Origin of the sequence: Vibrio sp. R-1, assembly GCF_035615595.1 — a bacterium.
Lineage (GTDB): Bacteria > Pseudomonadota > Gammaproteobacteria > Enterobacterales > Vibrionaceae > Vibrio > Vibrio cholerae.
Genome location: NZ_WPDC01000001.1, coordinates 57,672 through 109,782 on the forward strand (window position 1 = coordinate 57,672; position 52,111 = coordinate 109,782).

At 48.2% G+C, this 52,111-nt stretch carries 50 protein-coding genes, 1 riboswitch and 1 other annotated feature (1 of these 52 running past the window's edge); of the genes, 38 read left to right on the forward strand and 12 right to left on the reverse strand.

Annotation, left to right across the window (positions count from 1 at the left end; translation table 11 throughout):
• Both GOU96_RS00280 and GOU96_RS00285 read right to left on the reverse strand, forming a co-directional pair.
• Positions 1 to 867: the 5' portion of a sensor histidine kinase gene (locus GOU96_RS00280; RefSeq protein ID WP_114776343.1), read on the reverse strand. The gene continues 738 nt to the left of window position 1, outside the view; only the first 867 of its 1,605 coding nucleotides appear in the window; its start codon is at positions 865 to 867; the stop codon falls past the left edge of the window.
• Positions 868 to 870: 3 nt separating this feature from the next.
• Positions 871 to 1,683 carry a phosphate/phosphite/phosphonate ABC transporter substrate-binding protein gene (locus tag GOU96_RS00285; protein WP_057554289.1) on the reverse strand — a complete coding sequence of 271 codons (813 nt, stop codon included), beginning with the start codon at positions 1,681 to 1,683 and terminating at the stop codon, positions 871 to 873.
• Positions 1,684 to 2,305: 622 nt separating this feature from the next.
• Here GOU96_RS00285 and GOU96_RS00290 point away from each other — a divergent pair.
• From GOU96_RS00290 to GOU96_RS00315, 6 genes are all read left to right on the forward strand, one after another.
• Positions 2,306 to 3,937 carry an ABC transporter substrate-binding protein gene (locus GOU96_RS00290; RefSeq protein ID WP_000277612.1) on the forward strand — a complete coding sequence of 544 codons (1,632 nt, stop codon included), beginning with the start codon at positions 2,306 to 2,308 and terminating at the stop codon, positions 3,935 to 3,937.
• A 148-nt stretch (positions 3,938 to 4,085) separates the two neighbouring features.
• On the forward strand, positions 4,086 to 5,006 hold the full coding sequence (gene oppB, locus GOU96_RS00295) for an oligopeptide ABC transporter permease OppB (protein WP_001880879.1): 921 nt from the start codon (positions 4,086 to 4,088) through the stop codon (positions 5,004 to 5,006).
• Between the two features lie 13 nt (positions 5,007 to 5,019).
• A complete protein-coding gene (gene oppC, locus GOU96_RS00300; RefSeq protein WP_000956294.1) occupies positions 5,020 to 5,922 on the forward strand; it encodes an oligopeptide ABC transporter permease OppC in 903 nt (300 codons plus the stop codon).
• A gap of 27 nt (positions 5,923 to 5,949) precedes the next feature.
• On the forward strand, positions 5,950 to 6,921 hold the full coding sequence (locus GOU96_RS00305; protein ID WP_000054405.1) for an ABC transporter ATP-binding protein: 972 nt from the start codon (positions 5,950 to 5,952) through the stop codon (positions 6,919 to 6,921).
• Complete coding sequence (gene oppF, locus GOU96_RS00310) at positions 6,918 to 7,910, forward strand: murein tripeptide/oligopeptide ABC transporter ATP binding protein OppF (protein WP_000110064.1); 993 nt, start codon at positions 6,918 to 6,920, stop codon at positions 7,908 to 7,910. The genes GOU96_RS00305 and oppF overlap by 4 nt, the downstream gene beginning before the upstream one ends.
• A gap of 150 nt (positions 7,911 to 8,060) precedes the next feature.
• On the forward strand, positions 8,061 to 9,008 hold the full coding sequence (locus tag GOU96_RS00315; protein WP_000517144.1) for a glutathione S-transferase family protein: 948 nt from the start codon (positions 8,061 to 8,063) through the stop codon (positions 9,006 to 9,008).
• Positions 9,009 to 9,104: 96 nt separating this feature from the next.
• Here the strand turns inward: GOU96_RS00315 and pta are convergent, their stop codons facing one another.
• Positions 9,105 to 11,249, reverse strand: coding sequence for a phosphate acetyltransferase (gene pta, locus GOU96_RS00320; RefSeq protein WP_001887381.1), 2,145 nt, complete (start codon positions 11,247 to 11,249; stop codon positions 9,105 to 9,107).
• Positions 11,250 to 11,384: 135 nt separating this feature from the next.
• The gene (locus GOU96_RS00325; protein ID WP_000041130.1) at positions 11,385 to 12,581 is read right to left on the reverse strand and encodes an acetate kinase; all 1,197 of its coding nucleotides are present in this window, start codon (positions 12,579 to 12,581) and stop codon (positions 11,385 to 11,387) included.
• A 352-nt stretch (positions 12,582 to 12,933) separates the two neighbouring features.
• On the opposite strand from GOU96_RS00325, the gene yfbV reads away from it, so the two are divergent.
• Positions 12,934 to 13,386: a terminus macrodomain insulation protein YfbV gene (gene yfbV / locus GOU96_RS00330; protein ID WP_000369218.1), complete on the forward strand. Its 453-nt coding sequence runs from the start codon at positions 12,934 to 12,936 to the stop codon at positions 13,384 to 13,386.
• A gap of 110 nt (positions 13,387 to 13,496) precedes the next feature.
• On the opposite strand, the gene GOU96_RS00335 is transcribed toward yfbV, so the two are convergent.
• Positions 13,497 to 13,907, reverse strand: coding sequence for a VF530 family DNA-binding protein (locus GOU96_RS00335; protein WP_088128075.1), 411 nt, complete (start codon positions 13,905 to 13,907; stop codon positions 13,497 to 13,499).
• A 424-nt stretch (positions 13,908 to 14,331) separates the two neighbouring features.
• Between GOU96_RS00335 and GOU96_RS00340 the strand changes: the two genes are divergently transcribed.
• The 4 genes from GOU96_RS00340 (at position 14,332) to GOU96_RS00355 (ending at position 18,784) form a co-directional block, all read left to right on the forward strand.
• Positions 14,332 to 15,297: an ABC transporter substrate-binding protein gene (locus GOU96_RS00340; RefSeq protein ID WP_001201234.1), complete on the forward strand. Its 966-nt coding sequence runs from the start codon at positions 14,332 to 14,334 to the stop codon at positions 15,295 to 15,297.
• Between the two features lie 114 nt (positions 15,298 to 15,411).
• Positions 15,412 to 16,356 (forward strand): ABC transporter permease, encoded by a 945-nt coding sequence (locus GOU96_RS00345; protein WP_001272063.1) that lies wholly within the window; start codon positions 15,412 to 15,414, stop codon positions 16,354 to 16,356.
• The gene (locus tag GOU96_RS00350; protein WP_000620368.1) at positions 16,353 to 17,147 is read left to right on the forward strand and encodes an ABC transporter ATP-binding protein; all 795 of its coding nucleotides are present in this window, start codon (positions 16,353 to 16,355) and stop codon (positions 17,145 to 17,147) included. The genes GOU96_RS00345 and GOU96_RS00350 overlap by 4 nt, the downstream gene beginning before the upstream one ends.
• Positions 17,148 to 17,314: 167 nt before the next feature.
• The gene (locus tag GOU96_RS00355) at positions 17,315 to 18,784 is read left to right on the forward strand and encodes a sensor domain-containing diguanylate cyclase (protein ID WP_267780650.1); all 1,470 of its coding nucleotides are present in this window, start codon (positions 17,315 to 17,317) and stop codon (positions 18,782 to 18,784) included.
• A gap of 32 nt (positions 18,785 to 18,816) precedes the next feature.
• Here GOU96_RS00355 and dusC read toward each other — a convergent pair whose 3' ends face one another.
• Entirely contained in the window at positions 18,817 to 19,788 is a 972-nt protein-coding gene (gene dusC, locus GOU96_RS00360) for a tRNA dihydrouridine(16) synthase DusC (RefSeq protein WP_113610716.1), read from the reverse strand.
• A gap of 165 nt (positions 19,789 to 19,953) precedes the next feature.
• Between dusC and GOU96_RS00365 the strand changes: the two genes are divergently transcribed.
• The 4 genes from GOU96_RS00365 (at position 19,954) to serS (ending at position 24,051) form a co-directional block, all read left to right on the forward strand.
• Complete coding sequence (locus GOU96_RS00365; protein WP_032472894.1) at positions 19,954 to 20,574, forward strand: YecA family protein; 621 nt, start codon at positions 19,954 to 19,956, stop codon at positions 20,572 to 20,574.
• 95 nt (positions 20,575 to 20,669) lie between these two features.
• Positions 20,670 to 21,266, forward strand: a complete 597-nt coding sequence (gene lolA / locus GOU96_RS00370; protein WP_001045827.1) for an outer membrane lipoprotein chaperone LolA — start codon at positions 20,670 to 20,672, stop codon at positions 21,264 to 21,266.
• 24 nt (positions 21,267 to 21,290) lie between these two features.
• Entirely contained in the window at positions 21,291 to 22,640 is a 1,350-nt protein-coding gene (locus GOU96_RS00375; protein WP_000073979.1) for a replication-associated recombination protein A, read from the forward strand.
• A 103-nt stretch (positions 22,641 to 22,743) separates the two neighbouring features.
• Positions 22,744 to 24,051 carry a serine--tRNA ligase gene (gene serS / locus GOU96_RS00380; protein ID WP_267780646.1) on the forward strand — a complete coding sequence of 436 codons (1,308 nt, stop codon included), beginning with the start codon at positions 22,744 to 22,746 and terminating at the stop codon, positions 24,049 to 24,051.
• 107 nt (positions 24,052 to 24,158) lie between these two features.
• On the opposite strand, the gene bioA is transcribed toward serS, so the two are convergent.
• Positions 24,159 to 25,439: an adenosylmethionine--8-amino-7-oxononanoate transaminase gene (gene bioA / locus GOU96_RS00385; RefSeq protein WP_267780644.1), complete on the reverse strand. Its 1,281-nt coding sequence runs from the start codon at positions 25,437 to 25,439 to the stop codon at positions 24,159 to 24,161.
• A 132-nt stretch (positions 25,440 to 25,571) separates the two neighbouring features.
• Between bioA and bioB the strand changes: the two genes are divergently transcribed.
• The 4 genes from bioB to bioD are packed head-to-tail and all read left to right on the forward strand — an operon-like array spanning position 25,572 to position 29,254.
• On the forward strand, positions 25,572 to 26,624 hold the full coding sequence (gene bioB, locus GOU96_RS00390; RefSeq protein ID WP_000453785.1) for a biotin synthase BioB: 1,053 nt from the start codon (positions 25,572 to 25,574) through the stop codon (positions 26,622 to 26,624).
• Positions 26,608 to 27,762, forward strand: a complete 1,155-nt coding sequence (bioF, locus tag GOU96_RS00395; RefSeq protein WP_114774081.1) for an 8-amino-7-oxononanoate synthase — start codon at positions 26,608 to 26,610, stop codon at positions 27,760 to 27,762. Before bioB ends, bioF begins: the two co-directional genes overlap by 17 nt.
• Positions 27,759 to 28,562, forward strand: coding sequence for a malonyl-ACP O-methyltransferase BioC (gene bioC, locus GOU96_RS00400; RefSeq protein WP_057552598.1), 804 nt, complete (start codon positions 27,759 to 27,761; stop codon positions 28,560 to 28,562). The genes bioF and bioC overlap by 4 nt, the downstream gene beginning before the upstream one ends.
• The gene (gene bioD, locus GOU96_RS00405) at positions 28,559 to 29,254 is read left to right on the forward strand and encodes a dethiobiotin synthase (protein WP_001243139.1); all 696 of its coding nucleotides are present in this window, start codon (positions 28,559 to 28,561) and stop codon (positions 29,252 to 29,254) included. The genes bioC and bioD overlap by 4 nt, the downstream gene beginning before the upstream one ends.
• Before the next feature lie 80 nt (positions 29,255 to 29,334).
• Here the strand turns inward: bioD and GOU96_RS00410 are convergent, their stop codons facing one another.
• Positions 29,335 to 29,505, reverse strand: a complete 171-nt coding sequence (locus GOU96_RS00410; RefSeq protein WP_000796532.1) for a hypothetical protein — start codon at positions 29,503 to 29,505, stop codon at positions 29,335 to 29,337.
• Between the two features lie 255 nt (positions 29,506 to 29,760).
• On the opposite strand from GOU96_RS00410, the gene htpX reads away from it, so the two are divergent.
• The 9 genes from htpX (at position 29,761) to GOU96_RS00455 (ending at position 36,880) form a co-directional block, all read left to right on the forward strand.
• A complete protein-coding gene (gene htpX / locus GOU96_RS00415; RefSeq protein WP_000821682.1) occupies positions 29,761 to 30,624 on the forward strand; it encodes a protease HtpX in 864 nt (287 codons plus the stop codon).
• A gap of 218 nt (positions 30,625 to 30,842) precedes the next feature.
• Positions 30,843 to 31,262, forward strand: coding sequence for a nuclear transport factor 2 family protein (locus tag GOU96_RS00420; RefSeq protein WP_042988611.1), 420 nt, complete (start codon positions 30,843 to 30,845; stop codon positions 31,260 to 31,262).
• A complete protein-coding gene (locus tag GOU96_RS00425) occupies positions 31,259 to 31,984 on the forward strand; it encodes an SDR family oxidoreductase (protein ID WP_000127637.1) in 726 nt (241 codons plus the stop codon). The genes GOU96_RS00420 and GOU96_RS00425 overlap by 4 nt, the downstream gene beginning before the upstream one ends.
• A gap of 13 nt (positions 31,985 to 31,997) precedes the next feature.
• The gene (locus GOU96_RS00430; RefSeq protein WP_042988612.1) at positions 31,998 to 33,275 is read left to right on the forward strand and encodes an NAD(P)/FAD-dependent oxidoreductase; all 1,278 of its coding nucleotides are present in this window, start codon (positions 31,998 to 32,000) and stop codon (positions 33,273 to 33,275) included.
• Positions 33,275 to 34,084, forward strand: a complete 810-nt coding sequence (locus tag GOU96_RS00435) for a DUF1365 domain-containing protein (RefSeq protein WP_001145046.1) — start codon at positions 33,275 to 33,277, stop codon at positions 34,082 to 34,084. The genes GOU96_RS00430 and GOU96_RS00435 overlap by 1 nt, the downstream gene beginning before the upstream one ends.
• Positions 34,074 to 35,315, forward strand: a complete 1,242-nt coding sequence (locus tag GOU96_RS00440) for an SAM-dependent methyltransferase (protein WP_000935156.1) — start codon at positions 34,074 to 34,076, stop codon at positions 35,313 to 35,315. Before GOU96_RS00435 ends, GOU96_RS00440 begins: the two co-directional genes overlap by 11 nt.
• A gap of 2 nt (positions 35,316 to 35,317) precedes the next feature.
• Positions 35,318 to 35,857, forward strand: coding sequence for a DUF2878 domain-containing protein (locus GOU96_RS00445; RefSeq protein ID WP_001229555.1), 540 nt, complete (start codon positions 35,318 to 35,320; stop codon positions 35,855 to 35,857).
• Positions 35,820 to 36,356: a chalcone isomerase family protein gene (locus GOU96_RS00450; RefSeq protein WP_267780693.1), complete on the forward strand. Its 537-nt coding sequence runs from the start codon at positions 35,820 to 35,822 to the stop codon at positions 36,354 to 36,356. Before GOU96_RS00445 ends, GOU96_RS00450 begins: the two co-directional genes overlap by 38 nt.
• Complete coding sequence (locus GOU96_RS00455; RefSeq protein WP_001234234.1) at positions 36,353 to 36,880, forward strand: DUF3833 domain-containing protein; 528 nt, start codon at positions 36,353 to 36,355, stop codon at positions 36,878 to 36,880. The genes GOU96_RS00450 and GOU96_RS00455 overlap by 4 nt, the downstream gene beginning before the upstream one ends.
• 90 nt (positions 36,881 to 36,970) lie before the next feature.
• On the opposite strand, the gene purB is transcribed toward GOU96_RS00455, so the two are convergent.
• Genes purB through mnmA form a run of 3 tightly spaced genes read right to left on the reverse strand, consistent with a single transcriptional unit; the run spans position 36,971 to position 40,154 of the window.
• The gene (purB, locus tag GOU96_RS00460) at positions 36,971 to 38,341 is read right to left on the reverse strand and encodes an adenylosuccinate lyase (protein WP_053033909.1); all 1,371 of its coding nucleotides are present in this window, start codon (positions 38,339 to 38,341) and stop codon (positions 36,971 to 36,973) included.
• A gap of 57 nt (positions 38,342 to 38,398) precedes the next feature.
• On the reverse strand, positions 38,399 to 39,016 hold the full coding sequence (hflD, locus tag GOU96_RS00465) for a high frequency lysogenization protein HflD (protein ID WP_033932433.1): 618 nt from the start codon (positions 39,014 to 39,016) through the stop codon (positions 38,399 to 38,401).
• Between the two features lie 22 nt (positions 39,017 to 39,038).
• On the reverse strand, positions 39,039 to 40,154 hold the full coding sequence (gene mnmA, locus GOU96_RS00470) for a tRNA 2-thiouridine(34) synthase MnmA (RefSeq protein ID WP_000109995.1): 1,116 nt from the start codon (positions 40,152 to 40,154) through the stop codon (positions 39,039 to 39,041).
• A gap of 264 nt (positions 40,155 to 40,418) precedes the next feature.
• Here mnmA and GOU96_RS00475 point away from each other — a divergent pair, with 264 nt between their 5' ends.
• Positions 40,419 to 41,723 carry an inosine/guanosine kinase gene (locus GOU96_RS00475; RefSeq protein WP_000671617.1) on the forward strand — a complete coding sequence of 435 codons (1,305 nt, stop codon included), beginning with the start codon at positions 40,419 to 40,421 and terminating at the stop codon, positions 41,721 to 41,723.
• Between the two features lie 47 nt (positions 41,724 to 41,770).
• Here GOU96_RS00475 and GOU96_RS00480 read toward each other — a convergent pair whose 3' ends face one another.
• Positions 41,771 to 42,178, reverse strand: coding sequence for an H-NS family nucleoid-associated regulatory protein (locus tag GOU96_RS00480; protein WP_001290200.1), 408 nt, complete (start codon positions 42,176 to 42,178; stop codon positions 41,771 to 41,773).
• 395 nt (positions 42,179 to 42,573) lie between these two features.
• A riboswitch (Lysine riboswitch) is annotated at positions 42,574 to 42,756 on the forward strand.
• A 115-nt stretch (positions 42,757 to 42,871) separates the two neighbouring features.
• Here GOU96_RS00480 and GOU96_RS00485 point away from each other — a divergent pair.
• The 9 genes from GOU96_RS00485 to hisIE all read left to right on the forward strand — a co-directional run bounded on the left by GOU96_RS00485 (position 42,872) and on the right by hisIE (position 52,022).
• Positions 42,872 to 44,473 carry a Na+/H+ antiporter NhaC family protein gene (locus GOU96_RS00485; protein ID WP_095487191.1) on the forward strand — a complete coding sequence of 534 codons (1,602 nt, stop codon included), beginning with the start codon at positions 42,872 to 42,874 and terminating at the stop codon, positions 44,471 to 44,473.
• Positions 44,474 to 44,692: 219 nt separating this feature from the next.
• Positions 44,693 to 44,826, forward strand: a sequence feature (His leader region).
• 55 nt (positions 44,827 to 44,881) lie between these two features.
• Positions 44,882 to 45,778 (forward strand): ATP phosphoribosyltransferase, encoded by an 897-nt coding sequence (gene hisG, locus GOU96_RS00490; protein WP_001194701.1) that lies wholly within the window; start codon positions 44,882 to 44,884, stop codon positions 45,776 to 45,778.
• Between the two features lie 4 nt (positions 45,779 to 45,782).
• Entirely contained in the window at positions 45,783 to 47,078 is a 1,296-nt protein-coding gene (gene hisD / locus GOU96_RS00495; RefSeq protein WP_071192164.1) for a histidinol dehydrogenase, read from the forward strand.
• A gap of 3 nt (positions 47,079 to 47,081) precedes the next feature.
• A complete protein-coding gene (gene hisC, locus GOU96_RS00500; protein WP_076007706.1) occupies positions 47,082 to 48,122 on the forward strand; it encodes a histidinol-phosphate transaminase in 1,041 nt (346 codons plus the stop codon).
• A gap of 51 nt (positions 48,123 to 48,173) precedes the next feature.
• Positions 48,174 to 49,247 carry a bifunctional histidinol-phosphatase/imidazoleglycerol-phosphate dehydratase HisB gene (hisB, locus tag GOU96_RS00505; RefSeq protein WP_076007707.1) on the forward strand — a complete coding sequence of 358 codons (1,074 nt, stop codon included), beginning with the start codon at positions 48,174 to 48,176 and terminating at the stop codon, positions 49,245 to 49,247.
• Positions 49,247 to 49,858 carry an imidazole glycerol phosphate synthase subunit HisH gene (gene hisH / locus GOU96_RS00510; RefSeq protein WP_000193249.1) on the forward strand — a complete coding sequence of 204 codons (612 nt, stop codon included), beginning with the start codon at positions 49,247 to 49,249 and terminating at the stop codon, positions 49,856 to 49,858. Before hisB ends, hisH begins: the two co-directional genes overlap by 1 nt.
• Positions 49,859 to 49,900: 42 nt before the next feature.
• Entirely contained in the window at positions 49,901 to 50,638 is a 738-nt protein-coding gene (gene hisA / locus GOU96_RS00515; RefSeq protein WP_114716611.1) for a 1-(5-phosphoribosyl)-5-[(5-phosphoribosylamino)methylideneamino]imidazole-4-carboxamide isomerase, read from the forward strand.
• Positions 50,620 to 51,393 (forward strand): imidazole glycerol phosphate synthase subunit HisF, encoded by a 774-nt coding sequence (hisF, locus tag GOU96_RS00520; protein WP_000880140.1) that lies wholly within the window; start codon positions 50,620 to 50,622, stop codon positions 51,391 to 51,393. Before hisA ends, hisF begins: the two co-directional genes overlap by 19 nt.
• Positions 51,390 to 52,022, forward strand: a complete 633-nt coding sequence (gene hisIE, locus GOU96_RS00525) for a bifunctional phosphoribosyl-AMP cyclohydrolase/phosphoribosyl-ATP diphosphatase HisIE (protein WP_001067503.1) — start codon at positions 51,390 to 51,392, stop codon at positions 52,020 to 52,022. The genes hisF and hisIE overlap by 4 nt, the downstream gene beginning before the upstream one ends.
• The last annotated feature ends 89 nt before the right edge of the window (positions 52,023 to 52,111 follow it).

Genomic DNA, 52,111 nt, shown 5'->3' on the forward strand with positions numbered 1-52,111 from the left:
GCCTGCAGCCAGTGTACCAATCGAAATCATTTTCTCAGTTTCAACCAGCTTATCTTTCATTAAAGTGAGCTTGGTATTCATCTCTTCCAGTTGCTGATTTTTTGCGAGTAGGGTTTCCGTACGCTGGTTAACCTTATCTTCAAGCTCTAAATTCCACTGCTCGAGTTGTTGTTGGTAATCTCGCATGGTCGCTTCTGAATGGCGCAGCGATTGCACCATTTGTTGAAAAGAGTGGGCGACGCGACTGATTTCATCATGACCTTGGATTTCAAGCAGGACTTCACGATTGCCGAAGGTGATTTGATCGGTTGCGGTTTTGAGTTCCGTTAAACGTCGGGTTAAGGCATTCCCCAACAAGTAAGAGAACAGAGCGACTAAGCCCATTTCCCCTAGCACAATCAGTAGTGTCCATTTACGGGCGTGAGCGAGTTGTTGCTCAAGATAGGAGAGGTCAAAGCCGATAAATACGGTACCAAACAGAGTGCCGCTGACCTCGATCACGTCATTGGCGGTATAAATGGGCTGGAGATGAGAAAAGTCCTGGTCATTAATCGTGTGGTAAGCGTCGTATAAATCACGGTTGCCTTTAAAGGTTAAAAGTTTTCCATGGGGATTTTCGACCGCGACATAGACGATGTCTTGATTGGACATCATTAATGTAGCGGCAGAGTCGATACTGGCCAGATCGTAAGCCAGTACTGGATTCTTCACCATAGTAGCAAACAGAGCAATGGTCGTTTGGGCGCGCTTTTGTAATCCATCATAGTTGGTGGACTCAAGATAGCTTAGGGTGAAGGTGATCAAAATCGTCAGCAACAAAGCTTCGATCAACGCCACACCAAGCATGGTCTTTAAGCGTATCGACATCGCTTATTCCTTAAGCAGATGAGAGAGGGTTTGGATGTCTAATTCACGGATGTCGTCCCAATCACTGTCTTGTGCAGCTTCAATGCCGGAAAAACCAATTGCTTGAAGCTGCAAGCGTCCTTTCTCGGTTTGAGCAAGGTTGAGTAATGCATTTTGCACAGCGGTCACCTGATCTGGCTTCAGTTTTGGATGATAGGCGAAAGCGTGCGGCGTAAAACTGGGGCTTTCCCACAATATCTTTAGTTGGCTAGTGATGGCCTTCGGGGCATTGTCAAATGTGCGTTTAATACCACCACCTGCGACAAAAAAGCCATTCGCCACATTCAAGTAAACGGAATCGTGTGAGGAGACATATTGAGACTCAATATTTATCCCTTCTTTTTTTAACAGCGCTTGAGGAATGATGGTGGCAGCAAAGGCAGCAGGAGAGGGAAAGGCGAGACTTTTTCCATCGAGATCTTGTATGGACTTTATCGGGCTCTCCTTTGCAACCACTATGATGCCTTGTAGCTTCTGATCTTTTTGCTTGGCCAGCGCGACATACCCCGGCTGTTGATGAAAGAAGATGTAGTGATAAGGATTCATGTACACCAAATCATACTCGCCATTTAGCACTCGCTGTTCAAATTCAGGAATGGTCACCGCGGTATGAAATTCGATAGAAAAGCCCGTTGTTTCAGACAGGTTTTCTAGAATCGGCACCCAACGCTTCGCTAATTCCTCAGGGGATTGTTGTGGCACGACGCCAAAAGAGAGGGTGGAAGCCCAAGTGAGAGATGACATACACCAGACGAACACAAACCAGCAGTAGCGCATAAAGTTACCTTAGGGTTTCTAATACTAATGGGTTAAGTATAGAAAATGGTTGATCAGCTTGATGATTATTTTCTGGTAAAGAAAATTGTGGTTAGAGTTTATTCGATCTGTTCAGCAAAATTTACGTTTTTACTCGAGCTTCAATGATACGTTTGAAGGAGGTTCACAAGTCTCTTATTTATACCAAACGATTGCTTAAAAATTAGGTTTGACACTGCTCACGTTTTTGTATGGTGAGATAGCGCATTGTCATTAAGAGTTGGTGTGTTTGTGTACAAAATGTTAAATAGATCAGAGTTATCTAGCATAATGCGCTGTACATTGAGGGCGCACTAGATAATCTGGCACATTGTCTGTTTAGGCCTGCTTCCACGCTCTAATCCGCTAGAGATAATCATGAGTGGTGAAGTTTTTTACTAATGTCTGAGAAAACCAAAGAGGATAGTCTGTTTTTAAGACATTTTTATGGCAAATTAATTCAATGATTGCTAGTGTGTGCCGCAATCCCTGTCAGGTGTAAGTTGTTTTTGTTTAAAACTTATACGACAAACGACAACAATCAGCCGTTCTGAATACCTGACATGGAAGTCATGGATGCAATATTAAAACTTGGAGTTTATGCATGTATAAGAACAAAATCACCCAGGCACTGCTGTTAGGTGCTGGTTTAGCGGTGGCTACCACGTCATTCACCTCTTTTGCAGCGAATGTTCCTGCTGGTACCAAACTTGCTCCTGTTCAAGAGCTGGTCCGTGGTAACGGTACTGAAGTCGCGTCGCTTGATCCGCACAAAACGGAAGGTGTTCCTGAGTCCAACGTGATTCGTGATCTGTTAGAAGGTCTGGTAAACCAAGACGCTAACGGTAACGTGGTTCCGGGTGTCGCTGAAAGCTGGGAAACGACAGACAACAAAACCTTTACTTTCCATATTCGTAAAGATGCGAAATGGTCTAACGGTGACCCTGTTACTGCACACGATTTCGTCTACAGCTTCCAACGTGCTGTCGATCCTGCAACCGCTTCTCCTTACTCTTGGTATATGGAATACACCAAGATGAAGAATGCGAAAGAAATCATTGCCGGAGAGAAAGACAAATCAACACTGGGCGCGAAAGCAGTTGATGATCATACTCTGGTTTTTGAGTTGGAGACTGCCGTTCCTTACTTCGTGATGATGATGGGTCACACAACGGTGAAACCGATTCACAAAGCGACAGTAGAAAAATTTGGTGATCAGTGGACCAAACCTGAAAACTTTGTCGGTAACGGTGCTTACGTTCTCGACAAGTGGGTGGTTAACGAGCGTTTAGAGCTCAAGCGTAACCCTCAATACTGGGACGACAAAAATACTGTTCTGAATAAAGTGACTTATCTGCCCATCGAAAACCAAGTGGCAGAGATGAACCGTTTCCTATCGGGCGAAATTCAGATCACGAACGAACTGCCACTTGAGCACTTCAAACGTCTGAAAAAAGAGCATCCAGAATCTGTTCAAGTACAAGGCCAACTCTGTACTTATTACTACGGCTTCAATAACAAAAAGCCACCATTTGACGATGTTCGCGTACGTAAAGCCCTTTCTTACGCGATTGACCGTGATGTGGTTTCTGATGCGATTCTAGGCCAAGGCCAAAAACCGGCTTACTTCCTGACTCCGGAAATCACCGCAGGATTTAGCCCAGAAATGCCAGCTTACGGCAAAATGACTCAGAAAGAGCGTATTGCAGAAGCGAAGAAACTGCTGGAAGAAGCGGGTTACAACAAATCTAACCCTCTGAAATTCACTCTGCTGTACAACACCTCAGAAAACCACAAGAAGATTGCAACTGCGATCCAATCTATGTGGAAAACTTCTCTGGGCGTTGATATCGCACTGGAAAACCAAGAGTGGAAAACCTACCTAGATACTCGTCGTCAAGGCAACTTTGATGTGACTCGTGCGGGATGGTGTGGTGACTACAACGAAGCGTCTTCTTTCTTGACTCTGATGTTGTCGAGCAACACTTCAAACGATCCGCAGTACCACAGTGCTGAATACGACGCCGTGATTGAAAAAGCGAAGAAGTCAACTTCTGAAGAAGAGCGTCAAAAACTCTATGCGGATGCAGAGAAGTTGTTGGCTCGTGATATGCCAATCGCGCCAATCTACCAATACGTAAGATCGCGTCTTGTTTCTCCAACCGTCGGTGGCTACCCATCGAATAACGCGGAAGACAAGATCTACGCCAAAGATCTTTATATCAAAGCTCAATAATAGAGCCATATTCCTAACGAGTTGAAGTTGCAGTGATGACTGCAACTTCATTCGTCGGGGACAAAACTATAAATAACGTAGACGCTGCATGTGAAATTCACGTGCAGGGTCTTTGCATTTCCTTGTCACAGATTGAAAGAGTGAGCTTATGCTTAAATTCATAGCAAAAAGGATATTTGAAGCAATTCCAACGATGTTGGTGTTGATTACTATATCTTTCTTTCTTATGCGCTACGCGCCAGGTAACCCATTCTCTTCAGAACGCCCTCTGCCGCCAGAAGTGATGGCCAACATCAATGCAAAATATGGTTTAGATAAACCCGTTTCTGAACAGTATTTAACCTATTTAACCAACATTGTTCAGGGTGATTTTGGCCCATCGTTTAAGTACAAAGACTATACGGTGAATGAGCTTATCGCCAGTGCACTGCCTGTTTCCGTGAAAATTGGTCTCGCCGCATTTGTGTTTACTGTGATCATGGGGGTAACGGTCGGAACCATTGCCGCCTTGAAGCAGAATACGTGGATAGACTACACCATCATGTCGACCGCCATGTTAGGGGTGGTGATGCCCTCGTTCGTTTTAGCGCCAGTGCTCATATATATCTTCGCTATCCAGTTTAGTTTATTCCCTGCCGGTGGCTGGCAAGACGGTGGGTTTGAGTATATGGCGTTGCCGGTTTTGGGTATGTCACTGCTCTACGTCGCGACATTTGCGCGTATTACTCGTGGTTCGATGATTGAAACCTTGAACAGTAACTTCATTCGTACCGCACGTGCGAAAGGTTTGAGCTATGGCTATATCGTGGTCAAGCATGCGTTAAAACCTGCACTGCTGCCTGTGGTTTCTTACATGGGACCCGCTTTCGTCGGTATCATCACAGGTTCGGTTGTTATTGAGACCATTTTTGGTTTGCCCGGCATTGGCAAGCTCTTCGTTAACGCCGCCTTCAACCGGGATTATTCTCTGGTGATGGGGGTAACGATCCTGATCGGTTTCCTATTTATTCTGTTTAACGCGATTGTCGATATTCTCCTCGCTTACATCGATCCGAAGATTCGCTACTAATAGGACTTAGATAATGTTGACGAAAAAAGAAAATTTAGCGGCGATTGAAAACTTCTCACAAAACCTTGAGATTCAAGGTCGCAGCCTGTGGCAAGACGCGCGTATTCGCTTTATGCGTAACAAAGCCGCGATGGTCAGTCTGTTTGTTTTGATGTTAATCACCTTGGCAGTCGTCTTTCTGCCGATGTTTTCCGCTTACAGTTATGAAGATACGGACTGGTATGCCATGCACGCCGGACCTTCAGCGGAGCACTGGTTTGGTACTGATGCTCTTGGTCGCGACCTCTTTGTGCGCACGCTCGTGGGTGGTCGTATCTCACTGATGGTCGGCATCATGGGGGCATTGGTCGCAGTACTGATCGGTACACTGTATGGCGCGGCCTCAGGTTTTATCGGTGGCCGAACTGACCGTGTGATGATGCGTATTCTGGAAATTCTGTACGCTATCCCATTCATGTTCTTGGTGATTGTATTAGTGACGTTTTTTGGTCGTAACATCGTACTGATCTTCGTCGCGATTGGGGCAATCGCATGGCTGGATATGGCGCGTATTGTGCGCGGCCAAACCTTGAGCCTACGTAGCAAAGAGTTTATCGAAGCGGCGCATGTGTGTGGTGTGAGTAAGTGGAACATCATTACGCGCCATATTGTGCCAAACGTATTGGGCATTGTAGCGGTTTACTCCACCCTGCTGATCCCAAGCATGATTTTGACCGAATCTTTCCTTTCTTTCCTTGGTCTTGGTGTTCAAGAGCCGATGACAAGCTGGGGCGCGCTGTTACAAGAGGGCGCTAACACAATGGAAGTGGCTATTTGGCAACTGCTATTCCCCGCCGCATTCATGGTGTTGACCTTGTTCTGCTTTAACTATGTCGGCGACGGCCTTCGTGACGCGCTCGATCCAAAAGACAGATAAACCAAGAAGAATAAAAAGGAAGCAATGATGAGTTTATTAGATGTCAAAGATCTGCGCGTAGAATTCTCTACCCAAGACGGTATTGTCACCGCAGTGAACGATCTCAATTTCTCTCTTAAGCAGGGAGAAACTTTAGGTATTGTGGGTGAATCCGGCTCAGGAAAATCACAAACCGTATTTGCCATCATGGGCCTACTCGCCAAAAACGGCAAAATCACCGGTAGCGCGAAATTTGAGGGTAAAGAAATCCTCAACTTGCCAGAGCGTGAACTGAATAAAGTGCGCGCCGAGCAAATCGCGATGATTTTCCAAGACCCAATGACTTCACTCAATCCCTACATGAAAGTGAGCGATCAGCTGATGGAAGTGCTGATGTTGCACAAAGGTATGGGGAAAGCGGAGGCGTTTGAAGAGTCAGTACGCATGCTGGAAGCGGTAAAGATCCCAGAAGCGCGTAAGCGTATCACCATGTATCCGCATGAGTTTTCAGGCGGTATGCGTCAACGGGTGATGATCGCGATGGCTTTGCTGTGTCGTCCGAAACTGCTGATTGCCGATGAACCGACCACCGCACTTGACGTTACTGTTCAAGCGCAAATCATGGAGCTGCTTAACGAACTGAAACGTGAGTTCAATACCGCAATCATCATGATCACCCACGATCTGGGGGTTGTGGCTGGCTCTTGCGATAAAGTGCTGGTGATGTATGCCGGCCGTACTATGGAGTACGGTTCAGTAAACGATATTTTCTACAACCCAAGCCACCCTTACGCAGAAGGTTTGCTGAGCGCGATCCCGCGCTTGGATACCGAAGGGGAAGTATTGCCGACGATTCCGGGCAACCCACCTAACTTGCTGCGTTTGCCTGTCGGCTGTCCTTATCAAGAACGCTGCCATCGCGTGACGGATCGCTGTAAGCGAGAGGCTCCGATCTTGCTGCCGTTTGGTAACGGCCGTCAACGTGCGTGTTTTTCTGATTGGGAGGCTTGGACAAAATGAGCGTAGAGAAAAAATTATTACTGGACGTTAAAGATCTTAAAGTCCATTTCAACATTACCCCGAAATCGGCATGGCCGTGGACCAAACCCGTTACCTTGAAAGCGGTCGATGGGGTTAACGTGCGTCTGTATGAAGGCGAAACCTTAGGGGTAGTGGGTGAGTCTGGTTGTGGTAAATCGACGTTTGCACGCGCCATTATTGGTTTGGTGCAAGCGACTCACGGTGAAGTGGTGTGGTTAGGTCAGGATTTAACACGTATGCAGGAAGTCAAACGCCGTGCAACGCGTAAGCAAATCCAAATGATCTTCCAAGACCCTCTGGCATCGTTAAACCCGAGAATGACGGTCGGTGATATCATTGCCGAGCCACTGCAAACCTTCTATCCCGAGCTTTCCAAGCAAGAAGTGAAAGATCGGGTAAAAGAGATGATGGCCAAGGTTGGGTTACTGCCTAACGTGATCAACCGTTATCCGCATGAGTTTTCAGGCGGTCAGTGTCAGCGTATCGGTATTGCTCGCGCGCTGATCCTCAAACCTAAGATGATCATCTGTGATGAACCGGTTTCCGCTCTGGATGTGTCGATTCAGGCTCAGGTCGTTAACCTTCTCAAAGAACTGCAAAAAGAGCTCGGTTTAAGTCTGGTGTTCATCGCGCACGATCTCTCGGTGGTAAAGCACATCTCAGATCGCGTGTTGGTCATGTATTTGGGCAATGCGGTAGAGTTGGGTGTCTCTAAAGAACTGTTTGCCAACCCTAAACACCCTTATACCAAGGCATTAATGTCTGCAGTGCCTATTCCTGACCCCAACATCGAACGCAATAAGACCATTCAGATGTTGGAAGGGGATCTGCCTTCACCGATGAACCCGCCATCGGGTTGTGTGTTCCGTACTCGCTGCCCTCAAGCAACCGCAGAGTGTGCGAAGACGAAACCAGTGATTAAAGGTTCGGATATTCACTCAGTCTCTTGTTTATACGCTGAGGCATAAATTCAGCCTGTGACGGGCCAAGCGCGATTCCTCGTTCGGATCGCGCTTTTTTTTGTATTCGAATATTTTGAACAACACGACCAATCGCCTTGGGTTAAGTGGCGTGCCCAGTTGCTTATAATGCCTAAAAGATGAGAATTTGGGGGCAAGATGGGCAAGCTAATTAAAGGCAAATGGCACGATGTTTGGTACGACACCAAACAACATGATGGCGAATTTATACGCGAAGATGCAGGGTTTCGTGACTGGGTGAAAGCGACGCCTGATGCGCAATTTGCTGCAGAATCTGGCCGTTATCATCTCTATGTCTCTTTGGCGTGTCCGTGGGCACATCGCACCTTGATTTTTCGTGCTCTCAAAGGGCTGCAAGCGCATATTGATGTGACGATTGTCTGTCCGGATATGCTCTCACATGGTTGGCAGTTTGGTATACCAGAGCCGCTGTACGGCTACACTCAACTACATCAACTCTATACCCATGCTAAAGCCGATTACACCGGACGAGTCACGGTGCCTGTGTTGTGGGATAAAAAGCGGCACACGATTGTGAGCAATGAATCTTCCGAAATCATCCGCATGTTCAACAGTGCGTTTAATGAGTTAACGGGCAATCAAACCGATTATTACCCTCAAGCGCTGCGCACAGTGATTGATGAGTGGAATGAGTTCATCTATCCCAACATCAACAATGGGGTATATCGTTGTGGTTTTGCGACCACGCAAAAAGCCTATGAAGAAGCGTTTGAAGCGCTGTTTGCGGCGTTGGATAAAGTTGATCAGCATCTGGCAACGCATCGCTATTTAGCGGGAAACCAAATCACCGAAGCGGACTGGCGTTTGTTTACCACCTTAGTGCGTTTTGATGCGGTGTATGTCGGGCATTTCAAATGTAACCGCCAGCGTATTGCGGATTACCCACATCTGAGCGGTTATTTAAGGGAGTTATACCAAGTCCCCGGCATCCAAGAGACGGTCGATTTTTACCACATTAAACGCCATTACTATTTCAGTCATACCACGATCAACCCCACTCAAGTGGTGCCAGTCGGGCCGCAAGTGGATCTACTCAGTCCACACCAGCGTGAACGAATTGGTTGAAAAGGGTAGAGAGCAATCTATAAAGCGCATAAAAAAGCCCCCGAAGTCGGGGGCTTTTGCCTATTTATCACCAGAAAAGCTTACTGAGACTAGCGCTTATTTCTGCTCTTGACCCGCTTGGATAGCCGTCAGGGCGATGGTGTAGACGATATCGTCAACCAATGCGCCACGAGACAGGTCGTTAACTGGCTTACGCATACCTTGCAGCATAGGACCGATAGACACTAGATCCGCTGAACGTTGTACCGCTTTGTAAGTCGTGTTACCTGTGTTCAGATCTGGGAATACGAATACGGTCGCTTTACCTGCCACTGGCGAGTTAGGCGCTTTAGAAGCCGCTACGTTTTCCATGATTGCCGCGTCGTATTGCAAAGGACCATCAATCACGAGATCTGGACGTTTCTCTTTGGCGATGCGAGTTGCTTCGCGCACTTTATCAACGTCTGCACCTTGACCAGAAGTACCGGTCGAGTAAGAGATCATCGCTACGCGAGGCTCAATACCGAAGGCCGCTGCAGAGTCGGCAGACTGGATAGCAATCTCAGCCAGTTGCTCTGCGTTTGGATCTGGGTTGATCGCACAGTCACCGTATACCAGTACCTGATCAGGCAGCAGCATAAAGAAGATCGATGAAACCAGAGACGCATTCGGCGCAGTCTTGATGATTTGTAGTGGTGGACGAATGGTGTTTGCTGTGGTGTGAACCGCACCAGAAACCAGACCGTCAACTTCGTTACGCTCAAGCATCATAGTGCCGAGAACAACGGTATCTTCCAGTTGCTCGCGCGCCACCACTTCAGTCATGCCTTTGCTCTTACGCAGTTCAACCAGACGTGCTACGTATTTCTCTTGTGCCACTTTTGGATCGATGATTTCGATACCAGAGCCGAGTTCAACACCTTGCTGAGCAGCAACACGCTTGATCTCTTCTGGGTTACCCAGAAGTACACACTGTGCAATACCGCGTTCAGCACAGATAGCAGCTGCTTTCACAGTACGTGGCTCATCACCTTCTGGCAGTACGATACGCTTGTTCGCGCTACGAGCCAATTCAGTCAGCTGGTAACGGAAGGCGGGTGGGCTCAAGCGACGAGACGCTTGCGCACCTTCAGTCAGAGAGTCTACCCATGGGCCGTCAATGTGGCTTGCCACGTGTTCGCTGATGAATTCGATACGCTCTTTGTCATCGGCTGGAACTTCAAGGCTGAAGCTTTGTAGGTTCAGCGACGTTTGCCAAGTGTTGCCTTGCGCTTTGAAAATGGGCAGACCCGTGTCAAAAGCAGGCTTACATAGGTTAACCAGTTCACGTGGGATGTCGTAGCCGCCAGTCAGCAGTACTGCACCGATTTCTACACCGTTCATTGCTGCGAGTGCCGCAGCCACAATCACGTCAGGGCGATCAGCGGAGGTTACTAGGAGTGAGCCCGGTTTGAAGTGCTCAATCATGTTCGGGATAGAGCGAGCACAGAAAGTGATGCTCTTGATACGACGAGTATTGATATCACCTTGGTTGATGATCTCAGCTTTCAGGTGCTTCGCCATATCGATAGCACGAGTCGCAATCAGGTCGATGCTCCATGGCACACAGCCCAGCACACGAATTGGGCTGGTGTTGAAGATCTGCATCACTTCAAGGTTAGCTTGTTTCGCATGGTCAGCGTCATCAAAGATCTCTGACAGGTCAGGACGAGTACGGCCAGCTTCATCAACAGGGGCATTCAGCTTGTTGATGATAACGCCAGAGATGCTCTTGTTCTTGGTGCCACCAAAGTTAGAGCACGCGACTTCAATGCGCTCTTTCAGTTGGGTTGGGTTATCCGTTCCCGGAGTGGCAACGAACACAATTTCTGCACCGAGAGTGTTGGCGATCTCCGCGTTCACTTGGTTAGCAAAAGGGTGCTTACGCGTTGGAACCAGACCTTCGATCAGAGTCACTTCTGCATCTTTGTTGATCTGGTTGTAACGCTCAACCACGGTTTCCAGCAGAACGTCCATCTTCTCGCTACCGATCAGAGTCTCGGCGGCAGACATACTCATCGGCTGGCCGATCTTGATGTCGCTGTTGCGGCTCATGACAGTAGACGTCAGGTCAGGTTGATCATCGCCAGTACGTGGCTGCGCGATAGGCTTATAGAAAGAAACGCTAACCCCTTTACGCTCCATGGCGCGCAGGAGACCCATGCTCACGCTGGTCAGACCGACGCCAGCGCTGATTGGGATAAGCATAATAGTACGGGACATTGGTAAAGTACCTCAACACTATTGATACCAATCTAAGGTGCTTAGATTGAAAGTGACAAAGCTCAAACGCAGGACAGGCTTACGCTGAGCCCCTAAATGACACTGGCTAACCTGAGTTAGCCAGTGTAAGTCGTATTAGATGTTCGTCAGACGAGCTGTATCTTCTGCAATCACTAACTCTTCGTTAGTCGCGATAACCATCGCTGGGATACGGCTGTCTGCAGTGGTGATCACACCTTCACCGCCGAAACGGGCTTTCAGGTTTGCTGCGCTGTCAACGGTGATACCGAAGATCGCTAGACGGTTCAGAACCATTTCACGGATTGGCGCAGAGTTTTCACCGATACCACCAGTGAAGGTGATCGCGTCCAGACGGCCGTCTAGGCTTGCTGTGTAGCCAGCAACGTATTTCGCTAGGCGGTGACAGAATACGTCCATTGCGCGAGTTGCTTCTTCTTTTTGGCCGTAGTTGTCTTCAACGAAACGGCAGTCAGAAGTCACTTCAGTCAGACCCAACAGACCCGATTCTTTGGTCAGCATGGTGTTGATTTTCTCAACTGAGTAACCCAGCGTGTCGTGCAGGTGGAAAATGATCGCAGGATCGATATCACCACAACGAGTACCCATCACCAGACCTTCCAGTGGAGTCAGACCCATAGATGTGTCAACCGATTGGCCGTTTTTGATCGCACACACAGAAGCACCGTTGCCTAGGTGGCAGTTGATGATGTTCAGTTCGTTTGCCGGTTTGCCCAGACGCTCAGCCGCTTCACGTGCGATGAACAGGTGAGACGTACCGTGCATGCCGTAGCGACGAATACCGTGCTCTTTGTACAGGTTGTATGGCAGAGCGTACAGGTACGCTTCTTCTGGCATTGTTTGGTGGAACGCAGTGTCGAATACCGCAACGTTTTTCAGCTCAGGGAACGCTTTTTGCGCCGCTTTGATACCGATGATGTGTGCTGGGTTGTGCAGTGGAGCGAGTGCTGCACAATCTTCGATGCCTTTCAGTACAGCGTCGTCAATCAGTGCAGATTGAGTGAACTGCTCACCACCGTGTACCACGCGGTGACCGATCGCTTTCAGTTGAGCTGCCAGTTCTGGTTTAGAAGCAAGAATAGTTTCAACGATGAAAGACAGAGCTTCATCGTGTGCAGCGCCTTCGCCCAGTTGAGCTTCGTGCTTGCCGTCCAATTTCCACTTGATACGAGCTTCAGGAAGGTGTAAACATTCAGCAAGACCTGAAAGATGTTGTTCACCGCTTTGAGCGTCAACAACTGCGAACTTAAGTGAAGAACTACCGCAGTTTAAAACTAAAACCAGCTTAGACATGAGTGACTACCTGTAATAATCGGTTGGGATAAAAAAATCAGTACCAAGAGTAGATGACGCCTCGATGAATGCGCCCTAATCTCGGTCAATAAAACGTCAATTTCCGTATCGTGAAGACGTGACAAAGTCAGTATAAGTCGTCGATGCAATCCGTGCAGGAATCGTCTCAACGTTGCCTAAATTGTAAATAAGGGCAACAATGAGATTGAGAGTCCGCAAAGCATAGCGATAATGGACAAATATAACAAAAAAAATTTGAATCAATATTAGCTTTTGTCAAATTTTTGCGTCTTTTGTTGAATCATTCAACTAAATTTTAGTGGATTAGGCAAAGAGCAGCGAGGAAGTGGGTATGGATAATAAAGTCGGCATAGTGCATAGCCTAAAAGATGGCCAGAAGTACATGGATATTTGGCCGATGCGCAAAGAGTTAAATCCACTGTTCCCGGAACAACGCGTGATTAAAGCGACACGCTTTGCGATTAAAGTAATGCCTGCGGTTGCGGCGATCAGCGTGCTGACACAAATGGTGTTTACCAACACGCAAGCCATGCCGCAAGCGATTGTCGTTGCTTTATTTGCTATGAGCTTGCCACTGCAAGGCATTTGGTGGCTCGGTCACCGTGCCAATACCCAACTGCCTCCGGCGCTTGCGAGCTGGTATCGCGAACTCTATATGAAGATCGTCGAAACTGGTTTTGCACTGGAGCCGATCAAAAGCAAACCGCGCTATAAAGAGCTTGCGCAAGTGTTGAATCGTGCGTTTCGGCAACTGGATGATACTGCGCTAGAACGCTGGTTTTAAGGCTGCCGCGTAGGCTATTTGTCCCATCAGTGTGACCAACGAATATCGAATAGTTGGTCACAGAAACTTGCCGTGTGCCAAGTCAACCTATCCCATTAGATCAAGATCAGTTAGCGCTGATTGTAGCGACCGCGAGACGTTCTCTCTTTATGAGCAGAGGCCGCTTTCGCCTGAGATTTCAAAATAGAGTCTACCGTTAAGGGCATCGGCTCTTTCGGCTGTAGGCCGTGAGGGAAAGTTCTTGCGCGTGGCGGGAGAGTAAACTCTTCACTGGAAGCGCGAGGCATGCGTTTAAAGCGATAGAGATAAAAATTTTCTAGTTTTTCTCGTGCCCACTCGGTCTTGTTTAAATATTTAACACTGCTGGCAATCGAAGGCTTGGTATGAAAGCAGTTAAAGCGCATTGCTGTATCTAAAATATCCCAGCCATAAAAATCCACCAGCTCTTGCAGTAAGGTTTCTAACTTAAGGCCGTGCAATGGGTTATTTTTTTGTAGTTCGATTCTTTCTTGATCGGTCATCATTATTATCGGCTCCTAAGGGTAAATAGAGTAGGTATACCAAGATTTGGCAGATATGAGCCATGTACTTGTTGATCCCTGCGCGGCGGCGCATTCTAGCAGAGTTGATCTTACATCCCTATGGTTATCTGTTATGGGGTCACCTTAATCATAGCGTTTATCTGGGTTCATGAGAGTGAACTTGCCTACCATCCTCTGTCGTTCTACGTCGTTTGAGAAGAGAGATAGTTAACTTCACTTCCATTTTCGACATTGACCAAATTCTGAGCTTTTTTCTGTTATCTAACTGTTAAATCCTACTTCCCTTTGCCTAAAGTTACTGGTAATAATGTTGTCAGTGACACCCTAAGTGTCCAATAACAACTATTAAAGCTACATCCACACACAACATCATAAAAACTATGCTTTATATCAAGGAGTTAAGATGAGAGCAGGCAAAGTTATTGCTACCGCCGTTCTAGCCGGAGCTGCACTACTGTCTTCCCAGAGTATCATGGCCAAAACAGCCAAAGTCGCGGTATCACAAATTGTGGAACACCCCGCTTTAGATGCGACACGTCAAGGGCTACTCGATGGATTGAAAGCCAAAGGCTATGAAGAGGGCAAAAATCTAGAGTTTGATTACAAAACCGCGCAAGGCAACCCTGCCATTGCGGTCCAAATTGCCCGTCAATTTGTCGGTGAAAATCCAGATGTCTTAGTCGGTATTGCGACACCTACCGCCCAAGCACTGGTTTCTGCCACAAAAACCATACCTATTGTGTTTACCGCAGTGACTGACCCTGTTGGGGCTAAGTTGGTGAAACAACTTGAACAACCGGGCAAAAACGTCACGGGTTTGTCAGATTTGTCTCCGGTTGAGCAACATGTTGAACTGATTAAAGAAATCCTACCCAACGTCAAATCGATTGGCGTGGTGTACAACCCAGGTGAAGCCAATGCGGTCAGTTTAATGGAGTTACTCAAACTCTCGGCTGCAAAGCATGGTATTAAGCTGGTCGAAGCAACTGCGCTGAAAAGTGCTGATGTTCAATCCGCTACCCAAGCGATTGCAGAAAAGTCCGATGTGATTTATGCCCTGATCGACAACACAGTTGCCAGTGCAATCGAAGGTATGATTGTGGCGGCTAACCAAGCCAAAACCCCAGTCTTTGGTGCAGCGACGTCTTATGTAGAACGCGGCGCAATTGCCAGCCTAGGTTTTGACTATTACCAAATCGGAGTGCAAACCGCTGACTACGTGGCGGCTATTTTAGAAGGTAAAGAGCCGGGTTCGCTTGATGTTCAAGTGGCAAAAGGTTCGGATCTTGTGATCAACAAAACCGCCGCAGAACAGTTAGGCATCACCATTCCTGAAGCCGTACTTGCGCGTGCAACCAGTACCAAATAAGTAAGCTCTATCCAAATGACGAGGGGGTAACGCTTGACGCGCTAGCCCCTCGTCGGAAGCGTATATTCCAAGGAGTTGGGGTATTTCAACTTCTGTAAGCAGAAAGGAGTATGTATGTCTGCTTTTGCCTTTTTTGGCGCTTTGGAGCTTGGCTTGTTGTATGGCTTAGTAGCTTTGGGCGTGTATTTAACTTTCCGAGTGCTGGATTTCCCTGATTTGAGCGTCGACGGCAGTTTCCCAATGGGCGCTGCGGTGGCGGCTACTGCGATTGTGGCAGGAATTAATCCATGGGTGGCGACAGGATTAGCCATTCTTGCTGGCGCCGCTACCGGTTGGGTCACGGCTTTTCTGAGTGTGCGATGTGGTATCTTGCATCTCTTGGCCTCGATTTTGACCATGATTGCTGCGTTTTCCATCAACATCCGCATTATGGGACGTCCTAATCTGGCCTTATTGGGTGAAGACACCATTTTGACCCCGTTTGAAGCCTTAGGTGATCCCGTCTTAATTCGTCCTCTCGTTGTCGCAGTATTGGTCGTGATTTCTGCGCTATTGGTTATTCGACTGCTAAACAGCGATTTCGGTTTAGGATTGCGAGCCACAGGCGTCAACGCTCGTATGGTGGCAGCCCAAGGGGCAAGCACTGCGTTTTACACGTATTTCTGTTTGGCTCTGTCTAATGGTTTTGTCGGTTTTGCAGGGGCTCTATTTGCGCAAACCAACAGTTTTGCGGATGTCACTTCTGGCGTTGGTACGATTGTGGTGGGGCTTGCTGCGGTTATTTTAGGACAAACCCTGATCCCCGGTCGCAAGATCTGGGTCGCTGTCGTGGCGGTCATTGTCGGCTCTGTACTGTACCGTTTAGCGGTGGCTTTTGCGCTTAGCTCAGGTATGTTTGGCTTACAAGCGTCCGATCTTAACTTGGTGACTGCCGTGTTAGTGGCTTTGGCGTTGATCATGCCGAAGATTAAAAGGAATTTAAAATCAAAAAAGCGTAACGCACCTGCTCAGAAGCCCGAAGTCTCTCAGCAGGGAAGCGTGTCAGGAGATGCAGTATGATCCGTTTGCAAGATATTCAGGTGACGTTTAACCCTGGCACGATTCTGGAAAATCGCGCATTACGCGGCGTATCGCTAGAGGTTCCGGAACACCAATTTTTAACCGTGATTGGCTCTAACGGGGCTGGGAAGTCGACGCTACTCGGTGCGGTTACTGGTGAAACGCCTATCGTGGGCGGTCAGGTGCTAATTGATGAGATTGATGTAACCAAACAGAGTGTGGATCAGCGTGCGAATCTGTGTGCTCGCGTGTTTCAAGACCCATTAGCGGGAACCTGTGGAGCCCTGACCATCGAAGAGAATATGGCGCTCGCTTATATGCGCGGTAAAAAACGTGGTTGGAGCTTGGCGCTCTCAAACCAGCGCCGGAAGTTGTTCCAAGAACGCATCAGCATCCTCGGTTTGGGGTTAGAAGATCGTCTCGGTGACAATATTGGTTTGCTCTCAGGTGGCCAGCGTCAGGCGGTGAGTTTGGTGATGGCGACACTGTCAGAAAGCAAGCTCTTGCTCTTAGATGAACACACGGCGGCACTCGATCCTCGTATGGCGGCATTCATTATCGATCTCACGAAAAAAATCGTTAAAGAGTTCAATTTAACCGTGATGATGGTGACCCACTCGATGAAAGATGCTCTGGCTTGTGGTGATCGCACCGTCATGCTGCATCAAGGTCAGATTGTCTTGGATGTCACAGGGGAACAGCGCGCGAATATGGGCGTTCCTGAGCTACTTGAGATGTTTTCTAAAGTGCGTGGAGAAGAGTTGGCAGACGATAGTTTGCTACTGAGTTAAGTGCCTGTTTGAATAGAAAACGGTGAGGAAAAAGAGACGGATGATGAACAAGCGCTAACACTGTTTTGTGTTTTTTTGGCATAATCGCCGCAACGCAATATCCCTACCCATCATAAGCGTTATCGGTTTATGGTGGGTTTTTCATTTCTAGAGGTTAGCAGGCAATTATGAATCAGCGCATGAGTTTAACTTGGATTATCTGTGCGCCATTGTTTATCGTTTTTGTGCTGGCCGCATCGGTCTTTCAGCAATATCTGTACGATCTTAACCAAGAAATTGACGACGCCTACGCCGACATTCAACAGCAGCTTGAGCGCGCCGAAAAAGTGGTGACAGCGCTAGATTATACTTTCACGCATAATCAACGCCCGGCAGAGAATATACTGTTTAAACACTCAGCCCGTGTGGTTGCGAATGTTTGCCAAATCAAACCGATAGATGGGTTAGTTCTGGCTCAGGGGCTGAGTTCCAGCTTTGCTGTTCCCAAATTAGATCTAAGTTATATGCTGATTGGGGATGCCTCGTTATGCGATTCCAAACCAAGTCATGATCCCAGTTTACAAATCAAACTCTCCATGGCTCCTATGCTCTCGTTTTTGCATGACATGGATGAATATATTTATGGTGTGCATTATGTGGATACCAGCGGTTATATCATTTCATCGCCGGATACCATCAGCGAAAAGGTAACCTATCAGCAAATTAAAGACTTTATCAGCGAGAGTCCTTTGTGGAGCCATGCGATTGCTGCACCCAATATGATTGCCGTTGATGGGCCTTATCGTTCGGTGATCAGAGAGCAACATGAGTGGTTATTAACACTGATTCTGCCCGTTTACCGTGACGCGGATTATCAGGGAATCGTTGCGGTGGATATTGGCTTACGTGAGCTGCTTAGCCGCATGCCTCATCTAGCTTCTCGCTTTGAAGTTATTGATCTAGATGAGATGGCAATCCCACCTTTCGCCTACCGCCCACACAAGCTCACCAGTGATTATGCCGACTACCATCAAGTGGTATTTTATAAGTTGGATATTCAATCCGAGTTGAGCAACTTTCTTACTGAAAAGAGCGGTAATTTACTGGTCGTTGCTCTGGTATACCTCTTTCTCACTGGCGTATTTATCTATCTCAATACGCGCTGGGATCGCCAGCATTATGCGCAGCTCGCCGCACGTGATCCGATGACTGGTTTACTCAATCGCCGTGGTATGGAAAGCTTTCTGAAAGGCAAACGCCACAGTCAATATTTAGCCATTGCCGTGTTGGATATCGATGACTTCAAACAGATCAATGATGCTTATGGTCATGATATGGGTGATAGAGTGATCTGCTACATTGGTGAGCAGATTGAAAACCATATTCGCAGCTCAGATGCCGTGGCACGTTTTGGAGGCGAAGAGTTTGTGGTTTATGTCACGGCAAAAGAAAAAGAGCAGATCACGAGAATTATGCAGCGCATTTTTGATGCGGTTTGTCGCGACTCTCCTTTGATACTAGAGCCAGGTTTTACCATCTCCGGTGGGATAGAGGTGGTTGAAAGTACAACCGATCGCAGTTTTGAAGATTTGTTTAAAGCCGCTGATGAAAAGTTGTATGTGGCGAAAACCAGCGGCAAAAATCAGTTGGTTTACTAATCAGTTGATTTACTGATCCGTTGTTTTACTCATTAGACAGGTAGCTCGGTCGCAGCATGATGGAGTTGATCTCGATAGCGATGTAACTGATCAACGATCGGCTCGACTTGAGTCAAAGTACGTAACTCACCAAACAGCTCATTAGCCTGAGGGTAGGCGTGGCGCAGATAAGCAAACCACTGCTTAATACGGTTTGGGTAGTATTTGCCTTTGTCACCACGCACTTCAAATTGTGTGTAGCGCAGCAACAAATCCACCACTTCATGCCAAGGCATGGCGGCGTGATTGTGTTTGACCACATTGCCTAAATTGGGCACGTTGAGCGCGCCGCGGCACACCATGAGTGAATCGACACCTGTGGTTTGGATGCAAGCTTGACCATCGGCGTAATTCCACACTTCACCATTAGCAATCAATGGAATACTGCATTTTTGGCGGATCTGATCAATGTAATGCCATTTGATTTCGCTAGCCTTATAGCCTCCGGCTTTGGTGCGCGCGTGCACAGTGAGCTCATCGGCTTTGGCTTGCGCAACGGCATCGACAATCTCAAAACAATCTTCCGGATCTTCCCAACCTAAGCGGATTTTCGCCGAAACAGGAATGTGCGCTGGTACCGCATCACGACACGCTTTGACCACTTGATAAATCAGTTCGGGATGCTGCAAAAGAGCCGCGCCGCCTTTGCTTTGATTAACCATTTTGGCAGGACAACCGAAATTCAGATCGATGCCATAAGCCCCAAGTTCAGCCGCGCGAATCGCGTTTTCGGCCATCCAGTGTGGGTCTTGCCCAAGCAGTTGCACCTTGACCGGAGCGCCGGACGGGGTTTTAGAACCCTGTTGCAATTCAGGGCAGAGGCGATAAAACACATGATCAGGCAGCAGCAGATTCACTACGCGCACAAATTCGGTGACGCAGAAGTCGTAGTCATTGATTTGCGTGAGCATGTCACGCATCAAATGATCTAACACGCCCTCCATTGGGCCTAAAATAACTCGCATAGTGATGAATACCGGCTAGCGCTGAAGAAAAGGGAGCGAGATTGTAGTAGTAGCATCAATAAATGTCACCCATCCTTTCTGATTCAAGTTCAGTGTGACAGCCTGCCACTTCTTTCGCTTTGAGTATATAATGCGGCGCAACTTTCCTTGTATTAAGCGTTTTCTATGAATTATTCCCTGATCGATCTCAGCGCGATTGAATGCCCTGAGTCGGATCTGTTTATTGAAGGTGTGGTGCTCGCCGCTAATTTTGCGACTCGTCCGCTCGACCCTGAGCAGTGGCTACCCGAGCTGTTTGCCGAGCAACATCAAGCGCTATTACAACCGGTGACCGAGCAAATTCATCTCCAATACCAGCAACTTAAAGGCAATGGGTACGATTTGTTGACGCTGTTGAATGAGCATGCACCCTCGCGTGAGCAAGGTTTGGCGGATTTTGCGGAAGGCTTTATGCAATTATGGCCGCAAGTTGAACCCATGTGGCAGCAAGGCGCATTTGCAGATGGCTCGATTCGTATGTTGCAAGCATTATTGACCACCTTGATGTTGGCGATTGATGAAGCGCAAACCCAAGCGCAAATGCGCGAAGCGGGCTATGAACAAGTCCCTGCGCTCGCCGATTTGATCGAGCAACTGAATTTAATGGTGCACGAAGTCGCGCTCGCGGCGGATGAAGCCATGCTCGGCGCTAAAGCACAAAGTGTGAATCCGTTTAAAGGCATTGGCCGCAATGATGCTTGCCCTTGCGACAGCGGTAAAAAATTCAAACAGTGTTGTGGGCAATAGTTTATTACACATCACTGACACGTTAGAGAAGGCAAACGCTTAGGCTTTTGCTTTATTATCTTCCTCATCGCTAAATTGCTTGGAGCAGAGTCAGCATGAACAAATGGTTAGCCCTGTTATTTTGTAGTTTCTCGGCCATTGCCGCCCCTAAAGATACCTTAAGTGAGCGTTTAGCCATGAGTGAAGGCTTCAGCGCGACCTTTAATCAGCAAGTATTAAGCCCAGAGGGCAAAGTGATCCTGACCGGAAATGGCAAGGTGGATATTGCTCGTCCAAGCCTATTTCGTTGGGAAACCGAAACGCCGGATGAAAACTTACTGGTCTCTGACGGTACAACCTTATGGCATTTCGATCCTTTCGTGGAACAGGTCACCTTGTACCGCGCCGAAGAAGCTTTAGAGCAGACGCCTTTTGTGCTGCTGACTCGTAATAAAGCCAGCGATTGGGATGCCTACCATGTGGAAGAAAAGGGCGATGTGTTTACTCTGACGCCTACTGCGCTGGATTCAAACCAAGGCCGTTTCCAAATCACCATCAGTGAGAAAGGGGTGGTGCAAGGTTTTAAAGTGATTGAGCAAGATGGTCAACAGAGCGAATTTACCTTTAGTAAGGTGAAACAGCAGAAACCCAACGCTAGCGTATTTAACTACAAAGTGCCGAAAGGCGTGGAAGTTGACGATCAGCGTAACTAAATCAGCACCAAGGAAGCGAGTCGAGTGAGTAATTACAGCTTAGATTTTTCCGGCGACGAAGATTTTCGTCCGTTAGCTGCTCGTATGCGTCCACAAACCGTGGAGCAGTATATTGGTCAGCAACACATCTTAGGGCCGGGAAAACCGCTGCGCCGTGCATTAGAAGCGGGGCATATTCACTCGATGATTCTTTGGGGACCTCCGGGCACCGGAAAAACCACTTTAGCCGAAGTGGCAGCCAACTACGCCAATGCGGAAGTGGAACGTGTATCGGCAGTGACGTCCGGAGTCAAAGAGATCCGTGCCGCGATCGAAAAAGCGCGTGAGAACAAACTCAGTGGTCGTCGCACCATTTTGTTTGTCGACGAAGTCCATCGCTTTAATAAATCGCAGCAAGATGCGTTTTTGCCGCATATTGAAGACGGTACGGTCACTTTTATTGGCGCAACCACGGAAAACCCTTCTTTTGAGCTTAATAACGCGCTGCTTTCCCGCGCGCGGGTTTATAAGCTCACCTCACTCAATCAACAAGAAATTCTGCAAGCTCTGCATCAAGCGATTGCCGATACTGAACGCGGGCTTGGCAAAGTGGCGGCGGTATTTGCTGATAACGTGTTGGATCGCCTAGCAGAGCTGGTCAGTGGCGATGCGCGCATGTCGCTCAATTATCTTGAGCTGCTGTACGACATGGCTCGCGAAGATGATCAGGGACGCAAGCAGATTGATCTGCCTTTATTGGCTGAAGTCGCTGGTGAAAAAGTGTCGCGCTTTGATAACAAGGGCGATATTTGGTATGACCTGATTTCCGCTGTACACAAGTCGATTCGAGGTTCCGATCCCGATGCGGCTCTGTATTGGGCGGCGCGGATGATTTCCGCAGGCTGTGACCCTTTGTATATCGCGCGCCGTCTGCTCGCGATTGCCTCTGAAGATGTTGGTAATGCCGACCCACGGGGCATGCAAGTGGCACTCGCAGCGTGGGATTGCTTTACCCGTGTCGGGCCTGCAGAAGGCGAGCGCGCGATTGCTCAAGCGATTGTCTACCTCGCCTGCGCACCGAAAAGCAATGCAGTGTACACCGCGTGGAAACAAGCGCTGTCGGATGCGCATAATCTGCCTGAGTTTGAAGTGCCGCCGCATCTGCGTAATGCCCCAACACGATTGATGAAAGATCTTGGTTATGGCGAGGAATACCGTTACGCCCATGATGAACCGGGCGCTTATGCTGCAGGGGAGTGCTATTTCCCACCAGAAATGAGTGGAACTCGCTACTATCAGCCTACTCAACGCGGGCTAGAAACTAAGATTGCTGAAAAGTTAGCGTATCTGGCGGATTTGAACGCAAAAAGCCCACAAAAGCGCTATGAAAAGTAGTGCCTTTTGGTTATCTTTGGCAAGGTAAATTTCAATACGCGTGGCTTTGGCTAAAAAGGAAGCACACGCGCTTTCTCGCAACTCTTAAAGCATAGGATTAGCAATGCTGGATTCTAAATTACTTCGTACTGAGCTGGACGAAACAGCTGCAAAATTGGCACGTCGCGGTTTTAAACTCGACGTGGAGACTATCCGTACTCTTGAAGAACAACGTAAGTCCATTCAAGTAGAAGTTGAGAATTTACAATCCACGCGTAACTCCATCTCCAAGCAAATCGGTCAACTGATGGCGTCTGGCGACAAAGCGGGCGCAGAAGCGGTTAAGCAACAAATCGGCACCTTGGGTGACGATCTGGATGCGAAAAAAGTTGAACTGGATGCTGTTATGGCGCAATTGGATGCGATCACCCAAACCGTGCCTAACATTCCAGACGATGCAGTGCCAAACGGTAAAGACGACAGCGAAAACGTAGAAGTTTCTCGTTGGGGAACACCAAAAACTTATGATTTTGAAGTAAAAGATCATGTGGATTTGGGCGAAATGGGCGACGGTCTGGATTTCGCTAGCGCAACCAAGATCACGGGTGCGCGTTTTGTGGTGATGAAAGGTCAATTTGCTCGTTTGCACCGTGCTATCGCACAGTTCATGTTGGATCTGCACACCGATCAACACGGTTACACTGAGCTGTATGTACCTTACCTAGTGAACTCGGAAACGCTGTTCGGTACAGGTCAATTACCAAAATTCGGTCAAGATCTATTCCACACTGAGCCTCTGACTGAGAAAGCCAGTGATGAAGAGCCACGCCGTCTATCACTGATCCCAACCGCAGAAGTGCCAGTGACCAACTTAGTGCGTGACACCATTTTGGATGAAGCTGAGCTGCCTCTGAAAATGACCGCACACACGCCTTGTTTCCGTTCTGAAGCAGGGTCTTACGGTCGTGATACTCGTGGTCTGATCCGTATGCACCAGTTTGATAAAGTGGAACTGGTACAAATCACTCGCCCTGAAGATTCCATGGCGGCATTGGAAGAGCTGACTGGCCATGCAGAAAAAGTTCTGCAACTGCTGGATCTGCCTTACCGCAAAGTGATTCTGTGTACGGGCGACATGGGCTTTGGCTCTTGCAAAACTTACGACTTGGAAGTTTGGGTTCCAGCGCAGAAGACGTACCGTGAAATCTCTTCTTGTTCAAACATGTGGGATTTCCAAGCGCGTCGTATGCAAGCGCGTTTCCGCCGTAAAGGTGAGAAGAAGCCTGAGTTGGTGCACACGCTGAACGGCTCTGGTCTGGCGGTGGGTCGTACCATGGTCGCGATTTTGGAAAACTACCAAGAAGCCGATGGTCGCATTGCGATTCCTGCGGTACTACAAAAGTACATGGGCGGTTTAACCCATATCGGTTAATCCCGTTTTCCTTTAAAGGGAAATTAGCGCTCAAAGCGCATAAGAATGAAAAAAGCCGACGTGATGTCGGCTTTTTTATGCTTGTCGTTTGTTGCGCAGCATATTGTCTATTGCTTAAAGCAGTTTGGTTGGCTTAACGCGGCTGCCATTGCATCCACCAGTTTTTGCAGATGTTCAGGTTGACTAATATAGGGTGGCATCAGGTAAATCAACCGACCAAAGGGGCGGATCCAAACCCCATGCTCCACAAAGAGAGCCTGAATCACTTCCATATTGACCGGAAAATGTGTCTCCACCACACCAATCGCGCCTAGCCAACGAGTCTGTTTCACCAGTGGAAAATTATTGAGTTTAGGTAGATGTTCGGCAAAAAATGCTTCAATATTCGCGACTTGCTGTTGCCAATCGCCTTGCTCAATCAGCGATAAACTCGCGCTTGCCACCGCGCAAGCCAGCGGATTGCCCATAAAAGTTGGGCCATGCATAAAGCAGCCTGCTTCCCCCGCACACACGGTATCGGCCACTTGTTGGGTAGTGAGGGTAGCGGATAGCGTCATGTATCCGCCAGTCAGCGCCTTGCCCACACAGAGAATATCCGGTTGAATTCCCGCATGTTCACAAGCAAAGAGTTTGCCTGTGCGGCCAAAGCCGGTCGCAATCTCATCCAAAATCAGCAGTACACCAAATTCGTCACACAAAGCTCTAACTTGGCGTAAAAACTCGGGATGATAGATACGCATACCACCAGCCCCTTGCACGATAGGTTCAAGGATTACGGCCGCAATCTGGTGGTGATGTTCAGCCAATTTGTGACGAAAATCGGCAATATCACGCTCATCCCACGCATCAAAAAATCCACCTTCTGGCGAATTAGCGAAAATATGCTCGGGCAGAAAACCCTTGTACAGGCTGTGCATGGAGTTATCTGGATCGGTCACTGACATCGCGGCGAAGGTATCGCCGTGGTAGCCGTGGCGTAGGGTGAGAAACTTTGCTCTCGGCTGACCTTTACTGTGCCAATACTGTAGCGCCATTTTCAGGCTCACTTCCACCGCAACCGAACCTGAATCGGCGAGAAACACTTGCTGTAAATTGTTGGGCGCGAGCTTGAGCAGCTTTTGGCAAAGCTCAATCGCCGGTTGATGAGTTAACCCACCAAACATGATGTGTGACATCTGCTCGATTTGCTGGTGCGCCGCTTGATTGAGTTTGGGGTTATTGTAACCGTGGATCGCTGCCCACCAAGAGGACATGCCGTCGACTAAGCTGCGCCCATCCTCAAGCGTGATCATTACCCCATCGGCTCGGCTTACTGGATAACAGGTCAGAGGTGTCAAGGTCGAAGTGTAGGGATGCCAGATATGGCAACGGTCGAAGGCTAAATCCATCATCATTCCAAAATTAATAAAAGATTAATTAATAATCACATGTAAACCTTGTGATTTTCTTGTTGTTGACAGTCTAACGCCTGTCAGTAGACTAGCCAAGCATAAAACCAATAACCCCAATAAGGATTACACGTGGAAGTTCGTCATAACTGGACGGTCGCTGAGGTCAAAGCGTTACTGGATAAACCTTTTATGGATCTGCTGTTTGAAGCGCAGCAGGTGCATCGTCTTCATCATCCGCACAACCATGTGCAGGTCAGCACGCTGCTGTCGATCAAAACTGGCGCCTGCCCAGAAGATTGCAAATATTGCCCGCAAAGTGCTCACTATCGTACGGACGTAGATAAAGAGCGTTTGATGGAAGTCGAGCGCGTATTGGATGCGGCGCAAAAAGCCAAAAATTCAGGCTCGACCCGTTTTTGTATGGGCGCGGCGTGGAAGAATCCGAAAGAGCGTGATATGCCGCTGCTCAAAGAGATGATCCGCGGCGTCAAGGATATGGGGCTAGAAACCTGCATGACGCTGGGTATGTTGACGCCAGATCAAGCGCAGCAATTGGCGCAAGCGGGGCTGGATTATTACAACCACAACCTTGATACCTCTCCGGAATTTTACGGCAACATCATCACCACACGCACATACCAAGATCGCCTAGATACCTTGTCGCACGTCCGTGATGCCGGGATGAAGATCTGCTCGGGGGGCATTATCGGCATGGGTGAAAGCACCAATGACCGCGCTGGGTTATTGGTTGAGCTCGCGAATTTGCCGACTCATCCGGAAAGTGTTCCGATCAACATGCTGGTCAAAGTCAAAGGTACACCACTGGAACAAGTCGATGATGTGGAACCCTTTGATTTTGTGCGTTTGATTGCGGTAGCGCGCATTATGATGCCGAAATCTGCGGTTCGCCTTTCAGCTGGACGCGAGAAGATGAATGAGCAGATGCAGGCGCTGTGCTTTATGGCAGGAGCCAATTCGATTTTCTACGGTTGCAAACTGCTGACCACCCCCAACCCAGCGGAAGACAGCGATATGCTGCTGTTTAAAAAGCTAGGAATTAACCGCGAACAAGTGGCGCAAAAGCCCGATGAAATCACGGAAAATGAGTTGCTGGATAGAGTCGTTGAACGGGTAGCCGCGCGCCCAACCGCCAGCGATTTATTTTATGACGCTGCGCTTTAAGTCGCGGATTGAGCAAGCTCTGAATGAACGTGAACATTCAGGGCTGACTCGCCGTCTTCAGCTTTTAGAGCGAAGCGCACAAGGCGAACTGATTCAGCAAGATCGTACTTACCTAAACTTCTCAAGTAACGATTACCTTGGTTTAGCCAGTGATGCTGAGTTAGTGCAGGCTTGGCAAACAGGTCTGGCGCGCTTTGGCGCTGGCAGTGGCGCTTCGCCGATGGTGACTGGTTTTAGCTCAGTTCATGCCGAGTTAGAGCATGAGTTGTGTCACTGGCTTGGTTACGAGCGAGCAGTCTTGTTCAGCTCTGGCTTTAGTGCCAATCAAGCCCTGCTGTTTACTCTGCTCGAAAAAGAGGACTTGCTGTTGCAAGACAAACTCAATCACGCCTCCTTGATGGAAGCGGGTATGTTAAGTCCTGCCACCATGAAACGCTTTAAGCACAATGATACTGATCATCTTCGCCAATTACTGCATGAGCAGAGCAACAGCTTAGTGGTGACGGAAGGGGTGTTTAGTATGGATGGCGATTGCGCACCCTTGGCGCAAATTGCAACTGTAGTGAAACAGCGCGCGTGGTTGATGGTGGATGATGCGCACGGCATTGGCGTGCTTGGAGAGCATGGGGCGGGGAGCTGTCAAGCGGCAGGGATTCATCCCGAGATTCTGGTCGTTACTTTTGGTAAAGCCTTTGGGTTAGCTGGGGCGGCGGTGTTGTGTGATGCACAAGTCGGCGATTATCTGACGCAATTTGCACGCCACCATGTGTATTCCACCTCTATGCCTCCGGCACAAGCGCATGCTCTGACTCATGCTGCGCGGATGATCCAAAGTCAGTCTTGGCGCAGAGAAAAACTGGCTGAGCTGATGGCCTGTTTTGATGAGCAGTGCCGCAATATTCCGGGTTTTGTGGCAACACAAACGCCCATCAAACCTTGGTTGTTAGGCAGCTCTGATTCCGCATTGAGCGCATCCCACGAGCTCAAGCAACAAGGGATTTGGGTGAGTGCCATTCGACCACCCACCGTGCCTGTAGGCAGTGCGCGTTTACGTATCACGATAACGGCGGCACATACCCAAGCGCAGATACGCCGGTTATCGGAGCAGTTAAAACATGTGATGGAGAAGGACACATGAGCATGACAGCCACGGAGCTTTGTGTTGAATTAAAAGATAAAAGTGCGATTGCGCAAGCCTTTGGCAAAGCCGCAGCGCACTATGATCAGCACGCGGCTTTTCAGCGCGATGTCGGATTACGTTTACTGCAAAAAATGCCCAGTTGTCTGAAGGGGCTGCGAGTATTGGATCTCGGTTGTGGTACCGGTTATTTTTCAGCCCTGCTACGCGAGCGGGGAGCGCAAGTGGTGTGCGCCGATATCTCACTCGCCATGCTTGAGCAAGCAAAGCAACGCTGCGGTGATGAAGGCATAAGTTACCAGTTAGCGGATGCCGAGCAACTGCCTTTTGCATCTGCTTGTTTTGACATGGTATTTTCAAGCTTAGCATTACAATGGTGTGAAGATCTGTCGCTGCCGCTGAGCGAAATTCGCCGTGTACTCAAACCACATGGTCAAGCCTTCCTCTCCACCTTGTTAGACGGATCGCTGTTTGAACTCGAGCAAGCGTGGCGCAGCGTTGATCATCATCGTCATATCAATCAGTTCATTTCCATCAATCAGGTAAAAATTGCGTTAGCGCAAGCCGGATGTGCGCAACATCACTTAGACTTAGCGGCAATTACGGTTTGGTATGAAACTGCCTTTATGCTGATGCGCGATCTAAAAGGGATCGGCGCCAATCATGTCAGTGGACGTTCAACGGGGCTAATCAGCCGCCGAACGTTGGCAAAAGTGGAGTTGGCCTACCAATCATTTCGTAACCAACAGGGTCTTGTGCCTGCCACATATCAGGTTTGTTTAGGGGTTATTCACCGATGAGAAATGCAATTTTTATCGCAGGGACGGATACCGACGTTGGGAAAACAGTCGCTTCGAAAGCGATTCTTCAGGCGCTCGCGACACACAATATCGCCACAATTGGCTATAAGCCAGTCGCAGCGGGGAGTGATAAAACTGAGTTTGGCTATCGCAATTCCGATGCATTGCATCTGATGAAAGCCGCGACCGTCGATATGCCGTATGAGGACGTCAATCCTTATGCCTTAGTACTTCCCACTTCACCACACATCGCCGCTAAGCATGAAAATGTTACGATTGATTATGCGCTGCTAAGCAATAAGCTCTCGAAACATAAGCAAAATGCAGAGTTAGTCGTGGTAGAAGGTGCGGGAGGTTGGCGAGTGCCTACTTCCGATTCCGATTGTTTATCCACTTGGGTAAAACAAGAGCGTTTACCGGTCATCTTGGTGGTTGGAATTAAACTCGGTTGTCTGAGCCATGCGATTTTGACCGCAGAAGCGATTCGTGCCGATGGGTTAGAGCTGGTCGGCTGGATTGCCAACCGGATTAACCCGGGAACTGAACACTATGCGGAGATCATTGAGCATCTAGAAGGGCGGCTCGGTACACCGAAATTAGGGGAGATCCCTTATATGCCTAAGGCTAAACGTCAAGAGTTAGGCAAGTTCATCCAACTGGATCACTTGTTAGAACCCGACACAGTGGCATAACGGCGCTAAACAACAAAAGGCTGCTCAAACATGAGCAGCCTTTTTCGTCTCAGATTGTATGGAAAGTTGAGTGTGCGAGGCTATTTCTCTGCGCTCAAACCCATTAAAGAGTGTTGAGTATCGACGATCTGCTGCTGCAGCGTCTGCTCTTTGGCTTCCAATCCGAGTTGAGTACGAGCTTCTTGTTCACTGATACCTAAATGACAACAAAGTAAATCAATCGCCATTTGATAGCTATGTGCTTCAGCCATGTGTTTTCCTTTGTTTATGGTGAAATTCCTTTGACTTCCGCACTCTATTCTTTCGCTATGCCTATCTCAATACGACCAAAGTCTATATCTCTGCTCATTTAAAACGCCTGCTAGGTTAGCTAGACATTAAATGTTGCAATTTCCTACTTAACCTTGTTTTTCAAATGAAAGAACATATGTTGTAAATAAGAACAAACGATGTGTGGTAAAGTCGCGCATCGCAACCGCTGAGAAGTTTCCTTCGGAGATTAAGTCATGAAACGTATATTGTTATTCTTAGCAACCAACCTTGCTGTCGTATTGGTGCTTAGTGTTGTTTTGAATATTGTTTATGCCGTCACGGGCATGCAGCCGGGGAGTTTGTCTGGTCTGTTGGTGATGGCGGCTGTGTTTGGCTTTGGCGGTGCATTTATTTCACTGCTGATGTCAAAAAGTATGGCACTACGCTCAGTGGGTGGTGTCGTCATTGATACTCCACGCAATGAGATGGAACATTGGCTATTGGAAACGGTACGTCGCCAAGCAAACCAAGCGGGTATCGGTATGCCAACGGTGGCGATTTATGATGCGCCAGACATGAATGCGTTTGCCACGGGTGCAAAGCGTGATGATTCTCTGGTCGCGGTCTCAACGGGCTTGCTGCACAACATGACGCGTGATGAGGCCGAAGCTGTGTTGGCGCATGAAGTTAGCCACATTGCTAACGGTGACATGGTCACCATGACGCTGATGCAAGGGGTGGTGAACACCTTCGTGATCTTCTTGTCACGCTTTATTGCCAATATCGTGGCTTCACGTGATTCGGAAGAAGGTGAAGGCAGCAACATGATGGTCTATTTCGGTGTATCTATGGTGCTTGAATTGGTGTTTGGTTTCTTAGCCAGCTTCATCACCATGTGGTATAGCCGCCACCGTGAGTTCCATGCCGATGCGGGTGCCGCTCAGTTAGTCGGTAAGCACAAGATGATTGCGGCGTTAGAACGCCTGAAAATGGGTCAGGAGTCGCATCTTGAAGGTTCGATGATGGCGTTTGGCATCACAGGTAAACGCTCTCTATCCGAATTAATGATGACTCACCCACCCCTTGAAAAACGTATCGCAGCACTGCGCAATATGTAATCTCTTCCAACCAGCCTTCGGGCTGGTTTTGTTTATCTTGATTGATAGTCTTCTTGAGCTCGTTTTCTTAACGCTCTTTAGTGATCCCTTACATTCTGAGTTTCGTAACATGAAGTATAAAGTTGTACAGAAAAAATCTTGTACAACTTTACAAACTCAACTATGGTTGTAATGCATTATACGAATCTTAAATTTGTATAACTTTAGGGATGAGCATTATGGACGTACAACACGTCGCGCAGTTTTATCAACAATTAGATAAGAGCCAATTACATAGGCTGATTGAAATCTATCATCCTGATGTGGTGTTTGAAGATGCCGCACATCGCATCGAAGGGTTTGACGCCCTTTACCAGTATTTTCTGAATCTTTACCAAAATGTTCAGACCTGTACTTTTACCATTCATGAGCAGTATGCAGTCAATGAGGGTGCGTTTTTGGTCTGGACCATGCATTTACGTCACCCAAAATTAGCCAAGGGCGAACAGGTGGATGTGAAAGGCGTGAGCCACTTGCGCTTTGCCGAGGGCAAAGTGACCTACCATCGCGATTATTTCGATATGGGGGAAATGCTTTATGAGCAATTGCCTGTGCTTGGGCAAGTTATCCGCGCGATTAAGCGGAGACTAGGACAATGACCGCGGTGTTCATTACCGGTGCGACCTCCGGAATTGGTAAACAACTGGCGTTGGATTATGCCAAACAGGGTTGGCAAGTGATTGCGTGTGGACGTAATCAGTCGGTGTTAGACAGCTTACATACACAATATGCCAACATTTTTCCCTTGGCGTTTGATGTCACCGATCATCCCGGCACAAAAGCGGCATTAGCGCAGCTTCCATGTCAGCCGGAACTCTGGATTTTAAATGCAGGCGATTGTGAGTACATCGACGATGGCAAGATGGATGTCACACTGATGGCACGTGTGTTCAATATCAATGTGCTTGGCGTAGCGGCGGTGATTGAAGGTATACAGCCACATTTGTCCCGTGGTCACCGTGTGGCGATTGTCGGCTCGATTGCCAGTGAGTTGGCCTTGCCGCGAGCAGAAGCTTATGGCGCTTCCAAAGCGGCCGTCGCTTATTTAGCACGAACGCTTCAACTCGATTGGCGTCCGCTTGGTATCGAAGTCACCACCATTTTTCCGGGCTTTGTCGCCACACCACTCACGGATCGCAATACTTTTGCCATGCCGATGATCATCACAGTAGAGCGTGCCGCCCAGGAGATCAAAGCTGGCTTGGCGCGCGGTGTGTCACAACTCTATTTCCCTAAACGATTTACTTGGCTGATTCGGTTACTCGGTGCTTTGCCTTATGCATGGCAAGGTCGCTTAGTTCGACGTCTGTTGAAGGCTTAATAAGGATTTTTTGATGAAAATTGCAATCATTGGCTCGGGCATTTCAGGTTTAACCTGTGGTTACTATCTGCACCGTTATCACGATATCACCCTATTCGAAGCCAATGACTACATTGGCGGGCACACTGCGACGGTGGATGTTGAGCTTGCGGGTAAGCCATACGCAGTGGATACAGGCTTTATCGTTTATAACGACAGAACCTATCCCAATTTCATCAAAATGATGGATGAGATTGGCGTGCAAGGTAAACCGACGCAAATGAGCTTTAGTGTGCGTAATGATGCTAACGGTTTGGAGTACAACGGGCATACCCTGACGACCTTATTCGCTCAAAAACGTAACTGGCTGAATCCAAAGTTTTATCGTTTTATCGCGGAGATTTTACGCTTTAACCGTTTAACGAAAGCGTGCGTCGATAATCAATTGGCGAATGAGCAAACCTTAGGTGATTTTCTGGCTCAGCATCAGTTTTCTGAATACTTCTGTGAAAACTACATTCTGCCCATGGGGGCGGCGATTTGGTCTTCCTCTCTGGCGGATATGCGAGCTTTCCCTCTGATGTTTTTCGCGCGCTTTTTCCTAAACCATGGCCTACTGGATGTTACTAATCGTCCGCAGTGGTATGTGATCCCCGGCGGTTCGCGCAGTTATATTGCCCCTTTAACCCAAGGATTTGGCGATCGCATCCGCCTCAATAGCGCGGTCACTCAAGTGAAGCGTTTACCAAGTGGGGTAGAAGTTGTGGTCAATGGTCAGAGTGAGCGTTTTGATGAGGTGATTTTTGCTTGTCATAGCGACCAAGCTCTTGCCATGCTCAGTGATGCAAGTTCCACCGAACAACAACTGCTGTCTGCACTCGCTTATCAGGCGAATGAAGTGGTGTTACATACGGATACTCGTCTGCTGCCCAAACGTAAAGCGGCTTGGGCGGCTTGGAATTACTGGTTGAAAGGTGAAGCCAATCAAGAAACGCGTTTGCCATCTTTGACCTACAACATGAATATTTTGCAGCATATTGAAGCGCCAGAGACGTTCTGTGTCACACTCAATAGTAGTGAGGACATTGACCCGAGCAAGACATTGCGCCGATTTACCTATCATCACCCGGTGTTTTCTCGTCCTGCGATTGAAGCGCAGCAGAAAAAAGCGCAGATCAGTGGTGTCAACCATACTTGGTTTTGTGGCGCATACTGGCATAACGGCTTTCATGAGGATGGGGTACGCAGTGCGCTGGATGTGGTGACCCAATTGGAAGCTTACGCACAGCGCAGTGAGCAAGGAGCGGCCTAATGCCTGTGCCCCAAGATAGCACCGAGTGGCAAAGTTGTTTGATGGTTGGACAAGTCAGACACCGACGTTTTACGCCGGTCGAGCACGCACTCAACTATCCGCTGTTTATGCCTTGTATTGATTTAGATGAATGGCCACAGTTGGCGGATAAAGTGTGGGGATTGGGTGAGCGTTGGTGGCATTGGGCGCGTTTTCGCCGTGAAGATTACCTCGGGCAAGGCCCGCTCAAACAAGCAGTACTTGATAAGATCGAGCAACTGACGGGAGAGCGAATAGAAGGCGGCAGAGTGGTGGCTTTGCTGCACCTGCGCTATCTCGGAATCTATTTTAGCCCAGTCAACTTTTACTACGTCTACGATAGCGAAAAGCGTTGGCGTTATCTGTTGGCTGAAGTCAGCAATACCCCGTGGAATGAGCGCCACTACTACGCGGTTCCAGCACAAGCAGCATTAACCTCAGAAGAGGCTGCCGTGATTGAATGGCAGCATGCGAAAGCGTTTCATGTTTCGCCATTCAATCCCATCGAACAGAGATACTGCTGGAAAATTAAACCCTTAACTCGCGCGCTGATGATCCATCTTGAGTGTCATCGTAGTGATAAAGAGTTTGATGCCACCTTAGCGATGCAGGCTGAACCCTTGAGCGCAGGCAATTTATTACCTCGATTGATCAAAACGCCGATCATGGCAGTAAAAGTGGTATTGGGCATTTATTGGCACGCTTTCAAATTGTGGCGCAAAGGTGCCCCGTTTTATGCGCACCCAGACCAAACTCAGAACAATAATAAGGAGCAACCTCATGTTAAATAGCTCGTCGATGGAAATATCCCGCTCTCTCACCAGTTGGCAGAAAGGTGCCCGCAGTATCATTCACCGTGCATTACAGTATCTCGAAGGCAATTTAACGGTGATAGAACATTTCCCCGATCAAACCCAAACTACGCATGAACAATTTGGCCAAGATAGGCCCGATGCCATTCATGCCGTGATTGAAGTTAAACACCCGGATTTTTACAGCCGAGTATTGAAGGGCGGGAGTATTGCTGCCGCAGAAGCTTACATGGAAGGGTGGTGGGAAAGCCCTAATCTGACGGCTTTGATGCAGTTGATGGCTGCCAACCTCGGTACGCTGGATAAGCTAGAAAGTCAAAGTAGTCCTGTGACTCAATGGTTAAACCGTTTCACTCACTGGCTCAAACGCAACACCATAGATCAAGCCAAAGATAATATTCACCAGCACTATGATTTGGGGAATGAGCTTTATCAACTGTTCCTCGATGAAGAGATGCTTTACTCCAGTGCGCTGTTTACCCAACCTGAGCTCTCACTAGAGCAGGCGCAGCAAGCCAAAATGCAGCGTTTGTGTGAGCAACTACAACTGAAACCGACCGATCACGTGTTAGAAATTGGTACGGGGTGGGGCGCGATGGCGATTTACATGGCGCAGCACTATGGCTGTAAGGTCACCACCACCACCATTTCTGAAGAGCAGTATGCCTACGCACAGCAAAAAATTACGGCACTTGGGCTAAATAACCAAATTACCCTGCTCAAACAAGACTACCGTTTGCTGAGCGGTCAGTATGACAAGTTGGTATCGATTGAAATGATTGAAGCGGTGGGTAAGGCCTACTTGCCGACGTTTTTGAGCCAATGTTATGCGTTACTGAAGCCGCGCGGCAAAATGGCGATTCAGGCAATCACCATTGCCGATCAGCGTTATGAAAGCTACAGCAATAACGTGGACTTTATTCAGAAATACATTTTCCCCGGCGGTTTTTTGCCTTCGATCAGTGTGTTGACCGAATTAGCCACCAAACGCACTGGGTTGGTGTTGCGTAACTTGCATGACATCGGCATGGATTACGCACTGACGTTGCAACACTGGCGTGACCGCTTTGAGCAGCAACTGCCGAAAGTGCGTGATCTTGGCTATGACGAACGTTTCATCCGTATGTGGCGTTATTACTTTTGTTACTGCGAAGGTGGCTTTTTAGCCCGTAGCATCAGTACCGTGCACATGACTTTTGAACGAGATTAATCATGGCATTAGTGGCGATATCATTATGGTTTGACCTGCTCTGGGCGCTGGCTGTCTTGGGGCAGCAAACCTGGTTATGGCTCACCACATTACTGGTGGTTGCCACCTATGGCTTAACGGCAATCCAGCGCCATCCGCTGTTTGAAAAAATGGTCTGGATGGCGGTGGTTGGCATCATGATAGACAGCAGCAATATGCTGCTTGGGTTACTCACCTTTGCCGACGATCAATTTCCACTTTGGTTGGTGGCACTCTGGTTTGCGTTTACTTGGTATGCAGGCCACTTACTGCCGCAGCTTAACCAATATTCCCATACTCTTCTGTGTCTCGCCGGAGGCGTTTTGGGAAGTTTAAGTTATTGGTTTGGTTACCGAATGGGCGCGGTTGGTTGGGAATACCCCACCTTTATCGTCATGTTGGCACTGTTTTTGGAATGGATAGGTATCACTTGGTTACTGTTGAAGGTAATGAGGCATGAAAAAAGGACTTATAACCCTATTCGTTTTGCTCGCGAGCGGACTTGGTTACGCCGCCGTCGCTAATGCGGCGCAAGCGGAGCATAAAACTTTCCAGCGATGGGCAGAATGGCCAGTTGTTGGGCAGGCCACCCTTTCATGGCTGTGGCTGGATATCTACTCCTCGCAGTTGCGAGCGCCTGATGGCCTGTATCATGAGTCGCAAGATGTCTCGCCACATCCTGTGGCTCTTGAGATCCGTTATTTGCGCGATATCAGCAGTAAACAGTTGGTGGATGCTACTGAGGATCAGTGGCGAAAACTGGGATTCACCGCACCGCAAACCCAAGCGTGGTTGAAGCAACTGCAGCAAATACTGCCGGATGTCGCGATGGGAGATCGCCTAGTGTATGTCTCTGATGGGCAGCGCGGAGAGTTTTTCTTTAGTCGCCAACAACAGACGGAACGTTCGGTAGGCCGCATTGATGATGAAGCATTTAATGATGCTTTTCTCTCCATTTGGCTGTCGCCGCAAACGGAATATTTAACCTTGCGTAATCAATTGATAGGAATGAATCGACCATGAGATTGGCTAAATGTTGGCTATTACTACTCTGTATCTGGCTTAGTGGATGTTCGGCAGAGATTGATGATTATCGTGCGACGACGCCTAAGTTTGATCTCTTCAATTACTTTGTCGGAACGACACATGCGTGGGGTATGGTGCAAGACTATACCGAGAAGCAGACGCGCCGTTTTGAGGTGGTAATTGAAGGTCGGATTGAGAATAACCAACTGATTCTAGTCGAAGACTTCGTGTTTGATGATGGGGAGAAGGATCAACGGATCTGGACGATTAACCGAACGGCTGATGATGAGTACGAAGGACAAGCGGATGACATTGTTGGAACGGCTCGCGGTAAAGAAGTGGGTAATGCACTGCAGTGGCAATACGATTTTGTGTTGAAACTCGACAGCGGCGATGTGCAAGTACACTTCGATGACTGGCTTTATCGACAAGATGACAAGCGAGTATTTAATTTAACCAAAATTCGCAAATTTGGTCTTGAAGTCGGTCGGATTACTCTGTTTTTTGAAAAGCACGAGTGAAACGCTCTGGTATAAACCAAGTCGATAAGTCGTCGATAAGTAAAAGGGGAGCCGTTGCTCCCCTTAGTCATTTGGTCTCTCTTGTCGAGATTACAGCTTGTCCGTCAGCTCAATCGCGTAGCCAATATAGCTGGCTGGTGTCATGGCTTTCAAGCGCGTTTTCTCTTCCGCTGGCAGTGCTAAACCATCAATGAATTGACGCATCGCTTCGCCATCTACTCGCTTACCACGAGTCAGTTCTTTGAGCTTCTCATATGGCTTTTCAATGCCGTAGCGGCGCATCACGGTTTGGATTGGCTCTGCCAGAACTTCCCAGTTGTGATCCAGTTCTGCAAGTAGTGCGTCGCGGTTCACTTCCAGCTTGCTGATGCCTTTCAAAGTTGAGGTATAAGCGATGATGGCATAGCCGACACCCACACCGAGGTTACGCAGCACGGTAGAATCCGTTAGGTCACGTTGCCAACGAGAGATAGGCAGCTTTTGCGCTAAATGGGTAAATACCGCATTCGCCAGACCCAAGTTACCTTCTGAGTTTTCAAAGTCGATTGGGTTGACTTTGTGTGGCATGGTAGAAGAACCAATTTCACCCGCGATGGTTCTTTGTTTGAAGTGGCCCAGAGCAATGTAACCCCAAACATCACGATCAAAATCGATCAAGATGGTGTTAAAACGTGCCACCGCTTCAAACAGCTCAGCAATGTAATCATGCGGCTCGATTTGCGTGGTGTACGGGTTCCAATCTACGCCCAAAGATTCAGTGATGAATTCTTCGCTGAATTTATGCCAATCTACCGTTGGGTAAGCAGAAAGGTGCGCGTTGTAGTTACCCACCGCACCGTTGATTTTGGCTAGGATTTCTACGTTAGCGATCTGCTTATATTGGCGCTCCATGCGGTAGGCCACGTTCGCCATCTCTTTACCCATGGTCGACGGAGAGGCTGGCTGACCGTGAGTACGAGAAAGCAGCGGAATATCGCGGTACTCTTCGGCCAGTTTGCGAATTGCGTCAATCACGTTGCGAATTTCAGGCAGGATCACCGTGTCACGCGCTTCTTTGAGCATCAACGCATGTGAAGTGTTGTTGATGTCTTCGGAAGTACAAGCAAAGTGAATGAACTCGTTGACGGCATGCAGCTCAGGCATGGCCGCTACTTTCTCTTTCAGGAAGTATTCCACGGCTTTTACATCGTGGTTGGTGGTGCGTTCAATCTCTTTGATACGCAGTGCATCCGTCTCATTGAAGTTGGCGGCAATCGCATCAAGGAATTGATTCGCTTCGGCACTGAATGCAGGCACTTCTGCGATCTCAGCAGTGGCGGCTAGCTTTTGTAGCCAGCGAATTTCAACGATAGTGCGGTACTTTAGGAGACCAAACTCACTGAAGATACTGCGTAACGCAATCGTTTTACTTCCGTAGCGGCCATCTACCGGTGAAACAGCAGTCAATGCTGACAGTTCCATGTTCTTCTCCTGAATATTGAGTTAAAGGTGTGAGTAATTCGAGTGGGTAGTCATCACTTAGATTCGCGCTAACAAAATCTGCGCTTGTTCGATCATCTTTTTACGACCGAAAATCAGGTGACGACGGCGTCCACCAACCTGACGCCACAATACGGCGCAGCGGATCCCTGACAGGAGTAGGGCGCGCACTTTGTGCTGGTTAGTGGTTTGCTGTAATACGGCTGGAGTGCCAGTCACTTGAATGCGCGGGCCAATTGGGCTAATCACATCAAGGTAAATGCTGGCGAGGTTACTGATCATTTGATCATCAAATAAGTCAAAATGGTCAAGCTGACGCTCAATCATTTGAATGCGGTCACCGAGTTGGCTCATGGCATCGCGGCGACCACTTAATTTACGCTCAAGCGCCATTAGGCTGATCAGGTAACGGGTGATTTCGCTACCTGATGGCGTGCTGTCAATCCCTTTGACCAAGCACTCTAAGCCGAGCTTGAGCTGACTTTCGTGACCGAAAACTTCAAGCGTGTTACTTGGATTGGTACAAGTAATCGCTTTGAGCGACGTTTCAAACGCATCAGAATCACAGTACCCATTTTTGGCGACTTGCTGCACAAGTGCCACTGCCTGACAAATGCCAGCGAAAGCGATGGTACGGTCGTAAATTGCGTTAGCCACGTAAATCTCCTAAAAATTGACTTTAAATGCGCTCTTCAATAATGCCGCCACCAAGGCAGATTTCACCTTGATAAAAGACGGCGGATTGTCCCGGAGTCACGGCCACTTGTGGCTCGTCAAACATCACCTTGATGCGGTCATCACTCAGGGGAATGATGGTACAAGCGATGTCACTTTGACGATAACGCGTCTTCACGCTGCAACGTACAGGTTCTGTGATGGGGGTGCGATCAACCCAATGTAACTGAGCCGCCACCAAACCATGCGATTTGAGTAGGGGATGATCCGCGCCTTGTACTGCGATGAGCACATTCCGTTTGAGATCTTTATCCGCCACATACCATGGCTGTTCGCTGCTCTCTTTCATACCACCAATGTGCAGACCTTTACGCTGTCCGAGAGTGTGGTACATCAAGCCTTGGTGCTCACCAATCACTTTGCCCTCCGGGGTCTCAATTTTACCCGGTTGGGCTGGCAAATAGCGAGATAAGAAGTCGGTAAATTTGCGCTCACCGATAAAACAAATCCCGGTTGAATCTTTCTTCTTCGCGGTAATTAAGCCTTGTTCTTCGGCAATGCGGCGTACTTCAGGTTTTTCTAGTTCACCCACGGGGAATAGGCTGCGTGCCACTTGCTCATGGCTCAGAGTATAAAGGAAGTAGCTTTGGTCTTTATTACCGTCTAAACCGCGCAGCATTTGCGGTTTTTCGCCATTCTGCGGGAAGGTGCGACGCACATAGTGCCCCATGGCGATGTAGTCTGCATCCAGCACTTCATCAGCAAATTCTAAGAAGGCTTTAAATTTGATCTCTTTATTACACAAAATATCTGGGTTAGGAGTACGTCCCGCCTTATATTCCGCGAGGAAGTATTCAAATACGTTATCCCAGTATTCTGCTGCGAAGTTAATGGTATGAAGTGGGATGCCGAGTTTGTCACACACCGCCTGAGCATCGGCTAAATCTTCCGCCGCAGTACAATACTCTTCGTTATCGTCTTCTTCCCAGTTTTTCATAAACAGGCCTTCCACTTGGTAACCCTGTTGCTTGAGAAGATAGGCTGAAACAGAGGAATCAACCCCTCCAGACATACCGACAATCACTTTCTTTTGGCTGTTTGCGCTGTGCTCTACAGACATCACTTATCTACCACTTGAGGAACTTGGACGGGGATTCTAACAGAAAGAATTTTTCGAGGACAGATCCGAGACGCTAATCACACTTCCCCGAACCTAAGCGCTATGTTGCTAACCTATTGAATCACTTGCGCTCCAAGCGCTAAGAGAAGAGCGCGAAATAAAATCCTCAGCGTGCAAACGTTTGCTTTTTTTTCCTTTATTGCTGCACTAAAAGGTGCGCGGTAGAATCGGCGCTCCTTTCATCCTTGAACCCAAGTAACCTTTATGAAATTTCCTGGCCAACGCAAATCTAAGCATTATTTTCCGGTTCACGCGCGTGATCCTCTGGTCATTCAAGCGCAAGAAAATAAGAAGATGTCGCGCACCCACATTATCGGTATTGACCAAACCCTAGTGGATATAGAGGCCAAAGTCGATTCAGATTTGATTGAGCGTTATGGTTTAAGTAAAGGACACTCATTGGTCATTGATGATCAGGCTGCAGAAGCGTTATACAACGAATTAAAAGAGCAGCGTTTGATTACCAATGAATATGCAGGTGGAACCATAGGGAATACGCTGCATAATTACTCCGTGCTTGCGGATGATCGCTCCACGCTACTGGGTGTGATGAGCCAAGATATTAAAATTGGCAGTTACGGTTATCGCTATCTGTGTAACACTTCTAGCCGCATGGATCTCAACTATTTACAAGGTGTAGATGGTGCGATTGGCCGCTGCTTTGCCTTAATTACCGAAGATGGTGAACGTACTTTCGCGATCAGCGAAGGTCAAATGAACCAATTACGCCCAGACAGTATTCCTGAAAAAATATTTGCTAGTGCTTCTGCATTAGTGATCACGGCTTATTTAGTTCGTTGTAAAGAAGGCGATCCAATGCCGGAAGCAACAATGCGTGCCATTGAATATGCCAAAAAATATGATGTGCCTGTGGTATTAACCCTAGGTACTAAATTTGTTATTCAAGATGATCCGAAATTCTGGCAAGAATTTTTACGTGATCATGTCACTGTGGTGGCAATGAATGAAGATGAAGCATTAGCTTTAACAGGAGAAAGCGATCCGCTCGCAGCCTCAGATAAAGCGTTAGATTGGGTTGATTTAGTACTGTGTACCGCAGGCCCAGTCGGTTTATTTATGGCGGGTTACACCGAAGATTCCGCTAAACGTGAAACGTCATTACCGTTATTACCGGGATCGGTCCCAGAATTTAACCGCTATGAATTTAGCCGTCCCGCACGTAAAGAGAGTTGTATAAATCCTATTCGTGTTTATTCACATATTTCACCGTATATGGGCGGTCCAGAGAAGATAAAAAATACCAATGGTGCTGGAGATGCAGCATTATCAGCTCTACTGCATGATATGGCGGCTAATAAATACCATAAAGAAAACGTCCCTAACTCAAGTAAGCATCAACATGAGTTTTTAACCTATTCTTCTTTCTCTCAAGTTTGCAAATACTCTAACCGTGCAAGTTATGAAGTATTGGCGCAGCACTCACCACGTCTTTCACGTGGTCTTCCTGAGCGAGAAGATAGCCTTGAAGAGGCTTATTGGGAAAGGTAACAAAAAGGCTCCTTCGGGAGCCTTTATCATTTTAGTTTCTGGCAAAATTACAGAGCGAATTCTTCCAGAGATTTACCTTCATCCAGTGCTTTTTGGATCACTGAAGGAGTACGGCCTTGGCCTGTCCAAGTTTTTTCTTCACCGTTGGTGTCGATATACTTGTATTTTGCAGGGCGAGGTGCACGTTTGCCTTTTGCTTTCGTTTTAGTTTCGCCTGATAGCGCAGAAATAAGCGCTTCGAGGTCGATACCATCTTTAGCAATTTGTTCAGCAATTGCGGCTAATTTCGCTTCTTGCTCTGCACGAGCAGCAATTTCTTCTGCTTCTGCTTCTTTACGCTCTTGAACGACGGTCGTTAATTTATCTAACGCTTCTTCAAGTTGCTCAATAGTCAGTTCGCGCGCATAAGCACGTAGGCTACGAATATTTAATAAAGTCTTAGTGATTTCCGACATTACCATTTCCTGTTCACAATTTGGATAACGAGTTAATACTAAACCTAGCTTATTATACTGACAAGTTTTCGCTGCAAATATTAAGTCAAAATAGTAAGAAAGTAAAAATATAAAATGATGTTTATTTAATGAATTTACTATTTAGAATACTGCAGACGCATATAAAAGCAGCTGCAGGAACTTATCATACAGGTAAATAATATTAGTTCTATATATCAAGTCTTGCGGTGTTTTTATGAAATAAGTATCAATGAAATGATTGATTTGTGAGCTGTGGCACTTGTTTTTCTCACTGGAACCTAGTTGCATTGATATTTTTGTTAAGTAAAATGTCTCTCACCTAATGCGAAAAGCAGACTAAATGAGCCAAATGAATTGGCAGATTAGGATGAAGTTTTCGCCGTAGAGGAGCGGTTACGAAAAGTATCCACAGTTGGGGTGATGCCAATGAATTGTGGAAAAAGGCGTTGCCGCCGAAGTCAACTTGCCCATCAACGCAGTTGGCTGGGGTTACATTCAATAGGTGTAACACTGCCATAGTCTATATTGTTGTTAAACTATGGAGCGCTACTGTAGGGTTGGGTGAAGTGTTCGCTTCCCTTTCGCTTAGTTCAACATAAATTAAGTTGACATGATGTCGCTTGATTTGTCTGCAGTAGATCTCTAACCATTTTTTACTGGTTTAGGAAGATCATGAATTTAATCGATTTTGCTTCTTCGCCACTCTCTGTTTTACCACCGCTGGTGGCATTGAGTTTGGCTATTGTGACTCGCCGTGTACTCCTTTCTCTTGGCGTGGGGATTTTTTTAGGTGCTTTACTGCTGGCTGATTATTCTATTGGTCAGTCGTTGCAATATATCGCCACACAAGTGGGTAGCGTGTTTGTCAAAGAGGGCGCGATCAATGCTTGGAATATGAGTATTGTCGGCTTTTTACTGTTACTGGGTATGATGACTGCGCTACTGACGTTGTCGGGTGGCACTCGCGCTTTTGCTCAGTGGGCACAAGTCCGGGTGAAAAGTAAACGTGGCTCTAAATTACTGGCGGCATTTTTAGGCGTATTCATTTTTGTTGACGACTATTTTAATAGCCTCGCTGTCGGTTCTATTTCTCGCCCAGTGACCGATCGTTTTTACGTTTCGCGTGCCAAACTCGCTTACATTCTGGATTCCACTGCTGCGCCTATGTGTGTGGTCATGCCCGCCTCAAGTTGGGGTGCGTATATCATGACTATTATCGGTGGCATTTTAGTTTCGCACGGTATCGAGGAGTATTCCGCATTAGGTGCTTATCTGCGTTTAGTGCCGATGAACTTCTATGCGATCTTTGCGTTGCTGATGGTATTTGCGGTGGTGTGGTTCCAAATGGATATCGGCCAGATGCGCAAGCATGAAATTGCCGCTTCTCAAGGGCGTGGTTTTGATGAAGACCCGAGTACAGATACACAAGAGGCCCACGAACTCAATGAAGAGCTTGATATTCGTGAAAGTGAACGCGGTACAGTACTCGATCTCGTGTTGCCGATTGTGTTTTTAGTCGTTGCGACCATTGGTGCGATGATTTGGACTGGCGCAAGTGCATTAGCGGAAAGTGGTCAGTCGTTTGATATTTTTGGGGCGTTTGAAAATACCAATGTTGGTACTTCATTGGTATATGGTGGATTAGTCGGTCTGGCGATGGCTTTTGTGACCGTGTTGCGCCAAAAACTACCGATGGCTGAAATCGCAAAAACCTTATGGATTGGTGCGAAATCGATGTTTGGTGCAATTTTGATCCTGATTTTTGCATGGACCATAGGTTCTGTCATCGGTGACATGAAGACCGGTGCTTATCTCTCTTCTCTCGTACAAGGCAATATTGACCCACATTGGCTTCCGGTCATTCTGTTCATCTTGTCAGGCGCGATGGCTTTCTCTACCGGCACATCATGGGGCACTTTTGGCATCATGCTGCCGATTGCGGGTGACATGGCGGGCGCTACAGATATTGCACTTATGCTGCCGATGCTCGGTGCGGTGCTTGCCGGTTCCGTATTTGGCGATCACTGTTCTCCGATTTCAGATACCACGATTCTCTCTTCGACGGGAGCACGTTGTCATCATATTGACCACGTTGCGACTCAACTGCCTTACGCGTTGGCCGTTGCGTTAGTGTCAGCGATTGGTTACGTGGTGCTGGGAATTTTTGCTTCACTCGGGCTGGCTTTAGCTGCCGCATCCGTGAGCTTTGTCGTGGTTTGCTTAATTTTTGCAGCTCTGTCAAAAGCCAAAGTGAGCAAACAAGTGTCTGCGTAATTCGCATCGCTATAGAGATAAGAGGCCAGTCGGCCTCTTTTTTTATCGCTAACCTTAGTTGCAGCTTTGAGTGGTGGTGATGAGCTCTTAAAGCCGTCATAAAAAAATAACCAGAAAAGTGTCAATTTGTGGTTGAAAAAAAAACTTAGCTTAGTTAGTGTGAAGGCAGTTCTCAAACAGACAGAAACCACTAAGTATGCGTAATTTCGTAATGAACATTCATCACCATCATCATCCCTAAGGTGTCTTTCGGGAGATGTACGCATACCCGGGGGACAGGAATCTCCCGGAGTTGAAATCAGAGCCATAAAAAGATTCTAACCCTCGGGAGACCAAACCTCCCGAGGGTTTTTCGTTTTAAGCTTTGGAAAAATTATTAAATTCAAAAAATTGCAAAGGAAGAATGACATGCAAACACAACGACTAAGAATCGCGATACAGAAAAAAGGCCGCCTGAGCCAAGAGTGCCAAGAACTGCTGAAAAAATGCGGTGTGAAATTCAACATCATGGGCGAGCGCTTGGTGGTTCATTCACTGAATATGCCGATTGACCTGTTGTTGGTGCGTGACGATGACATTCCAGGACTGATCATGGATGGGGTGGTGGATTTGGGTTTTGTTGGTGAAAACGTGCTTGAAGAAACACGTTTAGATCGCCTAGCACTCAACCAACGTAACGAATTTATCACCCTGCGCCGTATGGATTTTGGTGGTTGCCGTCTGTCGATCGCGATTGAAAAAGATGCTGAGTATCGTGGCCCGCAAGATCTGAATGGTAAGCGTATTGCCACCACCTACCCACAACTGCTCAAAGCTTATATGGATCGCCAAGGCGTGGATTTCAGCACCTGTATGTTGACGGGTTCGGTTGAAGTTGCACCGCGTGCAGGGTTAGCTGATGCGATTGCGGATCTGGTCTCCACTGGCGCGACCTTAGAAGCCAACGGTCTTAAAGAAGTGGAAGTGATTTTTGAATCGAAAGCGACGCTTATTCAGCGCCCAGGTGCTTTTGCTGCCGATAAAGCTGCACTGATCGATAAACTCCTCACTCGCATGCACGGCGTGCAACAAGCCAAAGAATCGAAATACATCATGCTGCACGCTCCGGTTGAGAAGTTGGCGCAAATCAAAACCTTGTTGCCCGGAGCGGAAGACCCAACAGTGCTTCCTTTGTCTGCCGACAAATCCAAAGTCGCGGTACACATGGTGAGTTCGGAAAATCTATTCTGGGAAACCATGGAGCAGCTGAAAGCCCTCGGTGCTAGCTCAATTTTGGTGTTACCGATTGAAAAAATGATGGAGTAAGGCGATGAGAACCGTGGTTTGGCAATCGTTGAGTGAAGCTCAGCAAGAATCGATTTTAGAACGTCCTGCGATTACCGAAGGAGCAAACATCACTGCCGCAGTTGCGCAGGTGATTGCGAAAGTGCGCAGTGAGGGTGATGCAGCCCTGTTTGAATTAACTGAAAAATTTGATCGTGTAAAACCCGCTTCACTGCGCGTATCTCGCGAAGAGATGGATGCCGCTGCCGCGCGTTTGTCGGAAACAATGAAACAGGCGTTGGAGCAGGCATACAACAATATCAGCAAATTCCACAAGGCGCAAAAAGCGCAGCCAATCAAAGTGGAAACCATGCCGGGCGTGGTGTGTGAGCAAGTGACTCGCCCGATCAATAAAGTCGGTCTGTATATTCCGGGTGGCAGCGCACCGCTACCATCAACCGTACTAATGCTCGGTGTGCCTGCGCAAATCGCCGGTTGTCGTAAAGTGGTGCTCTGCTCACCGCCGCCGATTGCTGATGAAATTCTCTACGTCGCTAAGCTGTGTAACATCGATGAGGTGTACAATCTAGGCGGTGGCCAAGCGATTGCAGCGATGGCTTACGGTACGGAAACGGTCACTAAAGTTGACAAAATCTTTGGCCCCGGTAACGCCTATGTGACAGAAGCAAAACGCCAAGTGAGTAACGATTTTCGCGGCGCAGCGATTGATATGCCTGCAGGACCTTCAGAAGTATTGGTGATTGCTGATGAAACGGCGGATGCCAATTTTATTGCTGCCGATCTACTCAGTCAGGCAGAGCACGGCCCAGATTCACAGGTGGTTCTGGTCACACCATCACCAGTGTTGGCCGATCAAGTGACTGATGCGGTACAACAGCAGCTTAAAGTGCTTTCGCGCGCCAGTATTGCTGAAAAAGCCTTGGCTTCCAGTCTGATCATTATTGCTGAATCGCTCACTCAAGCGGTGTCGATTTCTAACTACTACGGACCTGAGCACTTGATTGTGCAGACGCGCAATCCGCGTGAGTTGGTTCCACTGCTCGATAATGCAGGCTCCATTTTCCTTGGCGATTGGTCGCCAGAATCGGTAGGTGATTACGCTTCAGGTACTAACCATGTGCTACCCACTTACGGTTACACCCGCACCTATTCCAGCTTAGGTTTAGCCGATTTCAGCAAACGCATGACAGTGCAAGAGCTGACCGCTGATGGCTTGCAATTGCTCGCGCCCACCGTCGTCACGATGGCAGAAGCGGAAGGGTTAGACGCGCACAAACGTGCGGTTACGATTCGAGTAGAAAAATTACAGAAGGCTCAATAAATTATGGAAAAACTGGCTCGTCAACAAATTCAGGCGTTAACCCCATACCTTTCTGCGCGTCGTATTGGTGGTAGTGGTGATGTTTGGCTCAATGCTAACGAATCGCCTTTTAATAACGAATACAAAACCGATTTTGCGCGCCTTAATCGTTACAGTGATTGTCAACCTAAGGCGATGATCCAAGCCTACGCCAATTACGCTGGAGTACAGCCGGAGCAAGTGCTGACTTCGCGCGGCGCGGATGAAGGGATTGAGCTTTTGATCCGTGCGTTTTGCGAACCCAATCAGGACGCGATTCTGTTCTGCCCTCCAACCTATGGCATGTACGCGATCAGTGCAGAAACCTTTGGTGTTGAGCGTAAAAAAGTGCCGTTGACTACTGATTGGCAACTCGATTTACCGAGCATTGAGGCCAATCTGGATCGCGTCAAATTGGTGTTTGTGTGTAGTCCAAACAACCCGACTGGCAACTTGGTCAAACGTGCCGACATCATCAAACTGCTGGAGATGACCAAAGATCGCGCCATTGTGGTGATGGATGAAGCCTACATCGATTTCTGCCCAGAGGCGTCGACGGTCGATTTGCTCGCCCAATATCCGAACTTGGCGATTCTACGCACACTCTCTAAAGCTTTTGCTTTGGCGGGACTACGCTGTGGCTTCACGCTTGCCAATGCTGAACTCATCAATGTGTTGCTCAAAGTGATCGCGCCTTATCCGGTGCCGGTGCCGGTTGCCGAAATCGCGGTGCAAGCCTTATCACCTGCAGGTCTCGCGCGCGCCAAATACCAAGTATTGGATCTCGGCGCGAATCGAGCTTACCTACAAGTGGGGCTCTCTATGGTTCCGGGTGTGCAGGTTTTTGAAGGTTGGGGTAACTATCTATTAGTGAAATTCCCTGATGGTGATGCACTGTTTAAAGCGGCGTGGGAGCACGGCATTATTTTGCGTAATTCACCGATTGAAAACTGTGTGCGTATCAGTGTTGGCAATCGCGAAGAGTGTGAAAAAACCGTCGCGTTTATTCGCAACTACTACCAGTAATTTTGTTTACAGCAGCTCGCTGCGCGGGCTGCTGATGAAAAGGACATTCTTGTGAGCAAACAACAAAAAATTCTTTTTATCGACCGCGACGGCACCTTAATTGTTGAGCCGCCAGTGGATTTCCAAGTTGACCGTTTGGACAAACTCAAACTTGAGCCTTATGTGATCCCAAGCCTGCTCAAGCTACAAGAGGCGGGTTATCGTTTGGTGATGGTGACCAATCAGGATGGTTTAGGCACGTCAAGCTACCCGCAAGTGGATTTCGATGCGCCGCATAACATGATGATGGACATTTTTGAATCGCAAGGCGTGAAGTTTGATGATGTGCTGATTTGCCCGCACTTTGAGCGTGATAACTGTTCGTGCCGCAAACCGAAACTTGGCTTAGTCAAAGAGTATCTGCAAGGTGGCAAAGTCGATTTCAAATCGTCAGCCGTGATTGGCGATCGCATGACCGATCTGCAACTGGCGGAAAATATGGCGATTCGCGGTATTCAATACCACCCGCAAACTATGGGTTGGCTGGATATCGTTAAAGATCTCACTACCAAGCCGCGTGTTGCCCAAGTGGTGCGTAAAACCAAAGAGACCGATATTCAGGTTCTAGTCAATCTTGACCAAACTGGCGGTAATCAGATCGAAACGGGTTTGGGCTTTTTTGACCACATGCTGGATCAAATCGCGACCCACGGCGGTTTCCAACTGCAACTGAAAGTGGTGGGCGATCTGCACATTGATGATCACCACACGGTAGAAGATACCGCCTTGGCACTAGGGCAAGCACTGCGTGAAGCACTGGGTGACAAACGTGGTATTGGACGCTTTGGTTTCACATTGCCCATGGATGAGTGTTTGGCTCAGTGCGCGTTGGATCTCTCGGGTCGCCCGTATCTGAAATTTGATGCGAGCTTTAGCCGCCCGCAAGTGGGCGATCTCTCGACTGAGATGGTTTATCACTTCTTCCGCTCATTGACCGATACCTTGGCGTGTACTCTGCACCTTTCATCCAGTGGTGATAACGATCACCACATCATTGAGAGCCTGTTTAAAGCGTTTGGTCGCACGCTGCGTCAAGCCATCACGGTGCAAGGTAACGATCTGCCGAGCAGTAAAGGGGTGCTCTGATGACTCAGAATGTGGTGATTATTGATACTGGCTGCGCCAATATCTCCTCGGTCAAATTTGCCATTGAGCGATTAGGTTATGCGGTGACGATTTCGCGCGATCCGCAAGTGGTGCTCGCAGCTGACAAACTGTTTTTGCCCGGCGTTGGTACCGCGAGCGAAGCAATGAAAAACCTCACTGAGCGCGATTTGATCGAGCTAGTGAAACGGGTTGAAAAACCATTGCTTGGGATCTGTCTTGGCATGCAACTGCTTGGCAAATTGTCGGAAGAGAAAGGCCAGAAAGCCGATGAGATTGTGCAGTGCTTAGGGCTGGTCGATGGCGAAGTCCGTTTGCTGCAAACCGGCGATCTGCCGTTGCCACACATGGGCTGGAACACGGTACAGGTCAAAGAGGGGCATCCGCTGTTTAACGGTATTGAACCTGATGCGTATTTCTACTTCGTGCACAGCTTCGCTATGCCTGTTGGCGATTACACTATTGCCCAGTGCGAGTATGGTCAGCCGTTCAGCGCAGCGATTCAAGCGGGGAACTATTACGGGGTGCAATTTCACCCTGAGCGCTCTTCAAAAGCGGGCGCACGCTTGATTCAAAACTTTCTTGAGCTTTAGGGACAAGCGCTGGTCAAAGCTGGCGCAATACAAGGAACCACAATGATTATTCCCGCATTAGATTTGATTGAAGGTCAGGTTGTGCGTCTGTATCAAGGTGATTACGGACAAGTGACCGAATATAAAGTAGACCCAGCGGAGCAGTTTAATTTGTATCACCAAGCTGGCGCAGACTGGTTGCACTTGGTGGATTTAACTGGCGCGAAAAATACCGCGGCACGCCAACTGGATTTGATTGCTCGTCTGCTCGCGAGCACACCCGCCAATATTCAAATTGGTGGTGGAGTACGTAGTGAACAAGACGTGGTGGATCTGCTTGAAGCAGGTGCGCAGCGCGTGGTGGTGGGCTCAACCGCGGTTAAACAGCCGCAATTGGTCAAAAGCTGGATGGAAAAATACGGCGCTGAGAAAATTGTTTTAGCGTTGGACATCAACATTGATGAACAAGGTACGCGCAAAGTCGCGATTTCCGGCTGGCAGGAAGATTCCGGCGTGACGATTGAAGCTTTGATTGATGACTACTTAACGGTTGGCTTAAAGCACGTACTGTGTACCGATATTTCCCGAGATGGCACGCTAGCCGGCTCGAACGTTGAGCTGTATCGCGATCTCTGTCGTCAATATCCACAAGTGCAGTTCCAATCGTCCGGTGGCATTGGTTCACTTGCCGATATTGAGGCATTGAAAGGCACAGGCGTTGCGGGTGTGATTGTCGGTCGCGCGCTATTGGATGGCAAATTTACCGCGCAGGAGGCATTCGCATGTTGGCAAAACGGATAATTCCTTGTCTGGATGTACGTGATGGACAGGTAGTGAAAGGCGTTCAGTTTCGTAACCACGAAATCATTGGAGACATTGTGCCACTGGCCAAACGTTACGCCGAAGAAGGCGCGGATGAGCTGGTGTTTTACGATATTACCGCTTCCAGTGATGGCCGCGTGGTCGATAAAAGCTGGGTCGCGCGAGTCGCGGAAGTGATCGACATTCCTTTCTGTGTCGCGGGCGGGATCAAGTCGGCGCAAGATGCTGCGCGAATCTTGGAGTTCGGTGCAGATAAAGTGTCAATTAACTCACCTGCTCTGGCGAATCCACAACTCATCACCGATCTTGCGGATCGCTTTGGCGTGCAATGCATCGTGGTTGGTATCGACTCTTATTTTGATAAAGAAACAGGTCAATATCAGGTTTATCAGTTTACCGGTGATGAAAACCGCACCCGTGCTACGCAGTGGCAAACTTGTGATTGGGTGCAAGAGGTGCAAAAGCGCGGCGCTGGGGAAATTGTACTGAACATGATGAACCAAGATGGTGTGCGCAATGGTTACGATCTTGAGCAGCTCAATTTAGTGCGATCGGTGTGCCGAGTTCCACTGATCGCCTCCGGTGGTGCAGGGGCGATGGAACATTTCGCGCAAGCTTTTACTCAAGCGAACGTCGATGGCGCTTTAGCCGCTTCGGTGTTTCACAAGCAGATCATCAATATCGGTGAACTCAAGCAGTATCTAAAACAACAAGGAATTGAGGTGAGACGATGAATCCAGCAAGCCCATTTGCCACGCTAACCGACCGTATTGATTGGCAGAAAGTCGACGGACTTGTGCCAGCGATTGTGCAGGATTTTCAGTCCAGCCGAGTCTTAATGATGGGGTATATGAACCCTGAGGCGTTGCAAAAAACCCTTGATACTCAACAAGTGACCTTTTTCTCGCGCAGCAAACAGCGTTTGTGGACTAAGGGAGAAACCTCAGGTCATGTGTTGCAACTGAAAAATATCGCGCTGGATTGCGACCAAGATACGCTACTGGTGAAAGTGAACCCGATTGGCCCAACCTGCCACACAGGCACCGTGACCTGTTGGGATGGTGATGCACAAGAAGAGTCACAAATGGTTTGGCTTCATCAGTTGGAACAACTGTTGGCAGAGCGCAAAAATGCCGATCCCAGTTCTTCTTACACTGCCTCTTTGTATGCGCGTGGCACCAAACGTATTGCGCAGAAAGTGGGTGAAGAAGGGGTTGAAGTCGCGTTGGCGGCGACGGCAGGGGATAAGGAGGAGCTGATTTGCGAATCCGCCGACTTGATGTATCACTTGTTGGTGCTGCTACAAGAGCAAGGCTTAGCCATGAATGATGTGATCAATAAGCTGAAAGAACGCCATAAGTAATTGGTAGACGAGTTTCTCCAACCAAACAATAACGCCCCATTATTGGGGCGTTATTGCCTTCCTACTTGAAGCTGCAGCGGTGTTGGCTG

Coding starts and splice junctions, on each gene's coding strand:
- lolA (WP_001045827.1), top strand. CDS start 20,670: ATGAACAAATGGTTAGCCCTGTTATTTTGTAGTTTCTCGGCCATTGCC.
- GOU96_RS00305 (WP_000054405.1), top strand. CDS start 5,950: ATGAGTTTATTAGATGTCAAAGATCTGCGCGTAGAATTCTCTACCCAA.
- hisD (WP_071192164.1), top strand. CDS start 45,783: ATGAGAACCGTGGTTTGGCAATCGTTGAGTGAAGCTCAGCAAGAATCG.
- GOU96_RS00365 (WP_032472894.1), top strand. CDS start 19,954: ATGAATTATTCCCTGATCGATCTCAGCGCGATTGAATGCCCTGAGTCG.
- GOU96_RS00315 (WP_000517144.1), top strand. CDS start 8,061: ATGGGCAAGCTAATTAAAGGCAAATGGCACGATGTTTGGTACGACACC.
- GOU96_RS00485 (WP_095487191.1), top strand. CDS start 42,872: ATGAATTTAATCGATTTTGCTTCTTCGCCACTCTCTGTTTTACCACCG.
- GOU96_RS00440 (WP_000935156.1), top strand. CDS start 34,074: ATGTTAAATAGCTCGTCGATGGAAATATCCCGCTCTCTCACCAGTTGG.
- hisA (WP_114716611.1), top strand. CDS start 49,901: ATGATTATTCCCGCATTAGATTTGATTGAAGGTCAGGTTGTGCGTCTG.
- oppF (WP_000110064.1), top strand. CDS start 6,918: ATGAGCGTAGAGAAAAAATTATTACTGGACGTTAAAGATCTTAAAGTC.
- GOU96_RS00410 (WP_000796532.1), bottom strand. CDS start 29,505: ATGGCTGAAGCACATAGCTATCAAATGGCGATTGATTTACTTTGTTGT.
- GOU96_RS00345 (WP_001272063.1), top strand. CDS start 15,412: ATGTCTGCTTTTGCCTTTTTTGGCGCTTTGGAGCTTGGCTTGTTGTAT.
- hisF (WP_000880140.1), top strand. CDS start 50,620: ATGTTGGCAAAACGGATAATTCCTTGTCTGGATGTACGTGATGGACAG.
- dusC (WP_113610716.1), bottom strand. CDS start 19,788: ATGCGAGTTATTTTAGGCCCAATGGAGGGCGTGTTAGATCATTTGATG.
- GOU96_RS00340 (WP_001201234.1), top strand. CDS start 14,332: ATGAGAGCAGGCAAAGTTATTGCTACCGCCGTTCTAGCCGGAGCTGCA.
- oppB (WP_001880879.1), top strand. CDS start 4,086: ATGCTTAAATTCATAGCAAAAAGGATATTTGAAGCAATTCCAACGATG.
- GOU96_RS00435 (WP_001145046.1), top strand. CDS start 33,275: ATGCCTGTGCCCCAAGATAGCACCGAGTGGCAAAGTTGTTTGATGGTT.
- mnmA (WP_000109995.1), bottom strand. CDS start 40,154: ATGTCTGTAGAGCACAGCGCAAACAGCCAAAAGAAAGTGATTGTCGGT.
- bioD (WP_001243139.1), top strand. CDS start 28,559: ATGAGAAATGCAATTTTTATCGCAGGGACGGATACCGACGTTGGGAAA.
- GOU96_RS00290 (WP_000277612.1), top strand. CDS start 2,306: ATGTATAAGAACAAAATCACCCAGGCACTGCTGTTAGGTGCTGGTTTA.
- GOU96_RS00475 (WP_000671617.1), top strand. CDS start 40,419: ATGAAATTTCCTGGCCAACGCAAATCTAAGCATTATTTTCCGGTTCAC.
- pta (WP_001887381.1), bottom strand. CDS start 11,249: ATGTCCCGTACTATTATGCTTATCCCAATCAGCGCTGGCGTCGGTCTG.
- GOU96_RS00445 (WP_001229555.1), top strand. CDS start 35,318: ATGGCATTAGTGGCGATATCATTATGGTTTGACCTGCTCTGGGCGCTG.
- hisG (WP_001194701.1), top strand. CDS start 44,882: ATGCAAACACAACGACTAAGAATCGCGATACAGAAAAAAGGCCGCCTG.
- hisH (WP_000193249.1), top strand. CDS start 49,247: ATGACTCAGAATGTGGTGATTATTGATACTGGCTGCGCCAATATCTCC.
- hisC (WP_076007706.1), top strand. CDS start 47,082: ATGGAAAAACTGGCTCGTCAACAAATTCAGGCGTTAACCCCATACCTT.
- GOU96_RS00325 (WP_000041130.1), bottom strand. CDS start 12,581: ATGTCTAAGCTGGTTTTAGTTTTAAACTGCGGTAGTTCTTCACTTAAG.
- serS (WP_267780646.1), top strand. CDS start 22,744: ATGCTGGATTCTAAATTACTTCGTACTGAGCTGGACGAAACAGCTGCA.
- purB (WP_053033909.1), bottom strand. CDS start 38,341: ATGGAACTGTCAGCATTGACTGCTGTTTCACCGGTAGATGGCCGCTAC.
- GOU96_RS00455 (WP_001234234.1), top strand. CDS start 36,353: ATGAGATTGGCTAAATGTTGGCTATTACTACTCTGTATCTGGCTTAGT.
- GOU96_RS00285 (WP_057554289.1), bottom strand. CDS start 1,683: ATGCGCTACTGCTGGTTTGTGTTCGTCTGGTGTATGTCATCTCTCACT.
- GOU96_RS00425 (WP_000127637.1), top strand. CDS start 31,259: ATGACCGCGGTGTTCATTACCGGTGCGACCTCCGGAATTGGTAAACAA.
- GOU96_RS00335 (WP_088128075.1), bottom strand. CDS start 13,907: ATGACCGATCAAGAAAGAATCGAACTACAAAAAAATAACCCATTGCAC.
- oppC (WP_000956294.1), top strand. CDS start 5,020: ATGTTGACGAAAAAAGAAAATTTAGCGGCGATTGAAAACTTCTCACAA.
- bioA (WP_267780644.1), bottom strand. CDS start 25,439: ATGGATTTAGCCTTCGACCGTTGCCATATCTGGCATCCCTACACTTCG.
- bioC (WP_057552598.1), top strand. CDS start 27,759: ATGAGCATGACAGCCACGGAGCTTTGTGTTGAATTAAAAGATAAAAGT.
- hisIE (WP_001067503.1), top strand. CDS start 51,390: ATGAATCCAGCAAGCCCATTTGCCACGCTAACCGACCGTATTGATTGG.
- yfbV (WP_000369218.1), top strand. CDS start 12,934: ATGGATAATAAAGTCGGCATAGTGCATAGCCTAAAAGATGGCCAGAAG.
- GOU96_RS00350 (WP_000620368.1), top strand. CDS start 16,353: ATGATCCGTTTGCAAGATATTCAGGTGACGTTTAACCCTGGCACGATT.
- GOU96_RS00430 (WP_042988612.1), top strand. CDS start 31,998: ATGAAAATTGCAATCATTGGCTCGGGCATTTCAGGTTTAACCTGTGGT.
- bioF (WP_114774081.1), top strand. CDS start 26,608: ATGACGCTGCGCTTTAAGTCGCGGATTGAGCAAGCTCTGAATGAACGT.
- GOU96_RS00480 (WP_001290200.1), bottom strand. CDS start 42,178: ATGTCGGAAATCACTAAGACTTTATTAAATATTCGTAGCCTACGTGCT.
- GOU96_RS00420 (WP_042988611.1), top strand. CDS start 30,843: ATGGACGTACAACACGTCGCGCAGTTTTATCAACAATTAGATAAGAGC.
- htpX (WP_000821682.1), top strand. CDS start 29,761: ATGAAACGTATATTGTTATTCTTAGCAACCAACCTTGCTGTCGTATTG.
- GOU96_RS00355 (WP_267780650.1), top strand. CDS start 17,315: ATGAATCAGCGCATGAGTTTAACTTGGATTATCTGTGCGCCATTGTTT.